Here is a 49,847-nt window from a genome sequence, read left to right as displayed (position 1 = left end):
TAGGCACGCCGCCAGCGTTCGTCCTGAGCCAAGATCAAACTCTCCATAAAATGTGAGCTTGGTTGCTCATTACTTAACTAGCTTTTTTCTTACTTTAACATACTGATTGTTTTGTTCAGTTTTCAAAGATCAATGTTCATTTATCTGCCTATCGCCTATCAGCGACAGTAACTAAATTCTATCATTGCTGACGAATAATGTCAATTCCAATTTTTGGTTGTTTCTGCTAAACCTTTTAAAATATGATTAAACGTGACAGCAACGTTTATATTACACGGATTAAGAATAGAAGTCAACATAATGTGTCCTAGTTTCTTTATCTAATATCTACCAATATATTTTCTAGACATCACTTAAATTAAGTACAATAAAGGAATAGTTTACATCTCTTGCGAGGCAATAATAAAAAGAGAGATGCTCTCGCATTTCGCAAAAGCAACTCTCTTTAATTAATTTGCAACGATATTAACTAGTTTACCAGGGACAGCTATAATTTTTCTAACTGTCTTTCCTTCTAGTCTTTCTTTTATAGATTCATTCTCTAGAGCTTGCTTCTCTAACTCTTCTCTAGATGCATTTTTATCCACCAGTATTTTCGCTCTTACCTTACCCATAACTTGAATTACGATTTCAACTTCATTCTCAACTAATTTAGCTTCATCATATGCTGGCCATGCTTGATAAGATATCGTTTCGTCATAACCTAGTTTTTCCCAAAGCTCTTCTGCTAGGTGTGGCGCGACAGGAGACAATATTTTCACAAATCCTTCCGCATAATCCTTTGAGATTTCTTCCACTTTATAAGCTTCATTAATGAAAACCATCATTTGGGATATTCCAGTATTAAAACGCAAATCTTCAAAGTTCTCTGTCACCTTTTTAATTGTCTCGTGGTAACTTCTTTCTAATTCATCATTTGTTACACTATCCACAATTCTAGAAGTTAATTTATCCTCATCATTGATATATAAACGCCATATTCGATCAAGAAATCTACGCGATCCATCCAAACCATTTGTTGACCAAGCGATGGATGCATCTAGTGGACCCATAAACATTTCATAAAGTCTTAGTGTATCAGCACCATGGCTTTCAACGATCTCATCTGGATTGACGACATTCCCTTTTGACTTACTCATTTTTTCATTATTTTCACCCAAAATCATACCTTGATTATATAATTTTTGGAAAGGTTCTTTTGTTGGTACTACACCGATGTCATAAAGAAATTTATGCCAGAAACGAGCGTAAAGTAAATGGAGTACCGCATGTTCAGCACCACCAATATAAGTATCGACTGGTAGCCATTTTTGCAAGTAATCATAATCAGCAAAGCTTTCATCATTTTCAGGATCAATAAAACGCAAGAAATACCAGCAACTACCTGCCCATTGCGGCATTGTATTTGTTTCCCGACGACCTTTCATTCCTGTCTTTGGATCAACAACATTGACCCAATCGCTAATAATAGCAAGTGGCGATTCGCCAGTGCCTGATGGTTTGATTTCTGAAGTTTTAGGTAAAACAAGTGGAAGCTCTTCTTCAGCTACTCCTGTCATTGATCCATCTTCCCAATGAATAATAGGAATAGGCTCTCCCCAGTATCTTTGACGACTGAACAACCAATCTCTTAGACGATACGTAACTTTTTTCTCGCCTTTTTCATTTTCAACTAACCATTCAATCACCTTTTCAATGGCATCCTCTTTATTCAATCCGTCCAAGAATCCGGAGTTGATATGTTTTCCATCTCCTGTGTATGCTTCTTCCTCTACGTTGCCGCCTTCTAAAACAGGAATAATATTTAAACTGAACTTTTTAGCGAATTCATAGTCTCGTTCATCGTGAGCAGGAACTGCCATAATTGCCCCTGATCCATAAGTCATCAAGACATAGTCAGCAACCCATATAGGAAGTTTTTCTCCATTAACTGGGTTAACTGCATATGCACCAGTAAATACACCCGTTTTGTCTTTTGCTAAATCGGTTCTTTCTAAATCACTTTTAGCGGTTACCTGGTCTATATAGTTATTTACTGCTTCCTTTTGTTCGTTTGTAACAATCTTTTCAACAAATGGATGTTCCGGTGCTAATACAGTATATGTTGCACCGTACAACGTATCTGGTCTGGTTGTAAATACAGTAAAACTTTCTTCAAAGCCATCTATTCCAAAATGGACTTCTGCTCCTTCAGATCGACCAATCCAATTTCGTTGCATATCCTTAATACTCTCCGGCCAATCTAAATCTTCTAAATCTTCTAGTAATCGATCTGCGTAAGCTGTAATTTTTAACATCCATTGTTTCATAGGCTTTCGTACAACAGGATGCCCACCACGCTCACTTTTCCCATCAATTACTTCTTCATTTGCAAGAACCGTGCCTAAAGCTGGGCACCAGTTAACCGCAACCTCATCAATATAAGCTAAACCATTTTCATATAGCTTTAGAAAAATCCATTGTGTCCACTTGTAGTAATGTGGATCGGTAGTATTTATCTCACGATCCCAATCATAGGAAAAACCTAACGCTTGAATCTGACGACGAAACGTTTCTATATTATGTTTAGTAAAGTCAGCAGGATCATTACCTGTATCTAAAGCATACTGTTCCGCTGGCAAACCGAATGCATCCCATCCCATAGGGTGAAGTACTTCATATCCTTGCATCCGTTTCATCCTAGAAATAATATCAGTTGCTGTATATCCCTCCGGATGTCCTACATGCAGTCCAGCACCTGATGGATAGGGAAACATATCAAGTGCATAAAATTTTTCCTTATTCGTATCCGAATTAGTTTTAAATGTCTTGTTCTCTAGCCAATAATTACGCCATCTCGCCTCAATTTTATTATGATTAAATGACATAAGTCATGCCTCCTTGAGTTTCTGATTTTTTTATGTTTGTTAGCAAAAAGAACACTTGTTCTTATTGAATACAAAAAAGCCCTCAATCCCTAAATGGGACGAGAGCTTGAATTCCCGCGGTACCACCCAACATTAGCGCTTGTAGCATGCGCCCGCTTTGTATCCTTAACGCGGAATACGGCAAAAGTTACTATCTTCACTTTTGCGACTTTAAAGGTGAGTTCGTAAAGTACAGGGATAACTTGCACCTACCGTTATCTCTCTTCTACCTGTTTACCTTACTAGTATTCCTTCTCATCGTCGTTCACTAGTTATTGTAATCGTATTTTAAAGAAAGCGTTCCTCTTTGTCAAGGTTTGCCACCTTATTCAATTCAGTGTTTGGCACCTAGACAATTTTATAAATTAAATTTATTAACAGATGTATTCAGTTCATCTGTTAACTGTCTCATTTCAGTCACTTTTTTAACCATATTCTTAAAGGCTTTTAATTGTTCTTCTGTAGAAGCAGAGATTTGTTGATTTCCTGCTGCTGATTCTTCAACAACAGCACTTATACTTTCTACATTTTCTAGAACGTTAGCTCCTAAAGACTTAGAGTTCTGCATTCCTTTTAATAGTAAGTCTAATTCACTTGTAATCGCAGTAACTCGATGGTCAATATTGTCAAATGCTGCTGTAGTAACTTCCATTGATTTCTGTTCTTCTTCAACAATCGTTACGCCTCGATTTACTTCAGTAGTTATCTCTTTTATTCCTGTTTGAATAAAGGAAACCATGTCAAATATATGATTCGTTGCTTGAGAAGTTTCTTCAGCAAGTTTGCGCACTTCATCTGCAACTACCGCAAAACCTTTTCCTGCTTCTCCTGCGCGCGCCGCTTCAATCGCAGCATTAAGAGCTAACAAATTTGTTTGATTAGCAATTTCAGAAACTGTATTAGCCATGTGTTCTATCTTGGTTGTATAATCTATAAAGGTTTTTGTTGATGCCTCTATTTTATTTGTTGTCTCTGAATTTTCTTGGATTAACTTACGCTGAGTTTCAATCGCTTGTTGACCAGATTTAACTGCTTCAATTGCTTCACTACCGTAAGCAACCGACTGTTCTGTATAGCTCACATTGTTTCCAAAATCCTTATCCATCTGTTCGATACGTGTTACTGCATCTTGGAGATCTTCAGAAATAGTTTGTGTACCTGCTGCCAGCTCATCCGTTGAAATAGATACTTGTTGATTTATTTCAGTTAATACATTGTTCTCTTCCTCGATATTAATAGCAAACGTTTCAACTTTTTTCCCAACACCGCCAATAGAAGTCAATAAACTTCTTAATTGATCGACCATCTGTGTGAAGGACTCGTTCAAAGCACCTAATTCATCACTTTTGTTATAATTTATAGGACTAACTACTAAATTACCAGCTGCTACTTCTTCTGCATTTTCTGCTAGTAACTTTAATGATTTAGTAATAGGCGAAGTGATTCGATTAGACACGATTAACGCTAATATAATCAATAAAACCACACCTACGGAAGAAGCAATAATAATGAAATTAACTTGTTGTTTTAAGTTATCTTGCATCGTTTGATACGCTTCTTCTGAATATAAATTGAGCATATACGTATCATTAAGTAAGCCGTTAATGCGTACTGATTGTTTTTTTGCTTCTGAAAGATCTCGGTCATTTATAGCAGTAATGGTATTCGGCTTCCAACTATTATACTTATCTGTAACTTTATTTAAGTACTCCTGGCTTTTTTCATTATCTACTGTAGAAGTCAATTGTTCTAATAACACGTCAGCTTTTTCAATTGATTGTGATGTTTCTTCTTTTAAAGCATCTGTTCCTTGAAAAGAAAAGTTACTCAAGCTTTGTTGTGCAGACTTTACCTCAGACTGAAACTTCTCAATGTTTAATAAAATATCTACTTGGTCTTGATTCGATGATTGAATTTTTAACATATTGAAAATAATAAAGGCAATAATTATTGTTGCTAAAACAACGATGCTAATTGTATTTAGTAAAAGTTTTTTCTTTATAGACATGTTTTTCACCTAATTACCTTTCGCTAGTTCTTGTTTAGCTGATTCGATTCGATTAGTTACTGATTCTGGATATTCTATTACCCTTAATGGAGCAAGCCCTACACCCTCATTGCTAACGCCCAGCACTATATTCTCTGTTGCTAGCTTTCCGTCATTAACTAATGTTTCAGCTAACTGAAAGATCGCAACATCCAAATTTTTCTGAACCGATGTAATCACTGCTTTTTCTGCATAATAGTATTGATCTGTATCTACACCAATTGCATATACCCCATTTGCTTGTGCTGCTGTAAGGGCACCCACTCCGGTAAAACCTGCAGCAGCAAATAGAACGTCCGCATCTTCTTCTATCATCTCTTTAGCAATACTTGCACCTAATTGATCATCTCCAAAATTATTAGCATACGTAGAAAGAATCTCAATATCTGGGTTAATCGATTTTGCACCATCTGAAAAACCTTGTTCAAAATCATTGATAATTGGATTATCTTCGCCACCAATAAATCCTAACTTGTTTGTTTCCGTTGTAAATGCAGCAACAATTCCAGCAAGATAACTTCCTTGATCAGCCTTAAAGTTAACTGAAATAACATTTTCTAAAGAAGACTCTGAATCAATTAGTACGAATTGCTGATTAGGATGGTCTTTTGCAACCTTCTCTAGATCTTCTTGGACCATAAATCCAAGTCCAATAATAATATCATTATCTTGTTCTATTAATTCACGTAATCCATTCTCATACGTTTCTGTTTCAGCTAATTCCCGGTAATCAAATATTATTCCTAATTCATCTCGTGCTCTAATCAAACCACTAAATGCTAGATCGCTAAAAGATTGATCCCCCAACCCTACATCTGACAGCATAATTCCTATTTTCACTTTTTCATCAATAGAATTTTCAACCTCTTGATCTGAACAACCGACTAAAAAGATTGCCAGAAAAAACAGGATAATTAGTCTTTTTATATACATGTGTAACTCTCCCTTTTTTTTAAGTGAACTTGTAGTATATCGACACAATCCGACTGATATATAGCTACTTTATTAAATTTTAACTTTTCAGATTATTGGTATCGTCAACATTTATGTAACAAGAAAAGAACAGGCCAAGCTCGAAGTGATGTTGTTTGGCCACATAGAGGCTTGTAATTGAGGAGCTGGAGATCAGCTGTTGCTACATGTTGACCACTTCTAGAAATATAATTTCTGGACAATAAAAAAAGAGCCCTTACCTATATTGCAATCAGATAAGGACTCTCTTTTTATCATTCAGATTGATCCATTTGAATACGATCTAACACCATATCATTCATATGCTGACTAACAGCTAAATGAACACGATGTAACTGATCTCTTTGTTGGTGACTAGCACTATCCATCAACTTTTGTATTTCCTGCTCCATATCAGCCAATTTGCGTTGCGCTTCCGAGTAAGCACTATCAATTTCATAGCCATTACGATTGGTTATATCTAATTGATTTTCAGCCTCAGAGATACACGCGTTTGCTTGACTGATTAGATTATCAACGGATTCCCTTGTTGCCATAATAATCACCTCATTTATTAAGTTGGTTAAATTCGACTTATCCATGCGTGGGAAAATTTGTCTTCTGTACATTAAATGTTGTTTTTCCAAATTTAATTATTCTGCTACAATATAAGCTATAATTTGTTCTTAAAGGAGATTTTTCTATTGCATCCATTTCCGTATTCTTTCGACCAAAAAAGGTACCATTCTTGGAACTACCACTTAAAAAATGAATTTGGACATAAAGTCTTTAAAGTAGCACTTGATGGAGGATTTGATTGTCCAAATCGAGATGGCACAGTTGCTTACGGTGGTTGCACCTTTTGTTCTGCAGCTGGTAGTGGTGATTTTGCGGGTAATCGGGTAGATGACCTAGAAACACAATTCAACGAAATTAAGAACAAAATGCACAAAAAGTGGAAGAATGGAAAGTATATGGCTTATTTTCAAGCTTATACAAATACGCATGCTCCCACTGAAGAGTTACGCGAAAAATTTGAAACGGTGTTAGCTCAGGACGACGTCGTTGGTCTATCGATTGCAACAAGGCCGGATTGCCTACCTGATGATGTAGTGGAATATTTAGCTGAGTTAAACGAGCGTACTTATTTATGGATTGAGTTAGGACTACAAACTGTCCACCAAGAAACATCAAATTTAATTAATCGCGCGCATGATCTTGATTGTTATTTAGAAGGTGTGAGAAAACTAAGAACACATAACATACGTATATGTTCTCATATTATTAATGGGCTCCCTGGTGAAGATGATGAAATGATGTTGCATACAGCAAAAACAGTAAGTGCGATGGACGTCCAAGGTATTAAAATACACTTGTTACATTTATTAAAAGGAACACCCATGGTAAAACAATATGAAAAAGGGATCCTTAAGTTCTTATCAAAAGAAGATTATATTAAATTAGTGGTCGATCAACTTGAATTACTTCCAAAAGAGATGATCATTCATCGTATTACCGGTGATGGTCCGCCTGATTTATTGATAGGACCTATGTGGAGTTTGAATAAATGGGATGTATTAAATGCTATCGACAAGGAATTAGAAGAAAGGGATAGTTGGCAAGGTAAATATTATGATGCAAAGGGAAGTTTAAAAACATGTTAAAACGAATAATATCATATGCACACGAATTAATGGCCGCAACTATTGAACCAGGTGAAACAGTGGTAGATGGAACTTGTGGAAACGGGAAAGATACTTTAATCTTAAGCAAGCTTGTTGGAGAAAGTGGAAGCGTCCTTGCTTTTGATATTCAATCCCAAGCAATCAACAACACAAGAACACTACTAGTAACTGAAGGCATAAACAATGTCAGACTCATTCAAGACGACCATCAACATCTTGCTAAATACGTAGAACAAGAACTACATGGGAAGATTGGTGGAGCCATTTTCAACCTCGGCTATTTACCAGGAAGTGATAAAAAGGTTATTACTACCTCTACTAGTACAATAAAAGCGATAGACACTCTATCCGAGTACATAAAGTCAGGTGGGTTAATTATCTTAGTAGTGTATCATGGTCATCCGGGTGGTGAAGTAGAAAGAGATGCTTTATTAGAACACTTGAAAAAGTACGAACAGAAACAGTTTAATGTATTACAATATGGTTTTATTAACCAAAGAAACAGCCCACCATTTATACTCGCAATCGAAAAAAAGTACGTATAAACAAAAGTGCGTGGGCACAATTCACTTGTTTCTGAGATGTAAATTTTTCTTTGCAGCTAAACCTTAGGGCAATTACGAATCTTTTACGGTTGTGCGCACCCTATCCCCTTTTAAAACTTGGGGAGGAGCCACCTAAAGCCTAATGTGACTGTTCAAGATAATAAAGTTATACTGCAACTAAATTTAATAATTTCCGAAATAAACTAAAACTCCTACATGTCGCAGGAGTTTTTTACTATTACCTTTTTTTAAGTTTGTTATAAAGTCTCACATTAAAATAAAAAAATGTTGATCGCATTCCACTTGCTTGTAATAATGTTTTTGTTATTTCTCTGCCATTTTCTAATTTCTTCACTTTTGGGTCAGCTAAATATAGCCCCACTAACCCACTATGTACCATTTCGTGAAAATGACGATGTGGCAGTATTTGAATATTTTCATTTGTTTTATCAATAAAAAACAAGAACCTTTTCTTTAAATGATCTTTATCTTTATAATAGCTACAAAAGTTCAAATCTCCTTCAATTAAGTCCTCCTGTTGATCAATATAATAATCCAGTAATATATGAAGTCCCTGCATGTAAGGAAAATAGCTAACACAAACTTTCTCTGCTAAGTCTTCATTCATCTGTTGACCAAGCGCGTAGGATACTAAACAAAAAATACCAAGCGTTGATCCACTTGATGCTGAAAATTCATACCAATCAAGTGTAGGGTATTTATCCTTATATCGTAGGTGCCATTTTTCTAACCTCGGAATACGTTCTTCCTCTTTCACATGTTTATGTACTTGTAAATCGCTGTATAGCTGCTCTAAATGTAGATTATACTTTTTTATAAGGTTGTAATCTTCTATTTGTCGTAAACACGTTTGGCACGTTCTTACTAGATCAGACAAATACTCGCCATCATTTTGCTCTTTTCTATACGTATAATAGTTTTTTAACTCATTTTCAGGTAATAGAGCATCTTCCATAGATTGGTGCAACATACGAAAATCCCTAGGATCTAAAGAGGTACTACGATCACATAAGTTATCTAGATAATCACTAATCGTCTGATATGCAACAATAAATTTTATTGCTTCTTGCCAGCGATGACCCGCTAAGATACTATATACACCCCCACCTTGACAGTGGAATCTTTTTGACTGAATACTTGCTAAAGCCTGTTCTCTTAACTCATCATTAGGAATACTATTAGCTCTTTTTTTCCAATAATTCAATTCTTTACTTACTTGTGGAAAAACCTTCCTGTAGACCAGACTCAATAAAAATGGGGCTGTTTTTGGAATCGTATTTTGCAAATCATTTCCCTCGTTTCTTAAAAGGTAAAACTTCTTATCCGTTTTTAGTCTATGTTAATATTTATTATATCATCAAAAATAGAGGAGGATTCAAATGCTTTATGAATATAAAGGGAAAATTCCCGTCATTCATGATACGGCATATATTTCTGAAGATGTAGTAATTACTGGCGATGTAACTATAGACGAATTGGCAAGTATATGGTTTAAAACTGTAATAAGAGGAGACGTAGCACCTGTACATATTGGTAAGAAAGCCAATGTACAAGATCTTTGTTTACTTCACCAAAGTCCAAATATGCCCCTAATAATAGAAGATGAAGTAACGATTGGTCATCAAGTAACACTCCACTCCTCCATTATTAGAAAAAAAGCTTTGGTTGGAATGGGATCAATTATATTGGATGGAGCAGAAATTGGTGAACAGGCGTTCATTGGTGCAGGAAGCTTAGTTCCACCTGGTAAGAAAATACCTCCAAAAACATTAGCTTTTGGTCGACCAGCTAAAGTAGTTCGAAATCTAACCGATAAAGATATAGAAGAGATGGAACGAATCAAACAGTCTTATGTCGACAAAGGACAATATTATAAACATGAAGTTGAAAAATTTAGTGATTAGTAAATAGTGACTCGAATTTCAAAAGATTCAATATTTCTTGGTTGATGTTTAACTTTTTGTGATTTTTTTGTCGAAATGCGATATCCTAAAATCAAGGAGGTGCCATCATGTTTCAGTTTTTACTTTTTTTCAGTTTGATGATGACACTACTTCTATCCTATTTGGCAAAAAGGCCAACGAAGTATATTGTTAAACAAGCAATTAAAACATATGCCATACTATTTGGAGTTTGTACAATGATAGTTTCTGGTATTCTGCTAAATACTTTTAAAACAGAAATATATGAATGGTTTCTTATAAATAGCAGAGAATCACAAGTAATCGCTACAACTTTACCTGCTCCTGAATTAGAGCCAGTTTTTCCTCTAATCGAACAAATTCAACTACGAGACCAAGTTCAGATTGATGCACCGATTATCGGACAGCACCCAGAACTTCCAAGGGGTTGTGAAGTAACAAGCCTAGCGATGCTATTGCAATTCTATGATATAGATGTATCTAAGATGGAATTAGCTGAACAGGTTAAAAAAGATACAACTCCATATAAAAAGACAGAATCAGGGATTTATTTTGGTAATCCTTCTAAAGGTTTTGTCGGAGATATGTATTCTTTTTCTAAACCAGGACTAGGTGTCTACCACGAGCCTATAGCTGACCTTGCAAAAAAATACCTAGGAGAACGCGTTGTGGATTTTAGTGGAGGTTCTTTTTATGAAATTTTAAATCACATAAACCAAGACAGACCGGTTTGGGTGATTACTAACTCAACTTATAAAAAGTTAGAGGATAAGTTCTTTGAGACATGGCAAACGGATGATGGTCCGATACGGATTACAATGAAGGAGCATTCTGTACTAGTAACTGGTTACGATGATGAATTTATTTACTTTAATGATCCAATAAAAGCAGAAACTAGAAAAGCACCCATAGAAAACTTCAAAGAAGCTTGGGTGCAAATGGGAAAGCAAGCAATTACGGTTGTTACACCGTAAGCTTGCTTTTTGTTTTATCTTCATTTCTTAACTCATCAAATGAGAATTTTTTTTCAACATAAATTTGATGCCACAGCATGAACATTAATACCGTCCAAATCTTTCTACTATAATCACCTTTACCCTGACAATGAGCTTCTAGTAGTTGAGAAATATAATCTTTATAAAGTAAATGATCTGTTTCACTTTCCTTAATTAATGTTTTAGCCCAATCGTTTAACTCATTTTTCAACCAATGCCTAATTGGAACCGGAAACCCTAATTTTTTACGATCAAGAACATGGTCTGGAACAATTCCTCTTGAAGCTTCTCGCAGTATGCTTTTCGTTGTTCCATTTGCAATCTTAAGATTTACCGGAATTTCACTAGCCACACGGAATACTTCTTTATCTAAAAATGGAACACGTAATTCCAAAGAGTTAGCCATTGTCATTTTGTCTGCTTTCAGTAAAATATCTCCACGCATCCATGTATGAATATCGATGTATTGCATCTGGTTAACAGGATGGTTTCCCTCGACATTCGCATACAAAGGCTCTGTAATTTGTTGGTATGTTAAGTTTGGATTATATGTTTTTAGTAATTGTTTTTTCTCAATATCTTCAAACATTTTTGCATTACCTATATAACGATCCTTTAACGGGGTTGTCCCACGCTCTAGAAAACTCTTACCCCTGACACCTTCTGGTAGGACCGCTGCTACACGTGATAACAATCCTTTAGCTGGCGTAGGGATAGATTGAAAAACTTTTAACGATTCGGGTTCACGATATATATTATATCCTCCAAATAATTCATCCGATCCCTCTCCAGATAAAACTACTGTTACATGCTTATTTGCCTCTCTAGCCACAAAATATAATGGTACACAAGCCGGATCTGCCAATGGATCATCCATATGCCACATTATTTTAGGAAGCTTTTGCACATATTCTTCTGCAGTAATCATATAGGAAATATTTTCAACGTTAAGCTTATCAGCAGTTTCCTTTGCAACGTCCACTTCAGAATACCCATCACGTTCAAAACCAACGGAAAATGTCTTAAGGTTCGGGTTGAATTCTTTTGCAATTGCTACAATAAGTGTTGAATCGATTCCACCTGATAAAAATGACCCAACAGGCACATCACTGCGCATATGAACATTTACCGAATCATACATTACATCCTGAATTCTTTTTATCCAAGCGGGTTTTTCCATCAATATTGGGTTGAACTTCGCGTGCCAATAACGGTGAAATGTAATTGATTCTCCAGGCTTTTTAACAAAAAAATGACCTGGTTCAACTTTTTTAATACCTTCAGTCAAAGTTAATGGTTCAGGAGCAAATTGAAAACTTAAATATTGTTGTAATGCCTCTGTATTTACCTTTTCTTCTTCATTGATAGTAAGACTTTTTTTCTCAGAAGCAAAGTACGTACCTTCTTCTGAGTCCTTATAGAACAAAGGTTTAATGCCAAATGGATCTCTTACGCCATATAGCACTTGCTCTTGTTTATCCCAAATAAGTACAGCGAACATACCTCGCAAGTATTTAAACGTATCTTCTTTATGTTCCTTAAACATAGCAATAATAACTTCTGTATCAGACTCAGTCTCAAACGTGTAGCCTTTATCAATTAATTGTTCTCTCAACTCTACATAGTTATATATTTCTCCATTAAATATCATCCAATAGTTTTCATCATCATAACTAAAAGGCTGATGACCACTATCAATATCTATAATGCTTAATCTTCTAAAGCCAAATGATACAAACTCATCATGGAAATATCCTTCATCATCTGGTCCTCTGTGCGTAATAACATTGTTGCGTTGTTGAAATAAATCTTGCTTATCTTGTTCAAGTGTTTGTGGATGATTTCTAATCATTCCTATAAAACCACACATAGCGCATACCTCTCTTTCTATTCAACATGATAATGAGTATATCACAAAACAAATCCAATCAACATATCAGAAATTAGAATTTATTGTTAGCTTATACGTATTTTTCATTAACAAAAAACGCACCCTAGAGCAATTAAAACTCAGGCCAGTAGTCCCACTTGCTTTAAACAACGTAGTAATTTATACGTTTTCTTATTGTATTAGAAAAAGAATCAAGCGTGGATTACACTTGATTCTTTTTAGAATAATTAGTTATTTTTAATGTAGTCTCGTAAATTTTCCACTTTATCTGTTTTTTCCCACGGGAACTCAATATCTGTTCTCCCAAAGTGGCCATACGCTGCAGTATCTCTATAGATAGGTCTTCTTAAATCGAGCATCTTAATAATACCTGCAGGTCTTAAATCAAAAATTGAACGAACTGCAGCGACTAGCTTTTCTTCACTTACTTGTGTATTTTCAAATGTGTTTATCGAAATAGACACAGGTTCAGCAACACCAATAGCGTATGCTAACTGAACTTCACATGCTTCAGCTAAACCAGCAGCTACAATGTTTTTAGCAACATAGCGGGCTGCGTATGCTGCAGATCGATCTACTTTGGTTGCATCTTTTCCACTAAATGCTCCACCGCCATGACGAGCATAACCACCATAAGTGTCAACGATAATTTTTCGACCTGTTAAACCAGCATCTCCTTGTGGGCCACCGATTACAAATCTTCCTGTCGGGTTAATGAAATATTTCGTATTTTCATCAAGTAAATGATCAGGAACAATTGGACGAATAACATGTTCTTTTAAATCTGATTGAATTTGTTTTAATTCAACTTCAGGATGATGCTGCGTTGAAATTACGATTGTATCAACACGAAGCGGCTTATTATTCTCATCATATTCCACCGTAACCTGCGTCTTACCGTCTGGACGTAAATAATCTAGTGTATGATTTTTTCTAACGTCAGATAATCTCTTGGAGATTTTATGAGCTAAAGAAATAGGTAATGGCATCAATTCAGGTGTTTCATTAATAGCATAACCAAACATTAATCCTTGGTCACCTGCTCCAATTGCTTCGATCTCATCATCGGACATTGTGCCTTCTCTTGCTTCAAGTGCTTGGTTTACCCCACCAGCAATGTCTGGGGATTGCTCATCTATAGCTGTTAACACAGCACAAGTTTCCGCATCAAACCCATACTTTGCACGAGTATACCCTATTTCTTTAATTGTTTTACGGACGATGCTTGGTATATCAACATAAGTCGATGTTGTTATCTCCCCTGCTACAAGTACCAATCCTGTAGTTACGGTTGTTTCACATGCTACACGGGCATTTGGATCATGCTCTAAAATTTCATCTAATATAGCATCAGAGATCTGATCACTTATTTTATCCGGATGTCCTTCCGTTACAGACTCTGAGGTAAATAATCGACGATTTGCAGCCATTCTGCTAAATCCTCCTTCATGTTTCTTAGAATACGGAACTGCTTTTCTGTATTATGTTTGTTTAAGAAGCTTCTCTACAGGGTGTACGGTTTATTGAATGAAGACATTCAATTTATCAAGGAATAAATACACTTTAATATTAAAAAGCATGTCCTATTTTAGATGTAGTTGAACACTGTTTTCAATACAATAATATATTTAAAAGTGTTTACTATTATTGTTCGAATTATTAATAACATCCAAAAGATATGTAATTTCTTTACGTGGTAGCTTCTTATTTTAATACCTACCCTGTATTGTATTCATTTACTAGTTGCTTGTAAATAGAAACCACTCTCTCTTAATTAAAAAGTAGATAAAAGCCCTAGCATGAAATTCAAAACATTTATACCACCTTTTTAAATATATTCTTTAAAAAGGTGGTATAAATTAGGTTCAGTATCCGCTTGAAATTTATCGTATCGAATTGACTGAATAATGTCAATTCCTTTAAGCCTATTTGCTAGGGATTCTACATACACCGTTATCACATTTATTTTTAAATAATTGATATCTGTTTCTAGCTACAAGTCGATACATTGGATTTCCTATAACATCAGATTTAGGAACATAAGATACAAGCCCTGCTAACGCTGTCAATGGACAATGTAGCAAGATATAGCGAATTGCAAAAAATCCTACTAATACTTCACCATTCTTCTTAATTAAATGCATCTCAGATTTAATGGCATCTTTTTGTACACTCGTTAGTTGTTGATTTCTTTCATACTGTTGCAAGGACAACCACTTAAACTGGTTAAACCAATCAATTTTACTAATTATACGTTTACTTTGTCTGCAAAGATAGCATTGCTCATCAAATAAGATAATCGGTTTATCCAACAAAATCACCTCTTTCTGAGTCTTCCTCTTACCTTTAAGATAACATATTCCAATCTTTTTTGTTCTATAGGCATTCACACATTTTCGTCCTACGCATAATCTGAATTTATCAGATAACACCCCACAATGGAAAGGATGCGTAAAAGTGAGAAAGTTATATTTATTTTCATTTTTCATCATTAGTCTAGGTTTATTACTTTCTGCCTGTTCACAAAATGATGATAATTCAATGACAAAGGTAAAAGTTGCCGAAGTAACTCGTAGTATTTTTTATGCTCCTCAATATGTTGCTCTTGAGCAAGGTTTCTTTGAGGAAGAAGGTCTCGATGTAGAACTTCAAACTATTGCAGGTGGAGATAAAGTGATGACATCTCTACTATCTGATAACTCTCATATTGGTCTCGTTGGATCAGAAACTTCTATATACGTGAAAGCGCGTGGCGCTGAGGATCCTGTTATTAATTTTGCGCAATTAACACAGACAGATGGTACCTTTCTTATAGCTAGAGAACCGATGGATGACTTTACTTTCGAAGATTTAAAAGACAGTGACTTTTTAGGCCAGCGTAAAGGCGGTATGCCACAAATGGTTGGTGAATATGTTTTAAAACAACAAGGAATTGATCCAGAAAATGATTTAAATCTAATACAAAATATTGATTTCGCTAATATTGCTAGTTCGTTTAGTTCTGGCACAGGTGACTATGTGCAATTATTTGAACCAACTGCGAGTCAGTTTGTAAAAGATGGCGCAGGTCATATTGTAGCTTCTTTTGGTGAAGAATCTGGGAAAGTTCCTTACACAGTCTTTATGGCTAAACAAAGTTATTTAGATGAAAACGAAGAAACTGCTAAGAAATTCACCAAAGCCGTCTATAAAGCACAACAATTTGTAAAAAATAACTCTGCAGAAGAAATTGCGGAAATTGTTCAACCTTATTTTGAGGATACTGATTTAGAACTATTAGAGTCCTCCGTTGATCGTTATAAATCACAACTCTCTTTTGCTGAAAATCCAATTCTTGATGAAGAAGAATGGAATAACCTTAAGAACATTATGGATGAATCTGGTGAGCTGCCTGAAGATATACCATATGATGATTTGGTAAATTCACAAATTGCTGAAGAGGTTATTAGTGAATAAGGGAGGTTTGACAATTGTCTTTTTTATCCTTAAATCATATTGAACATTACTATTTCAGTAAACAAGGATATACAAAAGCATTAGAGGATATATCTTTCTCTGTTCCAGAAGGATCTTTTATATCCTTACTTGGTCCTAGTGGTTGTGGAAAAACAACATTACTATCTATAATAGCAGGTATTTTGCAATCTACCCGTGGTGAGATTACACTGCAAGAAAAACCGTTATCTGCTTCAAAATCCGATATTGGTTACATGCTTCAACAGGATTATTTATTTCCTTGGAAAACGATACTGGATAACGTTACAGTAGGTCCGAAAGTACAAAAAACGGAAACAAGAGCATTAAAAGAAAAAGCTATTCAAATGCTAGAAGATATTGGTCTATCTAAGGTGATTGACTCTTATCCACAAAGCCTTTCTGGTGGAATGCGACAAAGAGCTGCATTAGTCAGAACACTAATAACTGATCCTAAGCTACTATTATTAGATGAACCTTTTTCGGCATTAGACTTCCAAACGAAGTTAAAACTTGAAGACCTTGTCTCGTCTTTATTAAAAGATTTCAACAAAACATCTGTTTTGGTAACACATGATATTGGCGAAGCAATAGCGATGAGCGATAAAATTTATCTTATGAAAGCAAATCCCGGAAAAATTCATCAGGTATTCGAAGTACCGATTGAAATAAGAAATTTATCACCATTTCAAGCTAGGAAGCATATCAAGTACCAACAACTGTTTGATCGGGTATGGGAGGAGTTGAACGCTCTTGAATCACAAACAGCTATCCGATAGTCAGCTCTTTGAACAATATAAAAAACAAGTAACATCTGAACGAAGGAATACACTATTATGGCAAATCATCATTTTTATCTCTTTCTTTTCCATTTGGGAATTTGCTAGTCAATTTGGTTTAATAGACCGTTTAATTTTTAGCTCGCCTTCCCAGATATGGACATTATTTCTTGAAAAATTACAAGATGGTTCACTATGGTATCATTTACGCATCACTTTATTTGAAACAATAGCAGGTTTTTTTATTGGGACAATAGCTGGTATTATTTTAGCAGCTATACTGTGGTGGTCAGATAAATTATCGAAAGTGCTTGATCCTTACCTTGTAGTGTTAAATGCGCTACCAAAGGTTGCACTTGGGCCAATTATTATTGTAGCAATGGGACCAGGTTATTTCTCAATTATCACAATGGGGGCGATTATATCAGTCATAATTACCACCCTTGTTGTTTATTCCGCTTTTAATGAAGTCGATGTTAACTATGTAAAAGTACTAAAGAGTTTTGGTGCATCTAAATGGCAGTACTTTACAGAGGCTATTTTTCCAGCATCCTTACCTGCCATGATTTCAACATTTAAAGTTAATGTAGGCTTATCTTGGGTAGGTGTTATCGTTGGAGAATTTCTAGTAGCCTCAGAAGGATTAGGTTATTTAATTGTTTACGGGTTCCAAGTATTTGACTTTACACTCGTATTATACAGTTTACTTCTGGTTGCATTCTTTGCAGCGATAATGTACCAAATCGTTGAGAAATTAGAAAACATTCTAATCAAAAATAAATAGAAATAAAGGCTCTGCCTGTAGCACTAAACACTAGGCAGAGCCTCTATTAAGTAAATGTTTTCTTTTAATCTAAATAAACCTTATCTTAATCAAATTCATCTAACACTTTGATTTGTTTTAAGCTAGTTGGTAGAACCGCATCTTTCATCATAAAACTAAACTTCGAATTAGTATCCATTTGATTTGGTAGTTTGGATAGTAACACAGGTCCTTTAGTTTCAAAGTAAGAGGGTTGTTTTATTACTTCATCTACTAAGGCAAAATATATATTTTTAGCTATATTCCCACCTTTTCCAGTTACATAATACTGACCTACATAAGTGAGGGTATTAACTATACCGCCTGTTTCTTCTTTTACTTCTCTTATAGCAGCTTGTTCTGCTGTTTCTCCGTCTTCTACTTTCCCACCTGGAAATTCCAAACCTCTATCTTTATGATCAGTTAAAAGCCACTGGTTATCACATCTGCATATGACCCATACATGCTTAGGTTCTTTTTCAAATGGATGATCCTCAAATGATAGCTTAACTTCATTATTATAAAAATCATGGAAAGTCTTCATACACATTCAGCTACCTTTAAAATTTTTATTTGTTTTTAAATTGGACAAACTTTCTTCTTTATACTAAAGAAAAATTAATAATGGTTTATTTCTGTTATCCTCCACTTATTATCATATGTCATTATAAGTTCTATTTTGTAACTTCCATGTAAATCACTTATATTCTCTTGAACGATTTTCATATTTTGATTATCTACTTTTATCATCTCATAATCTGCATCTTTTTGAAACCATGGTGGGGTTTCCGTTGGAATAATGTATAAATTATCATTTCTTTCTTCGTAAAAGAAATCAATATATTCCTTTGCTACTTCAGTAGAACTAACCGAAGAAAACGCACTGATTAACGAAGCCTTCGTTTTAAAGTGTACTACTTTGTATTGGTCATCCACCTCTTGAACAAGTAATTCCATGAACTTGTCTGTGAGTGAAATGATTTCTTGATGACTAAGTTCTACTCCTTCGGTATGTTGTTCTCGTTCGTTTGTTGTGACCTCTAACCAATTGCTATCTATACTACTAAGGGAAGAAGAGCGATTAAGTGTGTCATCAACATTATAATTTTGTGCAGAGACATCACCTGGTTCATTTTTCTCATATGGAAATAATAATAATGGAATAATGGCCAATAAACATATCACTTTTTTAACTGTTTTAAATCTGTTCATCCTGCGCTCCCCCTTATATTACTCTTAGTATATCTATACCTCTTTCTCCTATGTACTTAAACATTTTTTAAACGAATTGAAACTTACTCTACTAAATAAGACGTATATACGCGAATAAATGTTTCACTAATTTTAGGGAAGACTCTTTTTTTAGAAATAATTCTATTTACTTGGAATCACACAGATTAAGAAAGGACCTCTTTTCGAGGTCCTTTCTGCTTTTCACTAATTTGAATCTAAAATCCCCATGCTTTCTATGTGCATCTTCGTTTTATCATCTCCTAAGTCATGAATCATTTGAAAAGCGGAAACAATACCTTCATCATAACTATCATTAGATTTATCATTATGATAAGGAACATATGGAACATGCGCCCTCCAAAAAGAATTCATGTCAGAGTCATGCATTTCAGTTAATATCTCCCTTAAATGAAATATTTCTTCTCCTGTTGCATAAATCGTATATGGATTAATATCATCTTCTTGAACCTGCGTAATAGCTTGGGTAGCTAAGTTAACAAAGTATTTTTTCTTTTCCATTATTCACCCTCCTATCCTTTAATTTTCTCCAATTCAAAAGATTTATGAACAACTTTCCCATATTTCTGCATAAGGTATGATACAAAGAGACAATTAAAAAGTTCTATAAACTGCTCTTTTTAAATAGAGAACTCATAAGGAGGAAGGTACCATGCGATTTGCTGATGATCTTTTACAAAGGTATTTACGTCACTTTAACGATAATGAATCAGACTCACTTGATTTTTTCGTTCAATCTATTTTAGAACAAATGGATCAAAAGGATTTACTAGAAGTATTTAAAGCATGTCCTAAAAATGAATTAAATGAGATGTTAGGGAATTACTTGAGTAGTCTTATGCTAGAAAAACTAAAAGAGGATAATGCAGCAACACAAGACAGTGATTACTATTACAAGCGCGTACAATAATCATCTAAAAAACGGGGGAGCGAATCCGCCTATCAACCGCTTCTAAATTGCAAAAAAAACCCCATCAATTAAAGATTGATGAGGGCATTGTGATTAATTTAATTGTGAAGTGGCTACACTACATGTTTCTTCACCAGAAACAGCACTTTTAATTAAGCAACGGCCTCTACCATGCGGAATACACATTGGCGTTCCAAACATCGGGTCGTAAGTAACATCACACTTCATTTGAAATACATCATGTACCATGTTGCAACTAATAATTTCTTCTGGCTTTCCTTGTGCATAAACCTTTTTGTCTTTAATAGCGACAATATTATGCGCATATCTACAAGCAAGGTTTAAATCATGCAAGACCATTATAACCGTACTATTATGTTTTTCATTTAGTTCAAATAATAAATCTAATACCTCTATTTGATGTGTCATATCTAAATATGTTGTGGGTTCATCAAGTAAAATTGTATCTGTCTTTTGCGCAAGGGTCATTGCAATCCATGCACGCTGTCGTTGTCCACCTGATAATGAATCTACAGAACGATCTTTTAAATCCATCATATTCGTGGACTGCAATGCTTCGTTTACTGCTTCTTCATCTTCTGTTGACCATTTCTTAAATAAAGTTTTATATGGATGCCTTCCCTGCTTTACTAAGTCATGAACCGTTAATCCTTCAGGACTTACTGGACCTTGAGGCAAGATCGCAAGCTGTTTAGCAACATCTTTTGTTGGCTTCTTAGCTATATCTTCCCCATGCAAAACTACACTTCCCTCTTTTGGCTTTAATAAACGAGCCATTGAGCGAAGCAAAGTTGATTTTCCACATCCATTTCCACCTACAAAAACGGTTATTTGACCTTTTGGAATAGCAATATTTAAATCATCAATGATAATGTCTTCACCATATCCTAAAGTTAAATCTTTCGCTGCTATTGTCTCCATATGCAATCTCTCCCTTACGAGCGTTGCGTTCATTAGTACTGATTATTATTCTCATTTTATTATACTATCTAGTTTATTTGGTTTATGTCCATTCGTCAATGGTTTTGAGAATCTTTATCAGTTAATTTTTATCCTTCTACTTTACTTTTTCCTAACTAATCAACACCTCCAATTATTTCTTGGAACAAATTAACACTTTTAAAAATAGAGTAATCAAGATATACTTATCCATATATACGAACAAACGTTCCTTTTGGAGAAGGTGACTTTATGATTAACTACATTGATTATCCAAGAAATGATGTACTTTGCATTGATATGCGCTCTTTTTACGCTAGCGTAGAATGCGTGAAAAGAGGATTGGATCCAATGCAAACATTGTTAGCTGTTGTTGGTGATAAAAAGCGTTCAGGAAGTATTATTCTAGCGGCTTCACCTGAACTAAAGCAAAGACATGGTATTAAGAATGTTAGTCGTTACTTTGATTTACCTGATGATCCTGCGATTCATGTTGTAGAGGCAAAGATGGGCGATTATTTAAAAGTGTCTGTTGAAATAACAAAATTAGTTAATGAATATGTACCGAAAGAAGCAATTCACCAATATTCTGTAGATGAGTTATGGGTTACTGCAAATGGACTGGAAAATTTACACGGCAATCGATGGATGGTGGCAAAAATGATCAAGCAAGAGTTATATGAGACGATGGGTCTTACTTGCTCCATCGGTATAGGTGATAACAAATTTTTAGCAAAAGTTGTTATGGACCTATATGCAAAAAAAGCAGGTATCGCTGAATGTACCTATGAAGATGTAGAAACAAAATTATGGCCGATTCCAGTTGAAGAAATCTGGGGAATCGGCCGTCGAATGATGCGTAATTTAAATCGAATGGGTATTGTGACTTTGGGACAATTAGCTAGCCAGCCATTACAACGTTTAAAGAAACGATTTGGTGTAATGGGTGAACAATTGTATTGGCATGCCTGGGGGATTGATCTTAGCCCAGTAATTGGTAACTTTCAAAAACAAGCACAAAAGGGATTTGGACACGGAATAACTCTATTAAGAGACTATCATCAAGATGAAGTGTGCGCTTGTGTGCTTGATTTGGCTGAAGAAGTTTGCAGGCGTGCTAGAACAGCTAAACAGGCAGGTCGAACTATCCATTTAGGTGTTGGTTATTCGCAGGAAACAGGTGGCGGATTTAACCGGTCACGCTCTGTTAACCTACCAACAAACGTAACGATGGATGTATACAATGTCTGTATGCAACTTTTCAATGAATTTTATGATCAACAAAGTAAGATTCGCCGCGTATTTGTGACACTAGATCACCTATATGATGATGAAGAGACACAACTGGACCTATTCGAAGATACAACGAAGCACAAAGATATTGGCTATGTGATGGATCAAATTAGAGATCGCTACGGACCAACTTCTCTATTACGTGCTACCAGCTTTACCGATGCTGGTGTAACCTTAGAGCGTAGTAAAAAAATCGGTGGACATAAGGCCTAGTTCTAAAACATTTTGTTCCAAACGTATAAAAGTTAGTAAAATACATAGTTACTGACTACCCAAATGGCTGCTACCCTGGAGTACCAGCCATTTATTCTAATTTAGCTACTTTTATTCCACTCTTCTCGTAATAAACCCATTCGAATCGAATCATAATAAATGCCATTATAATAACGACATTTCCTTAAACGCGCTTCCATAGTCATGCCTAGCTTTTCTCCAACTTTAATCATTCGTTCATTTCCAGACCAAGTGGTATAACCGACTCTAACGAGTGGTAATGCTTCAAATAAGTGATTTATCCACATTTCCAATGCTTTTGTACCATATCCCCCACTCCAAAAATCAGGATTATATATACCAATCCCCATTTCAAGCCAATTAGAGGGACGATGCTCCCAGTAATAACTAACTGTACCGATTAACCTACTGTCCACAACAATTGCCCAGCGGTTAACCTGTCCAACAATTTCTTGTTTATTCGCTAAGAACTCCTCTCTCGGAATATGTCTATGCTCAAAATATGGTGCATCCCATTTTTTCCATTCTGGGGATTTTTCCTTATATAAAAGCTTCCATAACTCATCAAGATCTTGTTCCATAATCGGTCTAATTGTTACATTCGAATTCGTGTACACATTCTTCCCCCTCGCTACTCTGTTGGCAAAAGATTGATTAGTTTGTGTCTAACTAGCTTATTTGAGGCATTTCTCGGTAAAGCATCTACAAAATAAACACGCTTCGGTACTTTAAACTTAGCCAAGTGTTGCAAGCAGTAATCCACAATTTCCTTCTCATCTAATGACTTTTTATTTTTAACAATAAAAGCAATTGGAATTTGACCCCATCTATCATCCTCTGAACCAATCACCCCTGCTTCTGCCACACCTTGAATACTATCCAAAACACTTTCCACCTCTGCAGGATAAATATTTTCACCACCAGATATAATTAAATCCTTTCTCCGGTCCATCACGTATAAAAACCCCTCATCGTCTAAATAACCTAAATCACCAGTAGCCAGCCAACCATTTTGAAAAGCCATCTTATCCGCTTTATCATTATTCAAATAACCACTCGTAACCATTAATCCTTTAACAAATATTTCACCGATTTCATTAACAGGCGAAACTTGGGCATTATTAACGATTTTCAGTTGAGCTGGAAACAATGCTTTACCAGCAGATCCTAACCTAGTCAATGCATCTTTTGGGCTTAGCGTTGCAATTTGAGACGAAGTTTCTGTCATGCCGTATGTTTGAAAAACAGGAATGCCGTGACTTTTCGCTTGCTCTAGCAATGATTTAGATGCCGGCCCACCTCCGAGTAACATACAACGTAACGTTTTAGGATAGGTTTGTACACCTAATTTTTCTATTAGACGAACTAACATAATCGAAACGACTGATACGATTGTGACATTCCTTTCCACAATTCCATGATGAACCTGATCCACATCAAATTTTTCTAATAAATAAACTGGCATTCCGTATATAATACTTTTCATCAAAATCGATAATCCTCCAACATGAAACAAAGGTAAAGCAACTAACCATCTATCATTGTCACTTAAACCTAAATTTAAAGCAGAAGAAATCGCACTCCACCAATGATTTCCATAGGAATGTTGTACTCCTTTTGGCAACCCTGTTGTTCCAGATGTATAAATAATTGTACATAAGTCTTCTAAACAAATTTCTCGTTTAAGCTCTGTATCTAATTCTGCAAGCTTATTTATTTGCTCAAATGATTTTACGCTTGTACCACTATTTTCAATTAATGAAGCTTTTTCGAGTAAGTTTTCGGATGATAACACTAGTGATACATTCGCATCCTTAAGTTGAAAAGCAACCTCGGTATTAGACAATCTAGTATTTAGTAATACAGCAATTGCCCCTATATAAGACAAACTATGGATGGCGGTGATCATTTCAATTGAATTTGTGGCATAGATAGCAATATGATTACCAGATTTAACACCTTGAGAAGCCAGTTTTCGAGCAAAACTTTTTGCTTTATCTCTTAATTGACTAAAAGTAACAGACTCCCTATTGGGTTGCTCTATCGCTATTCTATTTGGGGATAAATCTGCTTGTTTATCTAGCCAGTGCTGCATTGTTTCAACCATTATTCTGATTCCTTTCTTTGTCGAATAGTCACGATACTAGACAATCTCATAGCCAGCTGTTTCTAGTGCTTTTATTGCATGTTGTAACTTTTCTGTTTTCACTAATAAATAATCTGTGTTATAAGTCGATAGTGCAAAAATACTAACTTTTGCAGTTGCTAGCGTATTTGCTAAGTTAGCCAACACACCCGTTAATGAAAAATCCAGCTCACCAACAACCTTTATACAACTCCAACCGTTTTCAATAGTTGCATCAATATTTTCTGGAATAGTCGATTCCTTGCAGACAATCGATAGTTCTTCCTCGGTATAAGTAATAGACAAAAATTGTTTATTTTCATATACCCAAGTAGGAAGGGATAATGCTGGGTTTAATTTTAAAACGGATAACTTTTCTGATAATACGGTTAATTTCATCTACCTATTTCCTCTCAAAGCAGTTATTTGGATAGACTGTTTTCAAAACACTTGTTGTTTATGACAAATAAAATATAAAGTGCGCATTAACTATATCGTAACCCTTGCATTCTATTTAAGATGAGTGGTTAATTCATCGCTACGGAAAAATACTCCCTTTCCGGGGGCAGCACCTTAGCCTCCTCGGTCACAAAGAACGTTTCCTGTGGGGTCTTCGGAAGCTGCTCTTCCCCCAGGACAAGGAAAGCTAAGGAAGCAATGCATCGCACGCAGAAAATTGGTCTGTATTTTCAAGGAGTGTCGCATTTTTCCTTCGCTAGGTAAACTTGTCTTTCGAGTAAAAATAGTACAATAAATATTAATAGCTATCTATCAATACATTAGGAGAACTGTTAAAAGTGAAGGCAGAATACGGAGACTCCTACGGGAAAAGCACGAGCTGAAGATCCACTCAGAAGTGATTTTTCTTCTGAGTTAGCTGAAGCCGTGCCCGTGGAAAGCGGAGTATTCTGCCGGAACTTAGTATTACCACTTAATCATTTGCGACAAAAAAATGCAAAAAGTTAAAACTTAGTGCGTACTTTGTATCAAGTTCGATAGTTCGAAAGCAACAATTTGCAAAAAGAGTCTTTGGATAAGATAAAGACCAACACACGAGAGTTGTGTATTGGTCTTTTGCAGAATGATTAAATTAAGGAAAACGTGGAAACTGTTTGAAGTCCGGATCACGCTTTTCTTTAAACGCATCACGACCTTCTTTGGCTTCATCTGTTGTGTAATATAATAGCGTTGCATCTCCACCCATTTGTTGAAGACCAGCTATTCCATCTGTATCTGCATTTAAGGATGCTTTTAGGAATCGCAATGCAGTTGGAGATTTATCCAGCATTTCCTCACACCATTGAACCGTTTCTGCTTCAAGCTGATCAAGTGGAACAACCGTATTAACTAATCCCATATCCATTGCTTCTTTAGCATTGTATTGACGGCATAAGAACCAAATTTCACGAGCCTTTTTATGACCAACGATACGTGCTAAATATCCCGCACCATAGCCTGCATCAAAACTTCCTACTTTTGGACCTGTTTGTCCAAAGATAGCATTATCTGCAGCTATAGTTAAGTCACAAATAACATGTAATACATGTCCACCACCAATAGCATAACCTGACACCATTGCAACTACTGGTTTTGGAATAACACGTATTAAACGCTGCAAGTCTAGAACATTCAAACGTGGAATATGATCTTCCCCAACATACCCTCCATGTCCACGAACTTTTTGGTCTCCCCCGGAACAAAACGCATCGTCTCCAGCTCCAGCCAAAACTATTACACCAATAGATGAATCATCTCTTGCATAGGCAAAAGCATCTATCAATTCATGCACGGTTTTTGGACGAAATGCATTGCGTACTTCTGGTCGATTAATCGTTATTTTCGCGATACCATTATATGTTTCGTAAAGAACATCTTCGTATTCTCTTTCATTAACCCAATTTACTGCCATTGTTAAGTCCTCCATTCATTATCTTGTTCTTTTTTGTCGATAAAATCACTTACTATTGTAACAAACTTTTGCGTTTGTTCCACATGTACTGCATGTCCTGCATCAGCAACAAGCTGTAACTGGCTATATTTAAAGATTTCATCCATCTCTTTTGCTATTTTAACAAACTTTTCATCCAATTCTCCAACAATTAAAAGAACGTCTATCGTTAGTCCCGCTAGTTGGTCCCACCACGACGGCTGATTACCGGTTCCCATTCCCCTTAATGATGAGGCGAGTCCGGTTTCTGTTTGATTGATTCGTTCACTTCTAATTGCTAACTGTTTTTGTTTAGGAAGCCGCTTCTGGCTCTCAAAAAGTGGGATTGTTGTCCAATAATCGATAAAAGTGGATAGTCCTTCATTTTCTAACATTTTTGCTAACAATTCATCCTTTGCCTGTCGTGCCACTTGTTCATGCGATTGATGCAATCCCGGTGAAGCACTTTCTAATACTAGGGAATGAACTTTATTTGGATATAACATGGCAAAAGAAAGCGCAACTCTTCCTCCCATTGAGTAACCAACAAAGATTGCTTTTGGTATTGAAAGTTTCTCAAGAAGTTCCGTTATGTCTTTACAAAACCCCTCCATACTAATAGGAGTGTTCACCTTCGATTTACCATGTCCTGGTAAATCGAGTGAAATAGTGCGATACTTTGACTTCCAATTCACTACTAGTTCATCCCACACCCGTGAACTCCCAGTAAATCCGTGTAACAATACAACAGGTGTACCTGAACCTTGGTCTTGTACCCAATATTCTTTGTCATTCAGTGTATAATACACCAACTCACTCCTTTGTCATTGCTATCATTATCTCGTATTCAATACTAGCCCATTTATCCTTGTGCCACACTACATTTTCGTTTCGATTGGTGATCATTTCAATGACTGATAGTCCATTATTTGTATAACTAGTTACGAGCGCTTGCCTATAGTCATCCCATGAAGAAGGCTTATAATAGTAACCATTATACATCGTAATTGCATGTTTAAAGTCAATATGTAATGGCGTGCCAAACAATACTTCAAAGTGATCAGGCGCTTCATTCGATTGAGGTAAGAAAGAAAAAATGCCTCCACCATTATTATTAATTAAAACAACGGTTAAATTAATATTGTACTGTTTCGCCATTTGGAGACCATTAAAGTCATGAAAGAAGGAAACATCTCCTATTAATAGCGTTACATTATTCCCTTTAGAAGCAGCACCCAAAGCACTTGATGTTATACCATCAATTCCATTTGCACCACGATTAGCCAACACTTTTATATGTTTATGATTCGACATAAAAAAGGTATCCATATCACGAATTGGCATACTGTTTCCCACGAAAATAGTACTATAATCTGGGATTATTTCCGCCAAATGCTTTACAATATGCCCCTCTGTAATTTCATCTTCCTTTGGATTGTTGTCTAACATTAGGATATTTTTGGCTATCCCATTCATAGAAATCCACTTCTCTAACCATCTCGAGTCAAATTTTGGAATATCGGACTTATTAAGCTGCCTACATAACTGGGATGGATCAGCATAAATAAAATGAACAGACTCACCAGTAGGTTCACGGTGACCTTCATTTGCTTCAACCACAAAGTGAGTAATATTTTGTTTTTCTTTTAATAGCAAAAGGTAAGGTTTTGAAACGGGCATTGCTCCAAACCTGATAATAAAATCGGGATTAATACAATCTCTCACCTTTTTACTTTTTAAAATTGCATCATAACTCTCAATTACATTATTTTTACTATGATTTCCTGTACGAAGTTGTGATAAAGGATCCGCTAAAATTGGAATATTCCACGTTTCGGCTAAAGAAATAATTTCTTTGCAAAGATGTTCATCCTCTTGAGGACCACAAACGATTAAACCTTTTTCAAATTGCATTAATTTTGATACTAGTACATCTACTTGTTCTTCCGCTAAGGCCATCTTGCCCTCGAAGTTGTGATGATAAGCATCATCACCCTCTTTTCCCCACAGCTTTGAGATCGTAAAATCTGGTACTAGGGGTTCACGAAAAGGGAAATTCAAATGAATTGGGCCTGCATTAGATTGTCTTGCTGTATTAATCGCTCTTGAAGCTTTCCCTCTAGCATAGTTAATTATTGCTTCTGTATTTTCTGGTAGGGCCATCTCATGAAACCATTTAACATAGTCGCCATACATTTGGATTTGCTCAATCGCTTGGGGTGCACCTACATCCCGCAGTTCATGAGGTCGATCAGCAGTCAAGATAAGTAGTGGTATCCTACTATAATATGCCTCTATCACTGCTGGGTAATAGTTAGCAGCGGCTGTTCCCGATGTACACACTAATGCGACTGGGTTATTCGTTTGTTTCGCCATACCAAGTGCAAAAAAAGCTGCAGAACGCTCGTCCATGTTCACCCAGTGCGTAATCGACTCATGTTCGGCAAAAGTCATTGCTAAAGGTGTCGATCTTGAACCAGGGGAAATTACCACGTCACGCAATCCACTTTTGTGAAGTTCGTCAACAAAGTTTGCTACATATCTTGTTAAAGTTTCAGTGTGTTCCACTTAATTATCCCCCTAGTACTGATAGCATTGGTGTGAATTTAATATTTGTTTCTTGATACTCTGCTTCAGGCTCAGAGTTTTTCACAACGCCACACCCAGCAAATAGTGAAGCTTTACCACCTTGTAGTAGTGCTGATCGAATCGCAACAGCAAATTCACCATTTTTTTGAGCGTCAAACCAACCAATTGGAGCGCCGTACCATCCTCTATCAAGAATTTCATTTTCACGAATGAATTCCAATGATTTCTCTCTTGGTAAGCCACCAAGAGCCGGAGTAGGATGTAATTGTTTCACTACATCTATGATTGAATACTCGTTTTTTAAGCTTGCTTTCACTGGTGTGTACAAATGCTGTAAATTTTTAAGCGGATATAAAACAGGGTTTTTAGGAACTTCGATTTGTTCACAACAAGCAGATATAGCTTCTCTAATCATTTGTACAACATAATCATGTTCTTCTCGGTTTTTAACATCCCTTAGTAATTCTAAGCCTATTTGCTGATCTTCTTCTATTGTTTCCCCTCTAGGAGCGGTACCTGCTAAACATGTGGAAAATAACTGTTGATCATATACTCGAACCAATCGTTCTGGTGTTGCACCTAGAAAACAATCGTTCTTATTTTCAAATGCAAATATAAAACTATTTGTTTGTGTTTGTATTAATTTATCCAATATGGCAGAAATATCTGCTGGACGATCAAAAGTAACTTGCATCTCTCTTGCTAATACGATTTTATCTGCATGGCCTTTTTTAATCTCATTGGTAGCTTTCGTTACTATTTCTTTCCATTCTGATGGTTTTATTTCCTTTTTCTTTTCTATTTTGGGTCCTTCAGGAAGGATATCATGATTCCCTAATAATAATTGTTTATTTTTTTTGATAGTATAAAATAACTGTGTAGGATGATCTTCCGGACAGACAATAACATTTATCGTTAAATAACATATCCCTTTTTCGATCGTTAGTAAATACGCTGGAATACGGAACCTACTCTCTTCAAAGTGTTTCCATAAACCTGTATTTTCTTTTTGTGGGTCGAACGAAAACCCTCCAACAGCAATTGGTCCAGTTCCGGCTACACGATAAGGGTTAAATATAATCGCGTCGGATAGCATTTCTTTCCACTGTTTCTCGGTTTCTTCAAAACGATGTGAAGCAGATGTTAATGCACGAGCTTCACCAGCCCCAACTAAATAAAAGTGCTCAAAAGAGCTTGTCCAAAATACTCTCTCACCTTTTATTTGTTTTGCTTGGTTAAAAAATACAATGGGATTTATCGCATCAATCGTGTCCGTTGTGCTTAATAACTGTGGTGTTTGCTTATTTTTAGCCAATAGAATAGCTTCATTGAGAGCATCTTCTATACTTTTTACTTCGGTTTGAATCATTAAAAACCCTCCAATATTCATAGGGGCATTTAGCCATACTCCCATCAAGTGAGGAGTTACCAGTGCTTCTATAATAGGCTTAGTTAATTCCTTATGTGCTTACGAAAATTAGTATGGTTTAACCAAAACAAACAGCCGCCTTTCCACTAGTGTCTTTGACATATGAATCAGGCGCGTTTAAACGTTTTACACACAAAGGGTCTACTCACCTTTTTTTCGGTTACCTCATGATTTTAAATTTGAGGGCAAACTTTTTTCAAGCGGAATAAGACCGTATTACATTATATTATAAACAAAAATTGATTTAAATAAATATTACTCAACAATACATTGCTGAATCTAATTCTCAGGTAAAGCTTACTACTGTCATAAATATCCTAATATCTCCTAAGGGTTAAAAGTTCTTGGTTTGATATGCGATAAAATACAATCACACGTACAGTATTCGCACCTATAAATCTCTCTAATAAAATGCTCTAGGTACTTCATTTTTACTATCCGATATCTATTTTAGTCTCTTTTCTTTGGTTTCTCAACAATTGGTACTATTTCCTAGCAATAAATAAAAATAGATTATTGACACCTTTGTTTTGTTTCCCTAAACTTAATATGTTATTATCCGCTGAAAGTTAGCAATATCATCTAATAATATTCTCTTTAAGGAACTTTTGAGGAAGGAGAGACAAACACATGCAGACATTAGAGAAAAATACGATGAAACACTCCTTAAATGAACAGCAAGGTTTCCATGTTTGGTGGAGACTACTGCGTCCACATACATTAACAGCATCTTTTATCCCTGTTTTTGTTGGTAGTATGTTAGCCATACTTGATGGTTCCATTAATTATCTATTATTTATTGCAATGCTAGTAGCTGCTATGTTAATTCAAGCCGCTACAAATATGTTTAATGAATATTATGACTTTATTCGTGGTCTGGACAATGAAAATTCAGTTGGTATAGGCGGAACAATTGTACGAGATGGAGTTAAACCAAAGAAAGTATTGATTTTAGCTATATCCTTTTTTGCGACCGCTATGTTACTTGGTGTATATATATGTATCGAATCTAGTTGGTGGATTTGCGCTATAGGACTTTTTTGTATGCTTTTAGGCTATTTATACACAGGAGGCCCTTATCCAATTGCCTACACTCCATTTGGTGAATTATTTGCCGGATTTTTTATGGGAACAATGATTATTGCGATAAGTTATTTTATACAAACGCTCACTATATCTAGTGAAGTTATTTTGATTTCACTTCCAATTGCAATTTTTATTGCAACCATTCTATTAGCAAATAATATTCGTGACCTAGATGGAGATAAAAAAAATGGTAGAAAAACAATCGCTATATTAATTGGTCATAAAAATGCAACAGCACTACTAGCTGGAAGCTTTATGGCTTGTTATATTATTACAATTACATTTATAGCGATTGGTATCCTCCCAATTTGGTCTCTAATCACACTTCTAAGTATTCGAAAAGCAACAGACGCAATCAAAGGATTTAAAGGGAAAAGAACAAATTTTGAAATGATACCTGCAATGGTAGCAACTGCACAAACAAATACAATTTATGGATTTTTATTAGGTATTTCATTAATCTTACAAATAGTTATACCATTCTCTTTCTAACGTCAAAACGACAAGTACTTACCTTGTCGTTTTTTAACGTTAAACAAAAAAAGGAGGAACCATTGTGAATTTTAAAAACACGTTGATGGAAACATTAAACATAGAAGCGATAACAACGGAAAAAGAATTAGTGGTGCTTAAAATGCCTGTTAATACGAAAACACACCAACCCATGGGCTTTTTACATGGTGGAGCAAGTGTTGCTTTAGCAGAGTCAGCAGCGAGCTTAGGGGCATATTTAAACATTAATCCTGAAGTATCCAACATATTTGGACTCGAAATTAATAGTAATCACATTAAAAGCAAGCGTGATGGATTGGTGTATGCCAGAGCTATGCCTATCCATAAAGGAAAAAGCACCATGGTCTGGGAGATTAAAGTTGTCGATGAAGACGGGGACTTAATATCTATCTGTAGATGTACAATTGGAGTTACATCGAAAAGAAAATAATATATTTTGCTTTTAAAACTTTATAATAGATAGAAAACCCGGCTTAACTTTTACTAGCTTTCTTCCATCCATTAAGTAAATTTTATAATTCCTAGACAAAAAAAGGCTATCGATTAAATCGATAGCCTTTTCTATAATTTATACCAGAGAGGCTCGTTTGCGCTCAAGCCATGGTCTTAGTTTTGCAAACAATGGGATGAATAACAACCCAACAATCGTTCCTTTTATTAAGTTAAATGGCGTAATACCAGCAATAACAGTTGCCCATTTAACAGTAGGAATAGCCATTTCTTCCATTCCCATAAATAAGCTATAAGCTGGCAAGAGAACGAAATAATTTAACACACCCATACCTAAAGCCATAACAATCGTTCCAGTTATTAATCCTGATACAAGACTTTTTGGTCCTTTTAATCTATGATACAAAACTGCTACTGGTAAGACAAACAATGTACCTGCGAAAAAGTTACCAACAACTCCTACTGGGTCGTGGGCACCTGTTAGCACAAGGTAAAGTGAATTTTTAACACCTTCTACAATAATTCCAGCAACTGGTGTAAACAATAAACCTGCCAATAAAGCTGGCACATCACTAAAATCAATTTTTAAATAAGATGGTAAAAATGGTAATGGGAAATTCAAAAACATTAACACCACAGAAATAGTACCTAGTAGAGCAAAAATAATTAATTTTAATAGTTTAGATGATTTCATTCATCTCTTCCTCCCTCATCTTTTACCGATTCTAATCTTTATGATGAAGGGAGAGCAAATTCCAAAATTGACTATATAAAAACCCTAAAGCTAATAAGCTTTAGGGGCGTAAGTCAATTAGGAAATAAAGGTATGATAAATATACCTTATATGCTCCTTATCTTCTCCCATCCAGACTTTACTGTCGGTCCCGGATTTGCACCAGGTCCACCGCAAACGAATTGTATGCGGGTCACGGACTAAGAGTGGTTTATTCCACTCATCACCGTCGGTCGGGAATTTCACCCTGCCCCGAAGATAGAATCGATATTAAATTATAATCTTATTATACAATAAAACGTTTAGTTTGTGAAGTGTTTAACTTAATCTTTTAATGGATTTAAATTATCCTCACCTGTCAAATCCTCAATCATTTTCACAAGTAAATCAATTTCTTCATCAATGTCTTTTATGCTTGCGGTCTCAACAGGTGAATGCATGTACCGTAATGGTAATGAAACAAGGCTTACAGGAACACCCTTTCCAGTTAAACGCATTCTATCAGCATCTGTACCTGTTGATCTTGAAGTCAACTCGTACTGCACATGCATATTCAGTGATCGAGCTGCTTTTTCTAACAGTTTATTCATCTTAATATTGATTGGTGCACCTTTAGCGAGTACTGGACCTTTTTCAAGTCTAATATCTCCATGCTTGTTCTTATTAACACCAGGATAATCAGTTGCAAACGTAACATCACAGGCTATTGCCATAGTAGGTTCAATCCCGGCTGCTGCAAAGTAAGCTCCTCCCATGTTTGTTTCTTCATTCACAGTACTAGCTGCATATACGCCAACATTAAGCTTTTTATCAGATAATCGGCGTAACACCTCAGCTACAATAAATGCACCTGTACGGTTGTCCAAGCCACGACCAGATATATAACGATCCATTAACAATTCAGGCTCTCGTTTATAGACGGCTAAATCCCCAATCTGAACATACTTTTCCATTTCCTCTTTCGTTTCTGCTCCACAATCTATAAATAAATCATCGAATTCAAAGTCACCTTTTATACCACCATGATGCTGAGCGTTTACACCTATAACTCCTGTAATAACACCGTTAAACCCTATTATTTCTACTTTCATACCAATAGCAGCTTTAGGATTAATTCCACCCATTTTATCAAAATGTAAGAAGCCCTGTTCATCAATCCGATTAATAACTAATGCAATCTCATCACAATGACCTGCTAATAACACTTTGAAATCCGCATCTTTGTTAAGGACCCCAATCGCATTACCAGCATTATCAGTAATGATTTCATCTGCAAAAGGCTCTACGTAATTGATCCACTTTTTCTGAATATTCATCTCCATGCTTGATGGTGATGCTGTTTTTAACAAATCGAATAAAAACCCTTGTCTATTTTCTTCCATATGTACTACCTCCTTGTGTCTATTAGTAATAATAACAAAAGCAATAAAATTTCTATAATTATAACTCTTGCTTAATCATAAATTATTTCACTCTTTTTCTCTTCCACCTATAACCTTTTACTTTTTTGACCATACTGAATAAAAAAGTATAGGGGAATAATTAAATTATGAATTTTTATAAGTTTTGGGAGTTTTATTTTCACTTGCCAGTTTTCTTACGACTATTATTAACAGTTAGTATCACCATGTTGTTATTTGGTGCTACGATACATTTAATCGAACCACAACACTTCCCTAATCTTTTTGATGGGATTTGGTGGGCATTTGTAACGGGCTCAACGGTAGGATACGGAGATTACGTCCCACTTAGTACTTGGGGTAAGGTTATAGCCATCCTTCTAATACTTGCTGGCGGTGGGGTTGTAACATTTTATATGGCTACCATATCAGCTAGTACAATTAAACATGAACAAAATCTTTCCAAAGGAAGTATAAATTACAAAGGGAAAAACCATATTGTTTTTGTTGGGTGGAATGAACGCACAAAACAATTATTAGATATGATTACTAAAAGAAATTTAGGTGAACAAATTGTATTAATTGATAAAACATTAAATCAATTACCTTATCAAAAACATTACATTCATTTTGTCCGCGGTGATGCAACGGAAGACGAAGTTTTAAGTAAGGCAAATATCCAGGAAGCTAAATATGTTGTTATCACATCTGATCCATCAAAAAAAGAAAGACAGGCTGATCAGACTAGCATCTTAACTACTGTAGCTATGAGAGGAAACAATCCTAACCTTTATATTATTGCTGAAATTTTAACAAAAGAACAACTCACGAATGCAACGCGAGCTGGCGCGGATACAATCATCCGGTCCAATGACTTTATGAGCACTTTATTTTTTAATGAGTTATTTCGTGATGCTTCTGTAAAACCATTTGACCTCTTACTTGAAGTTCTTTCAAGTCAACAATTCAATCAAATAAAGTTATCGAAAGAAATGGAAGGCTACACTTTCCTAGAATGTAGCGATCATTATGTCGCTATAGAAAAATTATTAATCGGTATTATAAGAGAGGATGAGCTCATGCTCAACCCTCCTTTTGATACGATCTTAAAAAATGGCGACCTTTTAATTATTTTGTCACGATTATAATAAAATATTTTCTATTTGCTCTATTAAACGTTTTCCCTTTTCTGCATACTTTTCTGGAACTTCTGCATCTGAGTCAACCGGTGCTTGAAATTGGTTTACTGAGCCTTGGAATACGCCATTTTCTGCACCTTCATCTATTCCATCTTGGTATTTATGAGTAAGGATAAATGGGGAACCTAATCGAACTAGTGCACCAGGAGCATCTAACATTCCTTGTTCTACTTTAAAAGGGATTCTTATAAATTGGTAACCATCGTCATCTGCCATTCGGTAATCAAGTGATCCTGCTTCATAATCCCAGTCCCCTCCAATTGTATAACCTAGGGGTTTTAGTTGTTTTTCGAGTTCATAAAGGGGGATAACTAAGTTTTCTAACTTTGAAGTAAGTGGAATCATGTAAATTAATTCTCCTTTTTTTAAATACTTTACCCTACATGATTACTTTTATAACCTACAAAAAAATGTCCTTTTATCTAAGATAAAAGGACATTTACTATTAAAGTCTTTTTTCTAACTTCTCTTTTTCTTCTTCAAAACCAGGTTTACCTAACAAAGCAAACATATTTTTCTTGTATGCTTCTACTCCCGGTTGATCAAATGGATTTACTCCTAATAAATAGCCACTTAACGCACACGCTTTTTCAAAGAAATAAACGACATATCCGAACGTATAAGCATCAAGCTTTGGTAAGTGAACAATTAAATTAGGAACTTGTCCATCAGTATGCGCGAGCATTGTACCTTGGTATGCTTTTTCGTTAACAAAATCAACAGTCTTGCCAGCCAAATAATTCAAACCATCAAGATCTTGATCTGCTTTTTCCAGAGTAATATTTGATTTAGGTTCTTCTACGTGTAGTACTGTTTCAAATAAGTCTCTACGGCCTTCTTGTACATATTGACCTAATGAATGAAGGTCTGTAGAGAAATTCGCTGAAGAAGGGAAAATACCTTTGAAATCTTTTCCCTCACTTTCTCCAAACAATTGTTTCCACCACTCAGAAAAGTACTGTAATGCTGGCTCATAATTAATAAGCATTTCAATTGTCTTGCCTTTGTTATAAAGAACATTTCGAACTGCAGCGTATTGATACGCTGGGTTATTTTCTAAGTTTTCGTCACTTAATTCAGCTTGGGCTTTTTGAGCACCCTTCATAATTTCATCAATATCTACTCCACTAGCTGCGATTGGTAATAAACCAACTGCAGTTAATACAGAGAAACGTCCACCTACATCATCAGGAATTACAAAGCTTTCGTATCCTTCTTCGTTAGCTAATGTTTTTAAGGCACCTTTTTCTTTATCAGTTGTTGCATATATACGGCCTTTCGCTTCCTCCACACCGTATTTCTCTTCTAGAAATTTACGGTAAATTCGGAAAGCAATTGCTGGCTCTGTTGTAGTTCCACTTTTTGAAATTACATTAACTGAAACATCTTTATCTTTTAATACGTCAAATAAATCATTCATATATGTTGCACTAATATTGTTCCCTACAAAAAAGACTTGTGGATTCCCTCTTTGTTCAGAAGAAATCACATTATAAAATGAATGATTTAACATTTCTATTGCAGCACGAGCTCCTAAATAAGACCCACCAATCCCAGCTACTAATAATACATCAGAATCAGATTTAATTTTTTCTGCTGCTTTCTTAATTCTGCTAAATTCTTCTTTATCGTAATTTTCCGGAAGATTTACCCAACCAAGAAAGTCGCTTCCTGCTCCTGTTTGATTATGTATTGCTTGATGAGCTAATTTCACCGGCTCTTTTAAATAATCCAATTCATGCTCACCAAAAAAAGATAACGCTTTATCATATTCGAAACGTACATGTGTCATTTTTTGTCCTCCTATTGAAATTAGATTCTCCTATATAAATGTACCTAATCGTTGGTACTAAATCAAGTGAAGAGTTGAACTATTCTATATATATTCCATGTATAGATTCACAAATTAGTGTCAATCTATATACGAAACCTGCTAAATTGTTTTATGTATTGTTTAAAATAAAATTAAGGATAAAAAGATTGATTAAAGGAGGGAACGCTAAAATGAGTACTCTTCAACGTATTACACTTTTGTTAGTAATTATTGGTGCTATAAACTGGGGATTGGTTGGTTTGTTTCAATTTGACTTAGTTGCATCTGTCTTTGGTGGTGGAGAGCAAAGTGGTGCTTTTGCTCGTATCATTTATACTTTAGTTGGTATTAGTGGATTGGTTTGCCTATCACTTCTTTTCAAACCATCAGAAGAATTAGCTGATCGCAGAGAACCCCGCACAGAAAGATAGTTTTTTAAAAAAACCTTTCGATAATTCATATCGAAAGGTTTCTTATTATAATCATTAAAGTATTAGTTTTTAAACGTATTTTCACGTTCTTCTGACTGCTTAATCCAGTCGTTTAACTTATCCTTTAGTGTATTGAACCCAGATTCTGGTTCATTTTGGTGTTGTTGTTGAGTATTTTGTTTTTGCGGCTTTTTCACTTTATTTTCTTTTTGTTGTGGCGCTTCTTCCGTAGCTCTGATTGATAAAGAATACTTATTTTTAGCTTCATCGATGTTTAAAATTTTAACTTTTACTTCATCGCCTACAGTAAGGAAATCATTAATATCTTTTACATATCCATGAGTTACTTCTGAAATATGAACCAAACCTTGTATCTGATCATTTAGAGCAACAAAAGCTCCGTATGGTTGAACACCTGTTACTTTTCCTTCTAACACTTGACCTTCAGTAAAATTATCTGCCATGCTGAACACTCCCGACTTTTTTTCATAACTTTATACACAATTACTTATTTTATCATATTATAAGGAATTTAAGCAAAAATTATTTATTCTAATAACTTTTACAATACTATATTATGTTTAGATTTTTTTATAATTAATGTTTATTTATTACCCTTTTTGGTAATACTTATCATGTAAGACTTTCTCGTATTCCCCCTGTTGAGCAAAGCGATAAAATCGCTTTGCTTTTTTGTTGCACAAAAATAGGACAAGGATAATTCTTTCATTTTGTGCAACAATAATACCACCCTTCAAATTGTTACTCGCTTTGGTCTACTTTTAATAAAGATGGAAGGAGTTGTGCCTTTCATGATTAGTAAAAAAGAAAAATATCTCACATATCAAGGAAGTAAAATTTGTTATCATTTATATAAAAATGATAATGACTTTAACAAACCTTATTTAATTTTCATACATGGTTTTTTATCATCACAATATAGCTTTAGGAAGATGATTCCTTTACTTTCTAATCATTTTAATATCATTACTTTAGACTTACCACCATTTGGAGATAGCGACCGTATCAAATCTTTTTATTATTCTTATAAAAATATGGCTAAATTGATCGTTTATTTTATGAACCAACATAATATAAAAGAAGCTTATCTTGCTGGACATTCCATGGGAGGACAAATTGCACTAACATGTGCTTATTATTATCCTAAGAGGGTTAAGAAATTGATATTATTAGCACCCTCGTGTTACTTGATGAAGGCTAATCGTTTAACGTATGCTGTCAGTTGGTTACCGTTTTTTCATACCTTTTTACGAAAACTCTTAAAACGAAAAGGTGTATATGAAATGTTACGGCAATGCTTCTATAATGATGAACTAATAACAGAAGAAATGCTTACAACATATAAAAAGCCTTATTTAGATAAAAAAATATATAGATGCTTAACGAAAATGCTACGTGACCGTGAAGGAGACTTAGACGTTAAGTGCATTAAAAATATCTCTACTGACTGTTTATTATTCTGGGGGAAACAAGATCAAATTTTACCAATAAAGATTGCCTACCAAATGGCTCAAGATATACCTCAGGTAAATCTATGTACATTTGACTTTGCTGGTCATCTGTTACCTGAAGAAGTTCCTCACGTTATATGTGATTATATTATTTCCAATTGTAAAGAATAAACTTACATGTGACTTGATTATTTCCAATTCATGCTTATCTTTACTATAATAATTTATATATTCACAAATTTTGTTTTCGTTCAAGGGGGATGGAACTATGTCATTATTTGAAAATGTACCCGCTCGTTTTGGTACACGTTCAGTGAAATGGGATTTAGTTAAAAGCTTGTATGGTGCAGACGATGTCTTACCTATGTGGGTAGCAGATATGGACTTCACTGCTCCAAAGCCAGTGATAGATGCTCTTACAAAACGTGTCCAACATGGTGTTTTTGGATACACTTTTACTGATCCACCACTACACAAATCTATTAAAAATTGGATTAAGAAACGGCATGATTGGGATATCAGTGCCTCTTCGTTATTATTTAGCCCTGGTGTAGTCACAACTTTACATATGGCGGTACAGACTTTTACGAGTCCAAATGACTCGATACTCATTCAAACACCTGTGTACCCTCCATTTTATGACTTAGTAAAAAAACATGATCGTCAGTTAATAACCAATTCTTTAGTACTTAAGAATAACCGTTATGAAATTGATTTTGTAGATTTTGAGGAAAAATTAAAAACGGGAGTAAAAGCGTTCATCTTTTGTAATCCTCATAACCCAGTGGGAAGAGTATGGTCAAAAAGTGAAGTTGAAACTATCGCTAACTTATGTATGAAATATAATGTTTTGATTCTTTCTGATGAAATACATGCTGACTTAATATATCAGGGGAATAAACATATTCCAATTGGTTCATTATCAGAAAAAGTAAATGCTATGACAATCACTTGCATGTCTCCAACTAAAACCTTTAACTTAGCTGGATTACAAGTATCTTATGCGATTGTTCCTGATCAAAACATGAGAGAAAAGTTAAGTGAGTTTTCTCAAAAACAAGGATTAACCATGCTAAACACTCTAGGTATTACAGCTCTTGACGCTGCTTACAGCGAAGGTGAACCATGGTTAGACGAATTAATGACGGTTTTGCAACATAATAGAGACTTAGTAACAGAAGCATTTAAAAATAGGAATGAAATATCCATCATAGAAACTGAAGGCACTTATTTAATTTGGATGGATTGTAGAAATATGGGATTAATCCATAATGATCTAAAAATGTTCATGCAAGAAAAAGCAAAAGTGGGATTAAATGATGGTATATCATTTGGTGATGACGGTAATGGATTTATGCGAATGAATATTGCTTGTCCCTCCGCACTTGTTGAAGAAGGCACGAACCGTATCATTCAAGCACTAGATAATTACTTGTAGTTTTAAATATAGAATAGGTACACTAAGTACCTATTCTTCTTTTTCTTCATTTGTTTCCGTTGGATCAGTCGGAGCATCATCCTGATTTGCTTCGTCCAATGAGATAACACCACAAGCCATTCTTTTACCTGCATCACCAGCTGGTTGACTAACACCATCATCTTGTTTTTCATGTATGATTAACGATGTACCGTCTTCTTTTAAAAGAGAAGTTTTTCCATCTGTTAATGTTGCTCCACTAAGCGTTAGTTCTGCATCAATTGTACCATCTGCGCTTACCTCCACATTTGGTAAATCACCTAAATGCGCGCCATCCGGATGCATTAATCCATGCTCATTGCCATTTGGATCATAATGATTACCTGCTGATTTAAAATCTGGTCCTTCACATTTAGCATTCTCATGAACATGAATCCCGTGTAATCCTGGCTCTAAACCTTCCGCTGAAATTTTTATTTTCACACCATCTGATTCCTCTGATAGTATAGCTTTTCCAATTGAATCATCTGAACTATTATACATACTTATTTCTATCGGTGAGCGATCTTGACCTTGACATGCTACAAGCAAAAGGAGACTCACGAATAATAAAGACTTAATTTTCACAGCATATTGCCCCTTTCATTCATATCTTGAACTAGTATTGCCAATAAATAATTCATATATCCTTTCCTAAGGAATAAATATCCATAAGCCAACAAGATTACATGAAAGTAATAACATTCTATGATTGACTTTAAGACATTTAAATAAGTAAGCTCTAATTTTGTTACAAGATACTTTTTCTTTATTTGACAAACAAAAAAACCTTCACCTGTGCACTTAGGCCTAGGTAAAGGTTTTTACTTATCTTTTTTATGGTTACCATCCTGTGAATCTCTTCTTTGTATGTTGAATAATTTATCCGTTTCTTTTTCTTCTTTTTTGGAAGCTTTGTAAATAATATACATTGTTATCGTTGCACCAATAAAAAATAAAATTAAACTTATAACAGCCGGAATATATTTCGTTTTATCTTCAGGGAAATATAAAAATTCCATCATAATAATCACTTCCTTATAAAAATTCACTATAGCATTACTTAGAATCAAAAAACTTGTACCAGTGCATTCTTTTTAGCTATCATAAAATTAGAGTAAAGATTGATTCCTAGTCTTACTTAGTCTAGCTAGCAATGCTTAATATTTACCAAAGAAGTTAAAACAAATCCTAACAATGGAGGAATATAGATGGAAAACGCAAAAAATGGCGAACTCGTTCGGGCTCATTATAAATCTGGAACATATATAGGAGAAGTAATCGAAGAACGTGGTGAAAATTATTTAATAAAAGTTCTAGCAGTAGTGAAACACCCACTTCAAGGCGACCTACATAATTTCGGCAAAACGGAAGATGTCTTTTTTCATCAAAGAAAAGCATTAAGTTACTTAGAAAAAATGAATGTTTCTAAACCAGCAGTCCATCCATTTAGGGAAGAAGTACCAAATTATTTACAGTCCTTAAGGAATTCAGTTAATCAACTAAAGGAAAAACTGACAAGCAAAGATAAAGACTCTTCCTTTAATCAAGCAGCGATGACTAGTTTAGAACAATTGGAAAGAGAATACTTTAAGTAACAAACAAAGACCTGTCTCAAAAACTAATTGTTTTTGGGACAGAGTTCATCGTTTAGTCACCCGGAACTCGTAAATCTTTTTTCTTCATTTTTTTCTTCCCATATACCTTGTTTGCAATTTTAGGAGCTTGATCGAACAATACCATTCCTATGAAAGCCGCTATAATAACATAAACCCCACCTAATACTTTAGCGGTACCAGTTGCAATACTAGCTATAACTACTGAAAATTCTCCACGTGCACATAAAGATAACCCAGCTCTTAATGACACTTTTTTCGAAAGACCATACCAGCGCCCTCCTATGATACCTACTAATACTTTAGCAATTACTGACCATAAAAGTAAAACCAGTAATAATAATGGCATTGGAAAGCCTTCACCTAATTCAACGGAAGTACCAAAATAGACAAAGAATGTTGGCAGCATTAAATCTCTAATTGGTATAACTGTATGTTCTACACGTTCAATCTTGCCAATTTCGGCTAACATCATTCCAGCTAGAAAAGCGCCAAGTACTTCTGAGAGACCGAGGTATAAAGCTAGTCCTCCGAATGCTACGGCAATACCAATTAACAATGCTATCTTGAAATCTTCATCTTCTATTTTCTCAAGAAACACTTCAAAATGTTTAAATAAAGTTTTACCTAGTATGATTGCTAATGCTATTAATCCTATTACTTTACCAATAATATAAAATAAATCTGTTGGTTCAAAACTTCCACCAGTGCTTAATCCAATTAAAACCGCAATCACAATTGGGGCTACTAGGTCTTCAAAGATTAGAATTGCTAACATAAACTCTGTTTCTCTATTCGCCATACGACTTTTATCATCTAAAAGTTTTGCTGTGATAGAAGAACTGGTGGCATATACTATACCTCCTATTAAGAAAGCAGTAAACAAATCCATACCAAATCCAACTGTAATCATCATCGTTACACCTAATGATAAAAAGACGTCTAATAAACCAGATGGCCAAATTTTTTTTGCAATTGAACCCAGTCTTTTAATACTAAACTCAAGTCCTAATATAAAAAATAGAAGGACAATCCCTATCTCACTGGCAAAGTGTAATATTTCATTGTGACTTAACCAGTCTGCAAGGATGACACCGAATAGTATATATAAAATAACACTTGGAAAATTTATTTTTAAGCTTAAAAAGCCTAAATAAAATATACCAAGTAATACTAGTCCCGCTCCTAGTAAAATTGGAAAATCACTTAGCAAAATATAATCATTCCTCTCCCTTACACAAAGCTTCGAGTGCGGCAATTTGATCTTTCTTTCCGATAGTCATCAATACGTCCCCAACTTCTAGCTTTCGATCCACTTCTGGTATTGGAATCATATCCTCTCCTTGGACAATCCCAATAACAGTAGCACCAGTTTTATTTCTTATTTCAGAATCTTCTAAAGTCATATTAGCTATGGTTGATTTTGCAGATAGTTTTATATAGTCTATTACTATTTGTTTTTTAAATATTTTTAGTTGATCAGCATTCACAGGTTGGTAAGTAGCACCAAGTAGTTGAGCCCCTAGAGCTCTTGTTTCATCAGCACTTAAATCCATTGCAAAATCCGCTTCATCACTATCCGCATCATCAAAGAAATATAATTCACGTTTCCCGGTATGATGGACAATTAATACTAGCATACTGTCTTCCGCTGTTTTTAATGATATCTTTTGACCTATTCCGGGTAATTGTGAAATAGAAACATCCATTTGTATAACACCTCATATTTTCATTATGATTAGTAAGTTCTAACCATTAACCATATTAGAACAAAAGCCCGGAGCGCCTTGCTCACGACACGCTTAAAACAAACCACGAGGTGATGGGCACTGGAGGCTAGCATCTTCGAATTTTTATTTTTTCTACGTTTTTTAAAAAACGACTACATATTAGTTTATCTAGGATTGCTCATTTTATACTTATTGTAAGCTTTTCAATAAAGTGCAAAAAAGCTAGAAAGATAGTCCTTCCAGCTTTTCATTTTGCATATTTCAATTATTCGCCTAAATGCTCTTTAATCGTTTCAGAAATTCCTTCTAGCGCTTGATCTTCATCCGTTCCATCAACCGTAACAAGAACTTCAGCCCCTTTAGGTACTCCTAAAGACATAACACCCATTATCGATTTTAAATTTACAGTTTTACCATTATACTGTAGCTCCACGTGTGACTCATATTGACCCGCTTTGTTAACTAATAGAGTTGCTGGTCTAGCGTGAATCCCTGTGTCATCAGTAATTGTGAATTTTTGTTCTTTCATTACTATTCCTCCTTTTAAAAGTGAAACTTTTTCTGTAGTATCTTTTAATCCCACTGATGGTTGAAAGATTCACCAGTGTTAGCTTTAGTTCCTCCACCATGTATTTAAAGCGGGAAATTTTTTGAGCTTATCTATATCACAGCATTTGTGTGAAAATACTAACCTAAAGCTATTATATACGAAATTGTAGTGTTTAGAAACAATATTAACTCATTTTTTAAAACGATTTCACGAAATTTTGAATTATTTTTATATTATTGACGATTCTATAGGTATAGCTAACAATTTGTGTTCTATTTGTCATTATGATACGTTATTTTATATTGATTGTGAATCTTAGGAGGTAAACATAATGAGTGTACATATTGGAGCAAAAAAAGGTGAGATAGCTGACAAAATACTATTACCTGGAGATCCGCTCCGTGCAAAGTATATTGCAGATAACTTTTTAGAGGACGTAACGTGCTACAACGAAGTACGAGGTATGTATGGATATACAGGTACATATAAAGGTGAGAAAGTTTCTGTGCAAGGTACAGGAATGGGTGTTCCTTCCATTTCTATATATGTGAATGAATTAATACAGAGTTATGATGTAAAGAAGTTAATACGGGTTGGTACTTGTGGTGCAATTCAAAAAGACGTAAAAGTTAGAGATGTGATACTAGCTTCAACTTCTACGACTGATTCACAAATGAACCGAATGATATTCGGTGGCATTGATTATGCACCAACAGCAGATTTTAACTTATTGAAAAATGCATTCGACATCGGTACTGAAAATGGTTTAAAGCTACGGGTAGGAAATGTATTTACTAGTGATAGTTTCTATAGAGATAACGGCCTGGAGTTATTTGAAAAACTTGCAACATACAATGTGCTCGCTGTCGAGATGGAAACCACTGCATTGTACACACTTGCTGCAAAGTACGACCGACAAGCGTTGTCAGTTCTAACCGTATCGGATCATATCTTAACTGGAGAAGAAACAAGTGCTGAAGAAAGGCAAACTACCTTTAATGACATGATTAAAGTAGCACTGGATGCGGCAATTAAATAACGAGCTTAAAGGTCACGGGATTCCGTGGCCTTTTTAGTTAGAATAGGAATTATGTAAATTTAGTTTGCTCTGGATAGCTGACTATTAGCATCTGTCCCTTTCAGCTATAGCGTCTAATCCTACGTATTGTCTTAAGTAAAATCCTCCTTCTATGTGGTAAAAAAAGCTATTCAGAGGCTAGCCATAATTGAACTAGGTGAGCATAAAGGAATGGTACATAGAAAGACAAATTTTGAAGACACACGCGAGCTTTAATTTGTTTATAGATAGACTTACACGCTTCTTTTCAAAGCACATAAACTAACAAAAAAGGAGTGTTAGTTTATGTATTTTTATACTGGGTACCCAACACATACCCAAACCTATGTTAATCAGTATCAGTATCGTCCACTTTATGGATGGACTCCACCTTCAAGAAGCCCTTCACCTTACCCTGAAGTCAATACACAACAATTAAAGAAGTCTGCCAAAGCATTTCAACCATTAATGAAAGACGCAAATATTATAATAGAATCCTTTGCAACAGAGGAAACATTCGCCTATAAAGTTATGAGCGCTGCTCAAAAATCTGAAACAGCTAAAATAAAAGAATATATTAAAGAACTTGGTGTCACTCGTGATGTAGAGATAAAATACAATCCAGATGGAATTCGCCTTAGATTAGTTAATCATTCAGATAATATAGAATGCTGTAAACTTTCCGTCTCCCTACAATGGCTCAATTAATGTTAATTCTATTTTAATAGTGACTAATGCTGAAGCTGGAATAGGACGGACTCCACTATATAAATTACATCGCTAATAAAACGAGGAATTTCAGACTTTCCCATGTAACCACACGATGTCCCATTTTGTGAAGTATAAATGACGTGCACAACGCAACAATTAGATTCTTGAAAATCCGACTTGATTCATTCTACTAACTTTCAATTCATTCGTATGTTATAATCAAAAAAAATCAGTTCAAATGGTTGATTTCTCTTTTGTTTTTCGTTTTAACCTATGATGCAAAGGGAAAGCTTAATGTACGAATGATGTTGGAAGAGAGGATGTTTTCTGTTGGATATTTTTGCAAACTTTCCTTTGTGGGCTGCACTTTTCGCAATTGTATTTGCGCAAGTTATAAAAATACCTATTCAATTTATAGCTACAAAAGAATTTAAACCTGGTTTGGCCTTTAGTACGGGAGGTATGCCTAGTAGCCATTCAGCAGCAGTCGCCGCAGTTACAACAGGGATCGGAATTGAACATGGTGTCACAAGTGGCTTATTTGCAGTTTCTTGTGTATTTAGTATTATTATTATGTTTGATGCTACTGGAATTAGAAGACAAGCTGGTGAGCAAGCCATCATATTAAATATGCTTGTCAAAGATTTTAATTATTTTATTGAAGAAGCGAAGGTTTGGTCGAAAAAAGCAGAATATGAAAAACAAGAAGAATTAAAAGAATTATTAGGCCATCAACCTATCGAAGTTTTTTTTGGTGGATTAACCGGAATTTTACTAGCATTCGTCATTTATCCTTTATTTTAATTTATAGAAAGTATGTAAATCACTATGTTAACCTAATGAAGATAAATTGAAAAATAATAGAATGAATAAAAATCCCTGGATAGTTTTCGCTACCCGGGGATTTTTATTCTAACTCTTTTTAAATTGCTCACGGAATACTTGAAGCGCTTCCGTCTCATTTAGTTTCGTTAATACTTCCTCTGAAAGGTTACCGTCACCTTTTTTAATAACATAGATTTGCACTTCTTTTTTCCCCCACTCATTATATACTTCTTCAACAGTGGGATAATACAAATCTATTTTGTTTCCTTTAATAGCCGATCCCTTATCAGCTACCACACCATACCCATATCCCGGAACATATAAAATAGTTCCAATTGGATACATAGTTAAATCTGCAGCAATTGTTGAATACAAGTCTCTTTTTACTTGTACACCAGAATATGTGATTCCATATTCGGGATGACTTGGTGTTTTACCAGTAGATTCAACACCAGCCGTATATCCTGTTGCCGTAACTGTTGTACTCGGATATTCTTCAAGATTTATCACATCTTCTAAGGTCTTAGGTCCCTCTATCTGTTCACTTGAGACATATGTTGTTTTCGACTTCTGATAATTTAGTGACTTTTCCATCAATGTAGTATCACGAGTAGAATGATTTTTATAATTTATTTCATCTACCTTAGAGGAACCATCATGAACACCAACGATTACATCATACGCAGAAACATTAGAAACTGTTGAAAACGTTGTATAAAAAGCTCCAACAAACAAAACAGACATACCGACTCTTCTTAGAAACCGTAAATTTATCATTTTATTTATAACACCTCTCTGGGTGTCATGTTTTCCAAAATGTAAACCTTTTATACATCTTTTATAGATTAAAAGCTTCTAAAACATTTGATATCCGTTTTTTCTTAGTTTTTGAATTACGATACCGGAAACAATTGTACCCAAGAAACCAAATAGCAATATAACAATATCATAACCATTCAAGCTAACAAATTTGTTCCAGAATGAACTAAACGCCCATGCAGGATTAGTAAAATATTCAGACATAGGAAAGTCATCAACAATTAATAACACTACAATTGGATAGACGAATGACATGATCCAAGTTTGTCTTAATAACATATTCAATATAAAAGCAATACCAAAAAATAAAACGAAAAATAATATTAGTGAAACAATAAACTGTATCATCTATGTTCTCCCTTTTTATGAAAATTCAATTCTAAACAATTAAAAGACCATAGGATATTATGAAAAATACCAGAGTTAGTCTAATAAATCCCTTTAAAATTATATACAAACTTCATTCTAATTGCATAAAAACAAAAGCGCAAGCAACGTACTTAATTGTCTAATACTTATTTTCACATGACATTATTTCAAGTTAATCTTTCAATACCTTTTAAATAAACTGTTTCTACAAGTTTGTTCTTTATGACAGATAATATATGTCTACACTAACCGCGCTGCGAAAAAACACTCACTTTCCCTGGGAACGCTAACGTCTTCTCGCTCGCAAAGAAAGCTCCCTGCAGGCCTTCAGACTGTTCCTTTCCCACAGGAGTCTCGTATTTTTTCTCCGCTCAGTATAGTATTAAATTCATGAGAGAGGTGAGTCGTTCAAGAGTGTAGTGTATTTTTTATAAGAATAGTTAGTGCAGACTTTCTATCAAGTTCGATTGATAACAAGCAACCATTATTAAGAAAAAAGGTTCTCTGTCAAATGTGGTGGTGTGATTTTCATGCCACCCTCTCTTAATTGAAGGGAGTTTTTTATACGAATACCCTTCGAACCTCTTGTCGCCATAATATTTTATTTTTCAATCGATCAAAATCTTTAATTCCATAAGACATGCGTTTGGTCACTTTAATCGTGTTATTAACACCTTCAATATAACCGTTGTTAAATGGGTACATAAAAGATTGTAGAATCTCTTGTTTCCATCGGTTAAATGTTTTTTCAACTCTGTGAAATGCTTCAATGGTAGAACTACTCATAACCAATAAACATTCCTCCAACCCCTTTTTAGCCGTTTTTTCATCACTAAATTTAAACCATTTGTCCAATTTATTTTTCAATTCATAAGCTTCTC

Annotated in this window: 51 protein-coding genes, 1 riboswitch and 1 other annotated feature; of the genes, 19 read left to right on the top strand and 32 right to left on the bottom strand. The window is 35.0% G+C overall.

Going from position 1 to position 49,847, the window contains the following annotated elements; translation table 11 throughout:
• Positions 1 to 449: 449 nt before the first annotated feature.
• The 4 genes from leuS to QQS35_RS19275 form a co-directional block, all read right to left on the bottom strand.
• Entirely contained in the window at positions 450 to 2,867 is a 2,418-nt protein-coding gene (gene leuS, locus QQS35_RS19290) for a leucine--tRNA ligase (RefSeq protein WP_285933873.1), read from the bottom strand.
• A 91-nt stretch (positions 2,868 to 2,958) separates the two neighbouring features.
• Positions 2,959 to 3,174: a binding site (T-box leader), on the bottom strand.
• A gap of 90 nt (positions 3,175 to 3,264) precedes the next feature.
• The gene (locus QQS35_RS19285) at positions 3,265 to 4,914 is read right to left on the bottom strand and encodes a methyl-accepting chemotaxis protein (RefSeq protein ID WP_285933872.1); all 1,650 of its coding nucleotides are present in this window, start codon (positions 4,912 to 4,914) and stop codon (positions 3,265 to 3,267) included.
• A gap of 9 nt (positions 4,915 to 4,923) precedes the next feature.
• Positions 4,924 to 5,886, bottom strand: coding sequence for a BMP family lipoprotein (locus QQS35_RS19280; RefSeq protein ID WP_285933871.1), 963 nt, complete (start codon positions 5,884 to 5,886; stop codon positions 4,924 to 4,926).
• Between the two features lie 293 nt (positions 5,887 to 6,179).
• Positions 6,180 to 6,461, bottom strand: coding sequence for a DUF2524 family protein (locus tag QQS35_RS19275; RefSeq protein ID WP_285933870.1), 282 nt, complete (start codon positions 6,459 to 6,461; stop codon positions 6,180 to 6,182).
• Between the two features lie 147 nt (positions 6,462 to 6,608).
• On the opposite strand from QQS35_RS19275, the gene QQS35_RS19270 reads away from it, so the two are divergent.
• A complete protein-coding gene (locus QQS35_RS19270) occupies positions 6,609 to 7,568 on the top strand; it encodes a TIGR01212 family radical SAM protein (RefSeq protein WP_407933995.1) in 960 nt (319 codons plus the stop codon).
• Positions 7,562 to 8,134: a class I SAM-dependent methyltransferase gene (locus QQS35_RS19265; RefSeq protein ID WP_285933869.1), complete on the top strand. Its 573-nt coding sequence runs from the start codon at positions 7,562 to 7,564 to the stop codon at positions 8,132 to 8,134. The genes QQS35_RS19270 and QQS35_RS19265 overlap by 7 nt, the downstream gene beginning before the upstream one ends.
• Before the next feature lie 238 nt (positions 8,135 to 8,372).
• Here QQS35_RS19265 and QQS35_RS19260 read toward each other — a convergent pair whose 3' ends face one another.
• Positions 8,373 to 9,440 carry a tetraprenyl-beta-curcumene synthase family protein gene (locus QQS35_RS19260; RefSeq protein ID WP_285933868.1) on the bottom strand — a complete coding sequence of 356 codons (1,068 nt, stop codon included), beginning with the start codon at positions 9,438 to 9,440 and terminating at the stop codon, positions 8,373 to 8,375.
• 94 nt (positions 9,441 to 9,534) lie between these two features.
• On the opposite strand from QQS35_RS19260, the gene QQS35_RS19255 reads away from it, so the two are divergent.
• Both QQS35_RS19255 and QQS35_RS19250 read left to right on the top strand, forming a co-directional pair.
• Positions 9,535 to 10,059 (top strand): gamma carbonic anhydrase, encoded by a 525-nt coding sequence (locus tag QQS35_RS19255; RefSeq protein ID WP_285933867.1) that lies wholly within the window; start codon positions 9,535 to 9,537, stop codon positions 10,057 to 10,059.
• Between the two features lie 107 nt (positions 10,060 to 10,166).
• Positions 10,167 to 11,051, top strand: coding sequence for a C39 family peptidase (locus QQS35_RS19250; RefSeq protein ID WP_285933866.1), 885 nt, complete (start codon positions 10,167 to 10,169; stop codon positions 11,049 to 11,051).
• On the opposite strand, the gene asnB is transcribed toward QQS35_RS19250, so the two are convergent.
• From asnB to QQS35_RS19235, 3 genes are all read right to left on the bottom strand, one after another.
• Entirely contained in the window at positions 11,041 to 12,942 is a 1,902-nt protein-coding gene (gene asnB / locus QQS35_RS19245) for an asparagine synthase (glutamine-hydrolyzing) (protein ID WP_285933865.1), read from the bottom strand. The genes QQS35_RS19250 and asnB overlap by 11 nt on opposite strands.
• 248 nt (positions 12,943 to 13,190) lie before the next feature.
• Positions 13,191 to 14,393 (bottom strand): methionine adenosyltransferase, encoded by a 1,203-nt coding sequence (metK, locus tag QQS35_RS19240; protein ID WP_285933864.1) that lies wholly within the window; start codon positions 14,391 to 14,393, stop codon positions 13,191 to 13,193.
• 495 nt (positions 14,394 to 14,888) lie between these two features.
• The gene (locus QQS35_RS19235; RefSeq protein WP_285933863.1) at positions 14,889 to 15,353 is read right to left on the bottom strand and encodes a thiol-disulfide oxidoreductase DCC family protein; all 465 of its coding nucleotides are present in this window, start codon (positions 15,351 to 15,353) and stop codon (positions 14,889 to 14,891) included.
• A gap of 67 nt (positions 15,354 to 15,420) precedes the next feature.
• Between QQS35_RS19235 and QQS35_RS19230 the strand changes: the two genes are divergently transcribed.
• The 3 genes from QQS35_RS19230 to QQS35_RS19220 are packed head-to-tail and all read left to right on the top strand — an operon-like array spanning position 15,421 to position 18,000.
• Positions 15,421 to 16,419 (top strand): ABC transporter substrate-binding protein, encoded by a 999-nt coding sequence (locus QQS35_RS19230; protein ID WP_285933862.1) that lies wholly within the window; start codon positions 15,421 to 15,423, stop codon positions 16,417 to 16,419.
• 14 nt (positions 16,420 to 16,433) lie between these two features.
• Positions 16,434 to 17,216: an ABC transporter ATP-binding protein gene (locus QQS35_RS19225; protein ID WP_285933861.1), complete on the top strand. Its 783-nt coding sequence runs from the start codon at positions 16,434 to 16,436 to the stop codon at positions 17,214 to 17,216.
• Entirely contained in the window at positions 17,191 to 18,000 is an 810-nt protein-coding gene (locus QQS35_RS19220) for an ABC transporter permease (protein ID WP_285933860.1), read from the top strand. The genes QQS35_RS19225 and QQS35_RS19220 overlap by 26 nt, the downstream gene beginning before the upstream one ends.
• Before the next feature lie 85 nt (positions 18,001 to 18,085).
• Here the strand turns inward: QQS35_RS19220 and ytkD are convergent, their stop codons facing one another.
• The 3 genes from ytkD to QQS35_RS19205 all read right to left on the bottom strand — a co-directional run bounded on the left by ytkD (position 18,086) and on the right by QQS35_RS19205 (position 19,770).
• The gene (gene ytkD / locus QQS35_RS19215; protein ID WP_285933859.1) at positions 18,086 to 18,562 is read right to left on the bottom strand and encodes an RNA deprotection pyrophosphohydrolase; all 477 of its coding nucleotides are present in this window, start codon (positions 18,560 to 18,562) and stop codon (positions 18,086 to 18,088) included.
• Positions 18,563 to 18,636: 74 nt separating this feature from the next.
• Entirely contained in the window at positions 18,637 to 19,230 is a 594-nt protein-coding gene (locus tag QQS35_RS19210) for a hypothetical protein (RefSeq protein ID WP_285933858.1), read from the bottom strand.
• A 225-nt stretch (positions 19,231 to 19,455) separates the two neighbouring features.
• A complete protein-coding gene (locus QQS35_RS19205) occupies positions 19,456 to 19,770 on the bottom strand; it encodes a hydrolase (protein ID WP_285933857.1) in 315 nt (104 codons plus the stop codon).
• Positions 19,771 to 19,921: 151 nt separating this feature from the next.
• Between QQS35_RS19205 and QQS35_RS19200 the strand changes: the two genes are divergently transcribed.
• Complete coding sequence (locus tag QQS35_RS19200) at positions 19,922 to 20,179, top strand: DUF6154 family protein (protein ID WP_285933856.1); 258 nt, start codon at positions 19,922 to 19,924, stop codon at positions 20,177 to 20,179.
• A 93-nt stretch (positions 20,180 to 20,272) separates the two neighbouring features.
• Here QQS35_RS19200 and QQS35_RS19195 read toward each other — a convergent pair whose 3' ends face one another.
• The gene (locus QQS35_RS19195) at positions 20,273 to 21,121 is read right to left on the bottom strand and encodes an ABC transporter ATP-binding protein (protein ID WP_285933855.1); all 849 of its coding nucleotides are present in this window, start codon (positions 21,119 to 21,121) and stop codon (positions 20,273 to 20,275) included.
• Positions 21,122 to 21,391: 270 nt separating this feature from the next.
• Between QQS35_RS19195 and QQS35_RS19190 the strand changes: the two genes are divergently transcribed.
• Complete coding sequence (locus tag QQS35_RS19190) at positions 21,392 to 22,645, top strand: Y-family DNA polymerase (protein ID WP_407933994.1); 1,254 nt, start codon at positions 21,392 to 21,394, stop codon at positions 22,643 to 22,645.
• 101 nt (positions 22,646 to 22,746) lie between these two features.
• Here the strand turns inward: QQS35_RS19190 and QQS35_RS19185 are convergent, their stop codons facing one another.
• The 7 genes from QQS35_RS19185 to QQS35_RS19155 form a co-directional block, all read right to left on the bottom strand.
• The gene (locus QQS35_RS19185; RefSeq protein ID WP_285933854.1) at positions 22,747 to 23,283 is read right to left on the bottom strand and encodes a GNAT family N-acetyltransferase; all 537 of its coding nucleotides are present in this window, start codon (positions 23,281 to 23,283) and stop codon (positions 22,747 to 22,749) included.
• Between the two features lie 14 nt (positions 23,284 to 23,297).
• On the bottom strand, positions 23,298 to 24,773 hold the full coding sequence (locus QQS35_RS19180; RefSeq protein ID WP_285933853.1) for an o-succinylbenzoate--CoA ligase: 1,476 nt from the start codon (positions 24,771 to 24,773) through the stop codon (positions 23,298 to 23,300).
• Between the two features lie 36 nt (positions 24,774 to 24,809).
• Positions 24,810 to 25,190, bottom strand: coding sequence for an ACT domain-containing protein (locus QQS35_RS19175; RefSeq protein WP_285933852.1), 381 nt, complete (start codon positions 25,188 to 25,190; stop codon positions 24,810 to 24,812).
• A gap of 691 nt (positions 25,191 to 25,881) precedes the next feature.
• Positions 25,882 to 26,700 carry a 1,4-dihydroxy-2-naphthoyl-CoA synthase gene (menB, locus tag QQS35_RS19170; RefSeq protein WP_285933851.1) on the bottom strand — a complete coding sequence of 273 codons (819 nt, stop codon included), beginning with the start codon at positions 26,698 to 26,700 and terminating at the stop codon, positions 25,882 to 25,884.
• A 2-nt stretch (positions 26,701 to 26,702) separates the two neighbouring features.
• Positions 26,703 to 27,527: a 2-succinyl-6-hydroxy-2,4-cyclohexadiene-1-carboxylate synthase gene (gene menH, locus QQS35_RS19165; protein ID WP_285933850.1), complete on the bottom strand. Its 825-nt coding sequence runs from the start codon at positions 27,525 to 27,527 to the stop codon at positions 26,703 to 26,705.
• Between the two features lie 4 nt (positions 27,528 to 27,531).
• On the bottom strand, positions 27,532 to 29,286 hold the full coding sequence (gene menD, locus QQS35_RS19160) for a 2-succinyl-5-enolpyruvyl-6-hydroxy-3-cyclohexene-1-carboxylic-acid synthase (protein WP_285933849.1): 1,755 nt from the start codon (positions 29,284 to 29,286) through the stop codon (positions 27,532 to 27,534).
• A 4-nt stretch (positions 29,287 to 29,290) separates the two neighbouring features.
• Positions 29,291 to 30,676, bottom strand: a complete 1,386-nt coding sequence (locus QQS35_RS19155) for an isochorismate synthase (RefSeq protein ID WP_285933848.1) — start codon at positions 30,674 to 30,676, stop codon at positions 29,291 to 29,293.
• 690 nt (positions 30,677 to 31,366) lie between these two features.
• Between QQS35_RS19155 and QQS35_RS19150 the strand changes: the two genes are divergently transcribed.
• Positions 31,367 to 32,314: a 1,4-dihydroxy-2-naphthoate polyprenyltransferase gene (locus QQS35_RS19150; RefSeq protein ID WP_285933847.1), complete on the top strand. Its 948-nt coding sequence runs from the start codon at positions 31,367 to 31,369 to the stop codon at positions 32,312 to 32,314.
• Between the two features lie 64 nt (positions 32,315 to 32,378).
• Positions 32,379 to 32,765 carry a PaaI family thioesterase gene (locus QQS35_RS19145; protein ID WP_285933846.1) on the top strand — a complete coding sequence of 129 codons (387 nt, stop codon included), beginning with the start codon at positions 32,379 to 32,381 and terminating at the stop codon, positions 32,763 to 32,765.
• 138 nt (positions 32,766 to 32,903) lie between these two features.
• On the opposite strand, the gene QQS35_RS19140 is transcribed toward QQS35_RS19145, so the two are convergent.
• A complete protein-coding gene (locus tag QQS35_RS19140) occupies positions 32,904 to 33,479 on the bottom strand; it encodes an ECF transporter S component (protein WP_285933845.1) in 576 nt (191 codons plus the stop codon).
• Positions 33,480 to 33,634: 155 nt separating this feature from the next.
• Positions 33,635 to 33,782, bottom strand: a riboswitch (FMN riboswitch).
• A gap of 59 nt (positions 33,783 to 33,841) precedes the next feature.
• Positions 33,842 to 34,900 carry a M20/M25/M40 family metallo-hydrolase gene (locus QQS35_RS19135; protein ID WP_285933844.1) on the bottom strand — a complete coding sequence of 353 codons (1,059 nt, stop codon included), beginning with the start codon at positions 34,898 to 34,900 and terminating at the stop codon, positions 33,842 to 33,844.
• A 167-nt stretch (positions 34,901 to 35,067) separates the two neighbouring features.
• Between QQS35_RS19135 and QQS35_RS19130 the strand changes: the two genes are divergently transcribed.
• Positions 35,068 to 36,066 carry a potassium channel family protein gene (locus QQS35_RS19130; RefSeq protein WP_285933843.1) on the top strand — a complete coding sequence of 333 codons (999 nt, stop codon included), beginning with the start codon at positions 35,068 to 35,070 and terminating at the stop codon, positions 36,064 to 36,066.
• Here QQS35_RS19130 and QQS35_RS19125 read toward each other — a convergent pair.
• Entirely contained in the window at positions 36,061 to 36,462 is a 402-nt protein-coding gene (locus QQS35_RS19125) for a YugN-like family protein (protein ID WP_285933842.1), read from the bottom strand. The two genes, QQS35_RS19130 and QQS35_RS19125, sit on opposite strands and share 6 nt — an antisense overlap.
• A 100-nt stretch (positions 36,463 to 36,562) precedes the next feature.
• Positions 36,563 to 37,909 (bottom strand): glucose-6-phosphate isomerase, encoded by a 1,347-nt coding sequence (locus tag QQS35_RS19120; RefSeq protein ID WP_285933841.1) that lies wholly within the window; start codon positions 37,907 to 37,909, stop codon positions 36,563 to 36,565.
• Positions 37,910 to 38,121: 212 nt separating this feature from the next.
• Between QQS35_RS19120 and QQS35_RS19115 the strand changes: the two genes are divergently transcribed.
• The gene (locus QQS35_RS19115) at positions 38,122 to 38,361 is read left to right on the top strand and encodes a DUF378 domain-containing protein (protein WP_285933840.1); all 240 of its coding nucleotides are present in this window, start codon (positions 38,122 to 38,124) and stop codon (positions 38,359 to 38,361) included.
• Between the two features lie 62 nt (positions 38,362 to 38,423).
• Here QQS35_RS19115 and yugI read toward each other — a convergent pair whose 3' ends face one another.
• Positions 38,424 to 38,825, bottom strand: coding sequence for a S1 domain-containing post-transcriptional regulator GSP13 (yugI, locus tag QQS35_RS19110; RefSeq protein ID WP_285933839.1), 402 nt, complete (start codon positions 38,823 to 38,825; stop codon positions 38,424 to 38,426).
• A gap of 348 nt (positions 38,826 to 39,173) precedes the next feature.
• Here yugI and QQS35_RS19105 point away from each other — a divergent pair, with 348 nt between their 5' ends.
• The gene (locus tag QQS35_RS19105; RefSeq protein WP_285933838.1) at positions 39,174 to 40,004 is read left to right on the top strand and encodes an alpha/beta fold hydrolase; all 831 of its coding nucleotides are present in this window, start codon (positions 39,174 to 39,176) and stop codon (positions 40,002 to 40,004) included.
• Between the two features lie 97 nt (positions 40,005 to 40,101).
• A complete protein-coding gene (locus tag QQS35_RS19100) occupies positions 40,102 to 41,271 on the top strand; it encodes a MalY/PatB family protein (protein WP_285933837.1) in 1,170 nt (389 codons plus the stop codon).
• 30 nt (positions 41,272 to 41,301) lie between these two features.
• Here the strand turns inward: QQS35_RS19100 and QQS35_RS19095 are convergent, their stop codons facing one another.
• On the bottom strand, positions 41,302 to 41,877 hold the full coding sequence (locus tag QQS35_RS19095; protein ID WP_331490864.1) for a superoxide dismutase family protein: 576 nt from the start codon (positions 41,875 to 41,877) through the stop codon (positions 41,302 to 41,304).
• Between the two features lie 236 nt (positions 41,878 to 42,113).
• Positions 42,114 to 42,314 (bottom strand): hypothetical protein, encoded by a 201-nt coding sequence (locus tag QQS35_RS19090; protein WP_285933836.1) that lies wholly within the window; start codon positions 42,312 to 42,314, stop codon positions 42,114 to 42,116.
• A 186-nt stretch (positions 42,315 to 42,500) separates the two neighbouring features.
• Here QQS35_RS19090 and kapB point away from each other — a divergent pair, with 186 nt between their 5' ends.
• Positions 42,501 to 42,887, top strand: coding sequence for a sporulation phosphorelay system protein KapB (kapB, locus tag QQS35_RS19085; RefSeq protein WP_285933835.1), 387 nt, complete (start codon positions 42,501 to 42,503; stop codon positions 42,885 to 42,887).
• 52 nt (positions 42,888 to 42,939) lie between these two features.
• Here the strand turns inward: kapB and QQS35_RS19080 are convergent, their stop codons facing one another.
• The 3 genes from QQS35_RS19080 to QQS35_RS19070 form a co-directional block, all read right to left on the bottom strand.
• Positions 42,940 to 44,118 carry a cation:proton antiporter gene (locus tag QQS35_RS19080; protein ID WP_285933834.1) on the bottom strand — a complete coding sequence of 393 codons (1,179 nt, stop codon included), beginning with the start codon at positions 44,116 to 44,118 and terminating at the stop codon, positions 42,940 to 42,942.
• 7 nt (positions 44,119 to 44,125) lie between these two features.
• Positions 44,126 to 44,614 (bottom strand): cation:proton antiporter regulatory subunit, encoded by a 489-nt coding sequence (locus QQS35_RS19075; RefSeq protein WP_285933833.1) that lies wholly within the window; start codon positions 44,612 to 44,614, stop codon positions 44,126 to 44,128.
• Positions 44,615 to 44,900: 286 nt separating this feature from the next.
• Complete coding sequence (locus tag QQS35_RS19070; protein ID WP_285933832.1) at positions 44,901 to 45,164, bottom strand: phosphocarrier protein HPr; 264 nt, start codon at positions 45,162 to 45,164, stop codon at positions 44,901 to 44,903.
• 352 nt (positions 45,165 to 45,516) lie between these two features.
• On the opposite strand from QQS35_RS19070, the gene deoD reads away from it, so the two are divergent.
• From deoD to QQS35_RS19055, 3 genes are all read left to right on the top strand, one after another.
• A complete protein-coding gene (gene deoD / locus QQS35_RS19065) occupies positions 45,517 to 46,224 on the top strand; it encodes a purine-nucleoside phosphorylase (RefSeq protein ID WP_285933831.1) in 708 nt (235 codons plus the stop codon).
• A gap of 324 nt (positions 46,225 to 46,548) precedes the next feature.
• On the top strand, positions 46,549 to 46,950 hold the full coding sequence (locus QQS35_RS19060) for a hypothetical protein (protein ID WP_285933830.1): 402 nt from the start codon (positions 46,549 to 46,551) through the stop codon (positions 46,948 to 46,950).
• Positions 46,951 to 47,283: 333 nt separating this feature from the next.
• Positions 47,284 to 47,757 carry a divergent PAP2 family protein gene (locus QQS35_RS19055; RefSeq protein ID WP_285933829.1) on the top strand — a complete coding sequence of 158 codons (474 nt, stop codon included), beginning with the start codon at positions 47,284 to 47,286 and terminating at the stop codon, positions 47,755 to 47,757.
• Positions 47,758 to 47,865: 108 nt separating this feature from the next.
• On the opposite strand, the gene QQS35_RS19050 is transcribed toward QQS35_RS19055, so the two are convergent.
• The 3 genes from QQS35_RS19050 to QQS35_RS19040 all read right to left on the bottom strand — a co-directional run.
• The gene (locus QQS35_RS19050; RefSeq protein ID WP_285933828.1) at positions 47,866 to 48,555 is read right to left on the bottom strand and encodes a 3D domain-containing protein; all 690 of its coding nucleotides are present in this window, start codon (positions 48,553 to 48,555) and stop codon (positions 47,866 to 47,868) included.
• A gap of 78 nt (positions 48,556 to 48,633) precedes the next feature.
• On the bottom strand, positions 48,634 to 48,945 hold the full coding sequence (locus tag QQS35_RS19045) for a YuiB family protein (protein WP_285933827.1): 312 nt from the start codon (positions 48,943 to 48,945) through the stop codon (positions 48,634 to 48,636).
• Positions 48,946 to 49,527: 582 nt separating this feature from the next.
• Positions 49,528 to 49,847 (bottom strand): transposase (locus tag QQS35_RS19040; RefSeq protein WP_285930906.1); only part of this gene is annotated, 320 nt, incomplete at its 5' end.

This window comes from Aquibacillus rhizosphaerae (assembly GCF_030282825.1).
Lineage (GTDB): Bacteria > Bacillota > Bacilli > Bacillales > Amphibacillaceae > Aquibacillus_C > Aquibacillus_C rhizosphaerae.
Note: the sequence above shows the minus strand (reverse complement) of the source record. Positions and strands in the feature narration are given on the sequence as shown.

Bases quoted from the DNA above. Each gene is read 5' to 3' on its own strand.
- QQS35_RS19150 (WP_285933847.1), top strand. From the start codon at position 31,367: ATGCAGACATTAGAGAAAAATACGATGAAACACTCCTTAAATGAACAG.
- QQS35_RS19180 (WP_285933853.1), bottom strand. From the start codon at position 24,773: ATGGTTGAAACAATGCAGCACTGGCTAGATAAACAAGCAGATTTATCC.
- QQS35_RS19070 (WP_285933832.1), bottom strand. From the start codon at position 45,164: ATGAAAGAACAAAAATTCACAATTACTGATGACACAGGGATTCACGCT.
- QQS35_RS19200 (WP_285933856.1), top strand. From the start codon at position 19,922: ATGCGATTTGCTGATGATCTTTTACAAAGGTATTTACGTCACTTTAAC.
- QQS35_RS19195 (WP_285933855.1), bottom strand. From the start codon at position 21,121: ATGGAGACAATAGCAGCGAAAGATTTAACTTTAGGATATGGTGAAGAC.
- QQS35_RS19275 (WP_285933870.1), bottom strand. From the start codon at position 6,461: ATGGCAACAAGGGAATCCGTTGATAATCTAATCAGTCAAGCAAACGCG.
- QQS35_RS19285 (WP_285933872.1), bottom strand. From the start codon at position 4,914: ATGTCTATAAAGAAAAAACTTTTACTAAATACAATTAGCATCGTTGTT.
- metK (WP_285933864.1), bottom strand. From the start codon at position 14,393: ATGGCTGCAAATCGTCGATTATTTACCTCAGAGTCTGTAACGGAAGGA.
- ytkD (WP_285933859.1), bottom strand. From the start codon at position 18,562: ATGAAGACTTTCCATGATTTTTATAATAATGAAGTTAAGCTATCATTT.
- QQS35_RS19265 (WP_285933869.1), top strand. From the start codon at position 7,562: ATGTTAAAACGAATAATATCATATGCACACGAATTAATGGCCGCAACT.
- QQS35_RS19100 (WP_285933837.1), top strand. From the start codon at position 40,102: ATGTCATTATTTGAAAATGTACCCGCTCGTTTTGGTACACGTTCAGTG.
- QQS35_RS19280 (WP_285933871.1), bottom strand. From the start codon at position 5,886: ATGTATATAAAAAGACTAATTATCCTGTTTTTTCTGGCAATCTTTTTA.
- kapB (WP_285933835.1), top strand. From the start codon at position 42,501: ATGGAAAACGCAAAAAATGGCGAACTCGTTCGGGCTCATTATAAATCT.
- QQS35_RS19135 (WP_285933844.1), bottom strand. From the start codon at position 34,900: ATGGAAGAAAATAGACAAGGGTTTTTATTCGATTTGTTAAAAACAGCA.
- QQS35_RS19050 (WP_285933828.1), bottom strand. From the start codon at position 48,555: ATGATAAATTTACGGTTTCTAAGAAGAGTCGGTATGTCTGTTTTGTTT.
- QQS35_RS19075 (WP_285933833.1), bottom strand. From the start codon at position 44,614: ATGGATGTTTCTATTTCACAATTACCCGGAATAGGTCAAAAGATATCA.
- QQS35_RS19105 (WP_285933838.1), top strand. From the start codon at position 39,174: ATGATTAGTAAAAAAGAAAAATATCTCACATATCAAGGAAGTAAAATT.
- QQS35_RS19115 (WP_285933840.1), top strand. From the start codon at position 38,122: ATGAGTACTCTTCAACGTATTACACTTTTGTTAGTAATTATTGGTGCT.
- QQS35_RS19155 (WP_285933848.1), bottom strand. From the start codon at position 30,676: ATGATTCAAACCGAAGTAAAAAGTATAGAAGATGCTCTCAATGAAGCT.
- QQS35_RS19205 (WP_285933857.1), bottom strand. From the start codon at position 19,770: ATGGAAAAGAAAAAATACTTTGTTAACTTAGCTACCCAAGCTATTACG.
- QQS35_RS19210 (WP_285933858.1), bottom strand. From the start codon at position 19,230: ATGAACAGATTTAAAACAGTTAAAAAAGTGATATGTTTATTGGCCATT.
- QQS35_RS19175 (WP_285933852.1), bottom strand. From the start codon at position 25,190: ATGAAATTAACCGTATTATCAGAAAAGTTATCCGTTTTAAAATTAAAC.
- QQS35_RS19090 (WP_285933836.1), bottom strand. From the start codon at position 42,314: ATGATGGAATTTTTATATTTCCCTGAAGATAAAACGAAATATATTCCG.
- QQS35_RS19190 (WP_407933994.1), top strand. From the start codon at position 21,392: ATGATTAACTACATTGATTATCCAAGAAATGATGTACTTTGCATTGAT.
- menB (WP_285933851.1), bottom strand. From the start codon at position 26,700: ATGGCAGTAAATTGGGTTAATGAAAGAGAATACGAAGATGTTCTTTAC.
- QQS35_RS19250 (WP_285933866.1), top strand. From the start codon at position 10,167: ATGTTTCAGTTTTTACTTTTTTTCAGTTTGATGATGACACTACTTCTA.
- leuS (WP_285933873.1), bottom strand. From the start codon at position 2,867: ATGTCATTTAATCATAATAAAATTGAGGCGAGATGGCGTAATTATTGG.
- yugI (WP_285933839.1), bottom strand. From the start codon at position 38,825: ATGGCAGATAATTTTACTGAAGGTCAAGTGTTAGAAGGAAAAGTAACA.
- QQS35_RS19255 (WP_285933867.1), top strand. From the start codon at position 9,535: ATGCTTTATGAATATAAAGGGAAAATTCCCGTCATTCATGATACGGCA.
- QQS35_RS19140 (WP_285933845.1), bottom strand. From the start codon at position 33,479: ATGAAATCATCTAAACTATTAAAATTAATTATTTTTGCTCTACTAGGT.
- QQS35_RS19120 (WP_285933841.1), bottom strand. From the start codon at position 37,909: ATGACACATGTACGTTTCGAATATGATAAAGCGTTATCTTTTTTTGGT.
- QQS35_RS19060 (WP_285933830.1), top strand. From the start codon at position 46,549: ATGTATTTTTATACTGGGTACCCAACACATACCCAAACCTATGTTAAT.
- QQS35_RS19045 (WP_285933827.1), bottom strand. From the start codon at position 48,945: ATGATACAGTTTATTGTTTCACTAATATTATTTTTCGTTTTATTTTTT.
- QQS35_RS19130 (WP_285933843.1), top strand. From the start codon at position 35,068: ATGAATTTTTATAAGTTTTGGGAGTTTTATTTTCACTTGCCAGTTTTC.
- QQS35_RS19125 (WP_285933842.1), bottom strand. From the start codon at position 36,462: ATGATTCCACTTACTTCAAAGTTAGAAAACTTAGTTATCCCCCTTTAT.
- asnB (WP_285933865.1), bottom strand. From the start codon at position 12,942: ATGTGTGGTTTTATAGGAATGATTAGAAATCATCCACAAACACTTGAA.
- deoD (WP_285933831.1), top strand. From the start codon at position 45,517: ATGAGTGTACATATTGGAGCAAAAAAAGGTGAGATAGCTGACAAAATA.